The sequence below is a fragment of the Dactylosporangium thailandense genome (assembly GCF_059739745.1).
In genome coordinates this window covers 11363115-11419166 of the sequence record NZ_AP029195.1, presented here as the reverse complement: position 1 = coordinate 11419166, position 56052 = coordinate 11363115, and the positions used below count along the sequence as shown (strand labels likewise).

At 72.2% G+C, this 56052-nt stretch carries 52 protein-coding genes and 2 tRNA genes (1 of these 54 cut by a window edge); 20 read left to right on the top strand and 34 right to left on the bottom strand.

The features are described from left to right. Positions 1–30: 30 nt before the first annotated feature. Positions 31–735 (top strand): response regulator transcription factor, encoded by a 705-nt coding sequence (locus AC6JBM_RS51295; RefSeq protein ID WP_497980786.1) that lies wholly within the window; start codon positions 31–33, stop codon positions 733–735. A gap of 67 nt (positions 736–802) precedes the next feature. Beyond that, positions 803–2008: a glycosyltransferase gene (locus AC6JBM_RS51290; RefSeq protein WP_497980785.1), complete on the top strand. Its 1206-nt coding sequence runs from the start codon at positions 803–805 to the stop codon at positions 2006–2008. Here the strand turns inward: AC6JBM_RS51290 and AC6JBM_RS51285 are convergent. From AC6JBM_RS51285 to AC6JBM_RS51255, 7 genes are all read right to left on the bottom strand, one after another. Continuing rightward, the gene (locus tag AC6JBM_RS51285) at positions 1969–2268 is read right to left on the bottom strand and encodes a hypothetical protein (protein ID WP_497980784.1); all 300 of its coding nucleotides are present in this window, start codon (positions 2266–2268) and stop codon (positions 1969–1971) included. The two genes, AC6JBM_RS51290 and AC6JBM_RS51285, sit on opposite strands and share 40 nt — an antisense overlap. 460 nt (positions 2269–2728) lie before the next feature. Beyond that, positions 2729–3346, bottom strand: coding sequence for a glycosyltransferase family 2 protein (locus tag AC6JBM_RS51280; RefSeq protein ID WP_497980783.1), 618 nt, complete (start codon positions 3344–3346; stop codon positions 2729–2731). Further along, the gene (locus AC6JBM_RS51275; protein WP_497980782.1) at positions 3339–3896 is read right to left on the bottom strand and encodes a hypothetical protein; all 558 of its coding nucleotides are present in this window, start codon (positions 3894–3896) and stop codon (positions 3339–3341) included. Before AC6JBM_RS51275 ends, AC6JBM_RS51280 begins: the two co-directional genes overlap by 8 nt. Positions 3897–3901: 5 nt before the next feature. Next, positions 3902–4957, bottom strand: a complete 1056-nt coding sequence (locus tag AC6JBM_RS51270) for a glycosyltransferase (RefSeq protein WP_497980781.1) — start codon at positions 4955–4957, stop codon at positions 3902–3904. Continuing rightward, the gene (locus AC6JBM_RS51265; RefSeq protein ID WP_497980780.1) at positions 4954–5565 is read right to left on the bottom strand and encodes a hypothetical protein; all 612 of its coding nucleotides are present in this window, start codon (positions 5563–5565) and stop codon (positions 4954–4956) included. The genes AC6JBM_RS51270 and AC6JBM_RS51265 overlap by 4 nt, the downstream gene beginning before the upstream one ends. Further along, a complete protein-coding gene (locus AC6JBM_RS51260) occupies positions 5562–6137 on the bottom strand; it encodes a hypothetical protein (RefSeq protein WP_497980779.1) in 576 nt (191 codons plus the stop codon). Before AC6JBM_RS51260 ends, AC6JBM_RS51265 begins: the two co-directional genes overlap by 4 nt. Before the next feature lie 23 nt (positions 6138–6160). Continuing rightward, complete coding sequence (locus AC6JBM_RS51255; RefSeq protein WP_497980778.1) at positions 6161–6415, bottom strand: hypothetical protein; 255 nt, start codon at positions 6413–6415, stop codon at positions 6161–6163. 81 nt (positions 6416–6496) lie between these two features. Here AC6JBM_RS51255 and AC6JBM_RS51250 point away from each other — a divergent pair, with 81 nt between their 5' ends. Both AC6JBM_RS51250 and AC6JBM_RS51245 read left to right on the top strand, forming a co-directional pair. Then, positions 6497–7090 (top strand): hypothetical protein, encoded by a 594-nt coding sequence (locus AC6JBM_RS51250; protein ID WP_497980777.1) that lies wholly within the window; start codon positions 6497–6499, stop codon positions 7088–7090. Further along, the gene (locus AC6JBM_RS51245; RefSeq protein ID WP_497980776.1) at positions 7075–8118 is read left to right on the top strand and encodes an FAD-dependent oxidoreductase; all 1044 of its coding nucleotides are present in this window, start codon (positions 7075–7077) and stop codon (positions 8116–8118) included. Before AC6JBM_RS51250 ends, AC6JBM_RS51245 begins: the two co-directional genes overlap by 16 nt. A 9-nt stretch (positions 8119–8127) precedes the next feature. On the opposite strand, the gene AC6JBM_RS51240 is transcribed toward AC6JBM_RS51245, so the two are convergent. Further along, positions 8128–8331, bottom strand: coding sequence for an SDR family oxidoreductase (locus AC6JBM_RS51240; protein WP_497980775.1), 204 nt, complete (start codon positions 8329–8331; stop codon positions 8128–8130). A 423-nt stretch (positions 8332–8754) separates the two neighbouring features. Here AC6JBM_RS51240 and AC6JBM_RS51235 point away from each other — a divergent pair, with 423 nt between their 5' ends. Then, on the top strand, positions 8755–10101 hold the full coding sequence (locus tag AC6JBM_RS51235) for a DUF1996 domain-containing protein (protein ID WP_350618817.1): 1347 nt from the start codon (positions 8755–8757) through the stop codon (positions 10099–10101). 48 nt (positions 10102–10149) lie between these two features. Here AC6JBM_RS51235 and AC6JBM_RS51230 read toward each other — a convergent pair whose 3' ends face one another. The 4 genes from AC6JBM_RS51230 to AC6JBM_RS51215 form a co-directional block, all read right to left on the bottom strand. Further along, complete coding sequence (locus AC6JBM_RS51230) at positions 10150–10686, bottom strand: DUF4142 domain-containing protein (RefSeq protein WP_497980774.1); 537 nt, start codon at positions 10684–10686, stop codon at positions 10150–10152. Between the two features lie 62 nt (positions 10687–10748). Then, a complete protein-coding gene (locus AC6JBM_RS51225; RefSeq protein ID WP_497980773.1) occupies positions 10749–12122 on the bottom strand; it encodes an SPFH domain-containing protein in 1374 nt (457 codons plus the stop codon). Positions 12123–12455: 333 nt separating this feature from the next. Further along, positions 12456–14669: an Hsp70 family protein gene (locus AC6JBM_RS51220; protein WP_497980772.1), complete on the bottom strand. Its 2214-nt coding sequence runs from the start codon at positions 14667–14669 to the stop codon at positions 12456–12458. Positions 14670–14705: 36 nt separating this feature from the next. Continuing rightward, positions 14706–15422, bottom strand: coding sequence for a hypothetical protein (locus tag AC6JBM_RS51215; protein WP_497980771.1), 717 nt, complete (start codon positions 15420–15422; stop codon positions 14706–14708). 215 nt (positions 15423–15637) lie between these two features. On the opposite strand from AC6JBM_RS51215, the gene AC6JBM_RS51210 reads away from it, so the two are divergent. Both AC6JBM_RS51210 and AC6JBM_RS51205 read left to right on the top strand, forming a co-directional pair. Further along, the gene (locus AC6JBM_RS51210; RefSeq protein ID WP_497980770.1) at positions 15638–17224 is read left to right on the top strand and encodes a cellulose binding domain-containing protein; all 1587 of its coding nucleotides are present in this window, start codon (positions 15638–15640) and stop codon (positions 17222–17224) included. A 155-nt stretch (positions 17225–17379) separates the two neighbouring features. Beyond that, positions 17380–17808 carry a VOC family protein gene (locus tag AC6JBM_RS51205; RefSeq protein WP_497980769.1) on the top strand — a complete coding sequence of 143 codons (429 nt, stop codon included), beginning with the start codon at positions 17380–17382 and terminating at the stop codon, positions 17806–17808. 26 nt (positions 17809–17834) lie between these two features. Here the strand turns inward: AC6JBM_RS51205 and AC6JBM_RS51200 are convergent, their stop codons facing one another. Then, positions 17835–19649 (bottom strand): PH domain-containing protein, encoded by a 1815-nt coding sequence (locus AC6JBM_RS51200; RefSeq protein ID WP_497980768.1) that lies wholly within the window; start codon positions 19647–19649, stop codon positions 17835–17837. Positions 19650–19916: 267 nt separating this feature from the next. Here AC6JBM_RS51200 and AC6JBM_RS51195 point away from each other — a divergent pair, with 267 nt between their 5' ends. Beyond that, the gene (locus AC6JBM_RS51195) at positions 19917–21803 is read left to right on the top strand and encodes a pectate lyase-like domain-containing protein (protein WP_497980767.1); all 1887 of its coding nucleotides are present in this window, start codon (positions 19917–19919) and stop codon (positions 21801–21803) included. Between the two features lie 77 nt (positions 21804–21880). On the opposite strand, the gene AC6JBM_RS51190 is transcribed toward AC6JBM_RS51195, so the two are convergent. The 5 genes from AC6JBM_RS51190 to AC6JBM_RS51170 all read right to left on the bottom strand — a co-directional run bounded on the left by AC6JBM_RS51190 (position 21881) and on the right by AC6JBM_RS51170 (position 25185). Further along, positions 21881–22027, bottom strand: a complete 147-nt coding sequence (locus AC6JBM_RS51190) for a hypothetical protein (protein ID WP_350618584.1) — start codon at positions 22025–22027, stop codon at positions 21881–21883. Between the two features lie 113 nt (positions 22028–22140). After that, positions 22141–22647, bottom strand: coding sequence for a GNAT family N-acetyltransferase (locus AC6JBM_RS51185; protein ID WP_497980766.1), 507 nt, complete (start codon positions 22645–22647; stop codon positions 22141–22143). Then, on the bottom strand, positions 22644–23507 hold the full coding sequence (locus tag AC6JBM_RS51180; protein WP_497980765.1) for a DUF350 domain-containing protein: 864 nt from the start codon (positions 23505–23507) through the stop codon (positions 22644–22646). The genes AC6JBM_RS51185 and AC6JBM_RS51180 overlap by 4 nt, the downstream gene beginning before the upstream one ends. Positions 23508–23519: 12 nt before the next feature. Next, complete coding sequence (locus tag AC6JBM_RS51175) at positions 23520–24827, bottom strand: glutathionylspermidine synthase family protein (RefSeq protein WP_497980764.1); 1308 nt, start codon at positions 24825–24827, stop codon at positions 23520–23522. Between the two features lies 1 nt (position 24828). Further along, positions 24829–25185 carry a hypothetical protein gene (locus AC6JBM_RS51170; protein ID WP_497980763.1) on the bottom strand — a complete coding sequence of 119 codons (357 nt, stop codon included), beginning with the start codon at positions 25183–25185 and terminating at the stop codon, positions 24829–24831. A gap of 175 nt (positions 25186–25360) precedes the next feature. Between AC6JBM_RS51170 and AC6JBM_RS51165 the strand changes: the two genes are divergently transcribed. From AC6JBM_RS51165 to AC6JBM_RS51150, 4 genes are all read left to right on the top strand, one after another. Further along, a complete protein-coding gene (locus AC6JBM_RS51165; protein WP_497980762.1) occupies positions 25361–27163 on the top strand; it encodes an arabinofuranosidase catalytic domain-containing protein in 1803 nt (600 codons plus the stop codon). A gap of 26 nt (positions 27164–27189) precedes the next feature. Beyond that, entirely contained in the window at positions 27190–27753 is a 564-nt protein-coding gene (locus tag AC6JBM_RS51160) for a TetR/AcrR family transcriptional regulator (RefSeq protein ID WP_497980761.1), read from the top strand. A gap of 281 nt (positions 27754–28034) precedes the next feature. Next, positions 28035–28175 (top strand): hypothetical protein, encoded by a 141-nt coding sequence (locus AC6JBM_RS51155; protein ID WP_497980760.1) that lies wholly within the window; start codon positions 28035–28037, stop codon positions 28173–28175. Beyond that, complete coding sequence (locus tag AC6JBM_RS51150; protein WP_497980759.1) at positions 28172–29008, top strand: SDR family NAD(P)-dependent oxidoreductase; 837 nt, start codon at positions 28172–28174, stop codon at positions 29006–29008. The genes AC6JBM_RS51155 and AC6JBM_RS51150 overlap by 4 nt, the downstream gene beginning before the upstream one ends. 274 nt (positions 29009–29282) lie before the next feature. Here the strand turns inward: AC6JBM_RS51150 and AC6JBM_RS51145 are convergent, their stop codons facing one another. Then, complete coding sequence (locus tag AC6JBM_RS51145) at positions 29283–29864, bottom strand: TetR/AcrR family transcriptional regulator C-terminal domain-containing protein (protein ID WP_497980758.1); 582 nt, start codon at positions 29862–29864, stop codon at positions 29283–29285. Between the two features lie 54 nt (positions 29865–29918). Here AC6JBM_RS51145 and AC6JBM_RS51140 point away from each other — a divergent pair, with 54 nt between their 5' ends. Then, positions 29919–31145 carry a beta-ketoacyl-[acyl-carrier-protein] synthase family protein gene (locus tag AC6JBM_RS51140; protein WP_497980757.1) on the top strand — a complete coding sequence of 409 codons (1227 nt, stop codon included), beginning with the start codon at positions 29919–29921 and terminating at the stop codon, positions 31143–31145. 423 nt (positions 31146–31568) lie between these two features. Here the strand turns inward: AC6JBM_RS51140 and AC6JBM_RS51135 are convergent, their stop codons facing one another. Continuing rightward, positions 31569–33140, bottom strand: coding sequence for an ADP-ribosyltransferase domain-containing protein (locus tag AC6JBM_RS51135; RefSeq protein WP_497980756.1), 1572 nt, complete (start codon positions 33138–33140; stop codon positions 31569–31571). Between the two features lie 429 nt (positions 33141–33569). On the opposite strand from AC6JBM_RS51135, the gene AC6JBM_RS51130 reads away from it, so the two are divergent. Continuing rightward, entirely contained in the window at positions 33570–34223 is a 654-nt protein-coding gene (locus tag AC6JBM_RS51130) for a macro domain-containing protein (RefSeq protein ID WP_497980755.1), read from the top strand. A gap of 294 nt (positions 34224–34517) precedes the next feature. Here the strand turns inward: AC6JBM_RS51130 and AC6JBM_RS51125 are convergent, their stop codons facing one another. Then, positions 34518–34772: a three-helix bundle dimerization domain-containing protein gene (locus AC6JBM_RS51125; protein WP_350618564.1), complete on the bottom strand. Its 255-nt coding sequence runs from the start codon at positions 34770–34772 to the stop codon at positions 34518–34520. A gap of 442 nt (positions 34773–35214) precedes the next feature. Here AC6JBM_RS51125 and AC6JBM_RS51120 point away from each other — a divergent pair, with 442 nt between their 5' ends. Beyond that, complete coding sequence (locus AC6JBM_RS51120; protein ID WP_497980754.1) at positions 35215–36924, top strand: glucuronyl esterase domain-containing protein; 1710 nt, start codon at positions 35215–35217, stop codon at positions 36922–36924. A gap of 648 nt (positions 36925–37572) precedes the next feature. On the opposite strand, the gene AC6JBM_RS51115 is transcribed toward AC6JBM_RS51120, so the two are convergent. Further along, positions 37573–38322 (bottom strand): peptidoglycan recognition protein family protein, encoded by a 750-nt coding sequence (locus AC6JBM_RS51115; RefSeq protein ID WP_497980753.1) that lies wholly within the window; start codon positions 38320–38322, stop codon positions 37573–37575. A gap of 204 nt (positions 38323–38526) precedes the next feature. Here AC6JBM_RS51115 and AC6JBM_RS51110 point away from each other — a divergent pair, with 204 nt between their 5' ends. The 4 genes from AC6JBM_RS51110 (at position 38527) to AC6JBM_RS51095 (ending at position 42729) form a co-directional block, all read left to right on the top strand. Next, positions 38527–39195: a lysozyme gene (locus AC6JBM_RS51110; protein WP_497986722.1), complete on the top strand. Its 669-nt coding sequence runs from the start codon at positions 38527–38529 to the stop codon at positions 39193–39195. 355 nt (positions 39196–39550) lie between these two features. Next, a complete protein-coding gene (locus AC6JBM_RS51105) occupies positions 39551–39997 on the top strand; it encodes an iron chaperone (protein WP_497980752.1) in 447 nt (148 codons plus the stop codon). A 793-nt stretch (positions 39998–40790) separates the two neighbouring features. After that, positions 40791–42233: a hypothetical protein gene (locus AC6JBM_RS51100; RefSeq protein WP_497980751.1), complete on the top strand. Its 1443-nt coding sequence runs from the start codon at positions 40791–40793 to the stop codon at positions 42231–42233. A gap of 91 nt (positions 42234–42324) precedes the next feature. Continuing rightward, positions 42325–42729: a hypothetical protein gene (locus AC6JBM_RS51095; protein WP_497980750.1), complete on the top strand. Its 405-nt coding sequence runs from the start codon at positions 42325–42327 to the stop codon at positions 42727–42729. 45 nt (positions 42730–42774) lie between these two features. Here the strand turns inward: AC6JBM_RS51095 and AC6JBM_RS51090 are convergent, their stop codons facing one another. The 3 genes from AC6JBM_RS51090 to AC6JBM_RS51080 form a co-directional block, all read right to left on the bottom strand. After that, a complete protein-coding gene (locus tag AC6JBM_RS51090; protein ID WP_497980749.1) occupies positions 42775–43494 on the bottom strand; it encodes a DUF4142 domain-containing protein in 720 nt (239 codons plus the stop codon). Positions 43495–43634: 140 nt separating this feature from the next. Continuing rightward, a tRNA-Ile gene (locus tag AC6JBM_RS51085) sits at positions 43635–43708 on the bottom strand. Positions 43709–43795: 87 nt separating this feature from the next. Continuing rightward, a tRNA-Asn gene (locus AC6JBM_RS51080) sits at positions 43796–43871 on the bottom strand. 83 nt (positions 43872–43954) lie between these two features. On the opposite strand from AC6JBM_RS51080, the gene AC6JBM_RS51075 reads away from it, so the two are divergent. Then, a complete protein-coding gene (locus AC6JBM_RS51075) occupies positions 43955–44407 on the top strand; it encodes a hypothetical protein (RefSeq protein ID WP_497980748.1) in 453 nt (150 codons plus the stop codon). Between the two features lie 62 nt (positions 44408–44469). Here AC6JBM_RS51075 and AC6JBM_RS51070 read toward each other — a convergent pair whose 3' ends face one another. From AC6JBM_RS51070 to AC6JBM_RS51030, 9 genes are all read right to left on the bottom strand, one after another. Further along, positions 44470–45477 (bottom strand): sugar phosphate isomerase/epimerase family protein, encoded by a 1008-nt coding sequence (locus AC6JBM_RS51070; RefSeq protein ID WP_497980747.1) that lies wholly within the window; start codon positions 45475–45477, stop codon positions 44470–44472. 866 nt (positions 45478–46343) lie between these two features. After that, a complete protein-coding gene (locus AC6JBM_RS51065; protein ID WP_497980746.1) occupies positions 46344–47867 on the bottom strand; it encodes a ThuA domain-containing protein in 1524 nt (507 codons plus the stop codon). A gap of 202 nt (positions 47868–48069) precedes the next feature. Further along, a complete protein-coding gene (gene xylA, locus AC6JBM_RS51060; RefSeq protein ID WP_497980745.1) occupies positions 48070–49248 on the bottom strand; it encodes a xylose isomerase in 1179 nt (392 codons plus the stop codon). Beyond that, complete coding sequence (locus AC6JBM_RS51055; RefSeq protein WP_497986721.1) at positions 49245–50381, bottom strand: Gfo/Idh/MocA family protein; 1137 nt, start codon at positions 50379–50381, stop codon at positions 49245–49247. Before AC6JBM_RS51055 ends, xylA begins: the two co-directional genes overlap by 4 nt. 55 nt (positions 50382–50436) lie before the next feature. Further along, complete coding sequence (locus AC6JBM_RS51050; RefSeq protein ID WP_497980744.1) at positions 50437–51480, bottom strand: substrate-binding domain-containing protein; 1044 nt, start codon at positions 51478–51480, stop codon at positions 50437–50439. Positions 51481–51568: 88 nt separating this feature from the next. Further along, positions 51569–52615, bottom strand: coding sequence for an ABC transporter permease (locus AC6JBM_RS51045; RefSeq protein ID WP_497980743.1), 1047 nt, complete (start codon positions 52613–52615; stop codon positions 51569–51571). Further along, complete coding sequence (locus tag AC6JBM_RS51040) at positions 52612–54198, bottom strand: sugar ABC transporter ATP-binding protein (RefSeq protein ID WP_497980742.1); 1587 nt, start codon at positions 54196–54198, stop codon at positions 52612–52614. The genes AC6JBM_RS51045 and AC6JBM_RS51040 overlap by 4 nt, the downstream gene beginning before the upstream one ends. Continuing rightward, positions 54195–55385, bottom strand: a complete 1191-nt coding sequence (locus tag AC6JBM_RS51035) for an ROK family transcriptional regulator (RefSeq protein WP_497980741.1) — start codon at positions 55383–55385, stop codon at positions 54195–54197. Before AC6JBM_RS51035 ends, AC6JBM_RS51040 begins: the two co-directional genes overlap by 4 nt. Before the next feature lie 376 nt (positions 55386–55761). After that, on the bottom strand, positions 55762–56052 hold the end of the coding sequence (locus AC6JBM_RS51030) for an ABC transporter permease (protein ID WP_497980740.1). It continues 483 nt past the right edge of the window; the window shows 291 of its 774 coding nt (coding positions 484–774); its start codon lies beyond the right edge, outside the window; its stop codon occupies positions 55762–55764.

Below are 56052 nucleotides of genomic sequence, written 5' to 3'. Positions count from 1 at the left end.
GACCGCGCGCGTCCGAGCGAGGATGACGACATGACCGTGCGCGTCCTGCTCGCCGACGACCAGGCCCTCGTCCGGGCCGGGTTCGGCAGCCTGCTGCGGCGCAGCCGGGACATCGACGTGGTCGCCGAGGCCGGCACCGGCGACGAGGCCGTGCGCGCGGCCCGGGAGTTCCGGCCCGACGTGGTGCTCATGGACATCCGGATGCCGGGGCTCGACGGCATCGCCGCGACCGCGCGGATCTGCGCCGATCCGGCGCTCGGCGGGACGCGGGTGATCGTGCTGACGACGTTCGAGACCGACGACCACGTGTTCGCCGCGCTGCGGGCGGGGGCCAGCGGGTTCCTCACCAAGGAGGTGGAGCCGGACGAGCTGCGCCGGGCGGTGCGGGTGGTGGCGGCGGGCGAGGCGCTGCTGTCACCGAGCGTCACGGCCCGGGTGGTGACCGAGTTCGCGCGGCGGCCGGTGCCGGGCGGCGGGCGACGGCTGGAGCCGCTCACCGCGCGGGGGGCCGAGGTGGTGCGGCTCGTCGCGAGCGGACTGTCCAACGAGGAGATCGCACGGGCACTGTTCATCAGGCCGCTCACCGCGAAGACGCACGTCACGCGGGCGATCGCGAAGACCGGCGTGCGGGACCGGGTGCAGCTGGTGATCCTGGCCTACGAGGCCGGGCTGGTCACCGTCCAGGGCGATGACGGCGACGCACCGTATCGAAGGACGTCCTCACCGAATCCGTGACTTCCCCGAAACGCACAGTTCACTGGTTCAACCTGACAGGACGCCCACCACGGGTGATGATTTGCCCGTGACTAGCCAACTGCGCGTGATGTCGATCTATGAGGGCTTTTTCTCCGGCGGTGCCCGGGCCCTGCACACCACGGTCGTGGCCGGGCTGCACACCGGGGGGAGCCAGCGCCATTCGGTGCTGAGCATCTATGCGGCCATGCGCCGCGAGACGCTGCTGCAGCGCATGGAGAACGACGCGAGCTATCGGTCGCTGCACGCGATCGGCGTCGACGTGCGCCCGCTGGGCCGCCGCATCGGGGGCGACACCGCGGCCCGCAAGACGTTCAGCCCGTCCGAGGTCGCGACCGCGTTCGCACACGCGGAGCGGGCCGACATCATCCTGTCGCTCAAGGAGCAGCCGCTGCGGCTGGTGAACCTGCCCGGCTTCCCCCGCCGGCCGGTCGTGGTCTGCCTGCACCGCTCCGACCCGGAGAACCAGGGCAGCGCGCTGGCGGAGTTCCGCACCGCCGTCGCCGACGGGCGGGTGGCCGCGGCGATCTGCTGCGCGGAGTCGACGCGCTCGGCCTACGAGGCCGCGGGCATCCCGTCGCGGCTGCTCAAGGTCATCCCGAACGGCGTCGACCTGTCGCGCTTCCAGCCGGTGCCGGCCCGGCGGCGGGCCGCGCTGCGCCGCTCGCTCGGCGTGCCGGCGAAGGCCGAGGTCGTCACCCTCGCCGCCCGCTACGACCCGATGAAGAACATCCCGCTGTTCCTGGCCTCCGCGCGCCGCTACCTGGAGCGCGAGCCGAACGGGCACGTCCTCGTGTGCGGCGCGGGCATGACCACGGCCAACGCCGAGCTGTGCGGGATGCTCAACGACCTCTTCGGCGACGAGCCGCGGTTCCTGTCCCGCCTGCACCTGATGGGCATCCGCCGCGACATGGAGGCGGTGTACGCCGCCAGCGACGTCGTCGCCCTGACGTCCACCAGCGGCGAGGCGGCCCCGCTGTGCCTGATCGAGGGCGCGATGTGCGGCGCGGTGCCGGTGTCGACCGACATCGGCGACACCGCGATCATCGTCGCCGGGCACGGCCTGATCACGGCGCCGGACCCGGACGCGATCGCGGCGGGCTGGTCGGAGGCGGTCGACCGGCGCGCGGAGTTCACGCCGCGCCTGCTCGGCAGCCGCGAGCGGTTCAGCCACACGCGGATGATCGCGTCGTACGCGACCGTCATCGACGCGGCCTACCACGACCTGGGCCTGCGCGTCCCCCAGCGCCTCTGAGGGAGCACGACCAGCACCGCCGGGCAGGCCGGGACCACGACGGCCGCCGCGATCAGCCCGCACCAGCCCGAGCCGAGCGGGGCGGACGCGAGCGCGGCGGCGAGCCCGGCGACGGTCAGCGCGGCGAGGGCGCGCAGGCCGTGCGTGAACAGCCTGCCCACCCGCAGCCCGGTCGAGCGACGCAGCCAGAGCAGCGCTACGGGCCAGGACAGGGCCGCGCCGAGCGCGAAGCCCCGGGCGACGCCGAGCGGGCCGGCCACGGCGCCCGCGCGGCGCCGGCCATCATCGCGTCGACGAGCTTCGCCGGCAGCTGCGCCAGGCCCCACCCCTCCGGGCGGGTCGGCCGCGCGACGACGTCGGCCGCGCGGACCAGCCGCTCCCCCTCGGGCAGCGACGTCCACCCGGTCCAGCGCTCCCACGGGCGCGCGTCGGCGGGCGGCGGGGCGATGACCGTGAGCGTCGCGCCCTCGTCGCGCAGCCCCGCGACCGCGCGCCGCAGCTCGTCGAGGCCTTGTGCGGGCGGGGTGTCCCGGCGAAGACGACGGCCAGCCCGCTCGCCGGCGCCGGCCGCGCGGACGCGGACGAGGGCCGGGCGTGCGGGATCAGCGTGCCGCCGTAGCGGGCGCCCAGCACCGGGTTGCTCACCGTCGAGGGCAGGCGGCGGGCGAGGACGCGCAGGGCGTGCAGCCGGGCCCAGTAGCCGGGGTGCGTGCCGGTCAGTCATGGAAGGCCGGGGACAGGCCGCCGAGGCGGTGGCGGGCCAGGCCGGCTGTGCTGCACGACCAGGCGCTCGGCCACGACGGCGTGGTGCAGGCCCGCGTCGAGGGCGCGCACCAGCAGGGCGAGGTCGTTGTTGACGGCCAGCGCCGGGTCGAAGCCGCCCAGCGCGCGGAAGGCGGCGGTGCGCACGACGAAGTTGCTGCCGGTCAGGCCCGGGTTGTGGTGCAGGCAGTCGGGGGCGGCCAGGCGGCTCGGGAGGGTGCAGCCGGGGCGGCGCTCGGCGCCGCGCTGGTACCACGTCCAGGCCACGGCCAGGTCTTCCCCGGCGGCGAGGAGGCGCTCGAGCAACGACGGCTCCCATTCGTCGTCATCGTCGAGGAAGGCCAGGTGGGAGGTGTCGGCGTGCCGGGCGCTCCGGTTGCGGGAGGCGCCCGCGGTGTGCGAGTCCACGCGGATGTACCGCACCCCGAACCGCCCCGCGACCCCCTCGGCGCTGCCGGTGTCGTCCACGACCACGATCTGCGCCGCGGGGACCGTCTGGCGCAGCACCGAGGCGATCGCGCGCCCGAGCAGCGCCGGGCGGTCGTGCGTGGGCACCACGACGGTCACGTCAGGCATGCGCGAGCTCCCGCCACCGGGCGCCCAGGCGGCGTTCGCGGCGGCGCTTGAGCAGGTGCGCCGCGCGGTACAGGCGCGCGTACCACCCCGGGGCGAGCAGGATGAGCAGGACGCCGGCGGCGACGACCCAGAGACCGTGCCGTACGGCCGCGAGCACGTCCTTGAACCGCAGGTCGCGCCGCACGATCTCGACGACCGAGGCGCCCGCCCCGGCCCGGGCCCGCGCGGCCGCGTCGACGACCGACATCGCGCCGGTGCGGAGGCGGAAGTGCAGCAGGCCGGCGGCGGAGGCGCGGCCCGGCTCGGCGGCCAGCACCGCGCAGGCGTCGAGGACCCCGGTGCGCAGGTCGAGGACGCGGGGCGTGAAGCTGCCGGTGATGGAGGTCCGGCGCCGCAGGTAGCAGTACGCCGGACCGGAGACGAACGCGACCGCGCGGGCGCGGCGCAGCAGCCGGGCGCACACGCCGACGTCCTCGTAGAGCCGTCCGGGCGGGAACTCGGTCTGGGCGCCGCCGGTGTCGGCGACGTTGACGACGTGCACGACGCGCATCCGCCTCACCCCACCGGGACCGGGACGCCGGCGCGGACGGCCGCGTCGAGCAGCCACTCGTAGGCCGCGGTGAGCGCCGACGCCTGGGCCTGCGGGGTGTGCCGTGCCGCGAACGCCTCCTGCAGCCGGGGCCGGCTGGGCTGCCCGGTGCGCAGCACCAGCTCCAGCTCGGCGGCGACGTGCTCGGGGGTGCGCAGGGCCGGGTCGAGGCCGAGCGAGTCCAGCGCCGGGATGCTGCGGGCCACGAGCGGCAGCCCGGCCGCGCCCGCCTCCAGCAGCGCGAGCGGGCAGCTCTCCCAGGCGGCGGTGTGCAGGTAGGCGCCGGCGGCGGCGAGGCGCTCGCCGACCCGCCGCGGCGGCAGCCAGCCGGTGACCTCGACGCCGGCCGCGCGCAGCCGCGCCTCCAGCGCCGGGTCGCCGCCGCCGATCCACGTCCAGTCCGCCCCGGCGGTGACGAGGGCCTTGACGCGCAGCAGGAAATGCGGGTCCTTCTGGGCGCCGATCCGCCCGACGGTGACCACCTCCGGGGCCGGCTCGGCGGGTAGCTCCCGGGGCGCCCGGACGCGGGTCGTGTTCGGCACGTGCACGGCGGCCAGGCCCAGCGCCGCGGCCAGGTCGGCCTCGCGCGGGCTCACGCAGATCGCCAGCCGGGTCCGTCCGGCCAGGGCCCGCTCGGCCAGGCGCGCGGCGCGCACGAGGCCGGGCGGGTTGGTGGCGGGGTCGCGCTCGAAGGCGAAGCAGTGCGGGGTGTAGGCGACGGCGGGGCCGCCGGGGGCCAGCAGCAGCCGGCCGACGAGCCCGGCCCAGGACGAGTGCAGGTGCACGACGGCGGGGCGGGCCCGGGCGACCGCGCGGCGCACGGCCAGCGCGAGGCCGGCGAGGCCGCGCCCGGCCGGGTGGCTCGCGGCGAAGTCGGCGGCCGTCGCCGTCTCGCTGCCGGGGCGGACGCGGCCGAGCAGGTGGTGCTCGTACTGCGGCGTCGAGCGGGCGAACTCGGCGATCGCGGCCGCCGTACCGCCGCCCATCGCCTCGGTCACGTGGAGGATCCGCGGCACGCTCATCCGCACTCCTGGCTGCTCGACGTGAACTGCGGGGGCCGGACGAGCGGCTGGCGCAGGACGAGCAGGTCGCCCTCGGTGTAGGGCTCGCGCAGCCGCAGCGTGACGGTGCGGGTGGCGCCGCGGGGCAGCTCGAGGTCGAGCAGGTACGCCGGATGCCCCCGCTCCTGCCCCGGCGTGAACATGACGCGCTCGCCGTCGACGGTGGCCGCGCGCAGGAGGGCGCCGTGGGTGGCCAGGTAGCTCACGTGCAGCCGCTGGTCGCCCCGGCGCACCGGGTACGCGTGCTCGTCGAGGCGCTGGTCGACGTACGGCGTCAGGCCCTCAGGCGCGTGGTTGGTCAGCGCGAGCCGGTCGGCCGCGGCAGTGGCGGCGGGCAGGTCGCCCCGGGCCGCGGCCGCCCGCGCTGCCGCCGCAGCCTCCCGGACCCGGTTCAGCTCGCCGCGGGCGAACCAGCCGGTGACCGCGATCCACAGCGCGCCGGCGAGCAGCAGGCCGAGCAGCACCAGGGCCCAGAAGCGCACCGAGCGGACCCGCGGCAGCAGGAGCTCCCGCAGCCGGACCGCGCGCTGCCGGACCCAGGGGTTGCTCAGCGTCCGCGGCAGGGTCATCGCGACGCGTGGGCCGCCACGTGGGCGGTGCGGCGCAGGCGGGCGATGGTGACGAGGGCGGCGCCGCCGACGATGAACGCGAGACCGGCCGCGGTGTAGGCGAGCGCGCCCGGCCCGGTGACCGGCAGGCCCGACATCGTGGGGGCCGGCGCGGCCGGGGCGACGGTCACCGCGACGGTGACGGAGACCCCGGAGGTCTGGCCGGTGAGCTTGATCGGCAGCTGGCCGGTGAAGCCGGCCGGGATCTGGACGGTGGCCGTGGCGTCGCCGGCCGCGTTGGCCTGCGCGGTGGCGAGGTGGGTGACGGCCTCGGTCCGCGCCGACTCGATGTTCACGTCGAAGCTGACCATCTCGAACGGCTGGAAGCCGTGGCCGGTGACCACGACCGTGCCGCCGGCGACCGGGTTCTGGTTGTCGACCTCGCCGCTGCTGGGCATCGGCTGCGGCTCGACCTGGGCCGGGCTGGGCGACGGGCTGGACGACGGGGCCGGCTCGGCGAGCGCGGCGGAGCCGAGCGCGGCGGCGATCGTCAGGCCGGCGAGGGCCGTGCCGGCCATTGTCAGGCAACGCATGTGGAGGTTCCTCTCGGGTTTGGCTAGTACGCGCCACGGCCGGCGAGCACGGTGACGGTGGTGCGGGCCAGCTCCTGCGGCGTGACCGGCCGCGGGCCGACCAGGCCGAGGTCTCCGGCGGCGAGGTCGGGGCGGCCGAGCGCGAGCAGCGCCTCGGCCGCGGTGGCCCACGGGGCCGCGGCGATCAGCACCGCGACCGGGCCGAGCAGCAGGAGCAGCACGGCCGCATCCACCAGGTCCAGGACGCGCGCCGCCGGATAGGGCCGGATCTTCCGCACGCACGGACCGTATCAGCTCAAACACGTTGAGTTATGCACAAACCACCCAAAGTAGGATGAACTCCAGTATCGTCCCGTGCCGTGAGAGCCTTCGTCCTGCGCTGGCGGCTCGTCGAGCTGATCGCCGGCCTCGGCGCGCTCGCCCTGCTGCCGCGTGCCCGGACGCTGCTGCCCGCCAAGTACTTCTACGACGGCGACTACATCGCCGCGCTCAACGCGGGCACCGTGCTGCAGCTCGCGCTCGTGGTCGCCGCGGTGGGGCTCGCCCTGCGGCCCGCCGCGCGCTGGAGCACGATGCCCCTCGCCGCCGCCGCGATCGGACTGGGCGGGGTGTACCTCACGCGCGTGCCTGCATGGGCCCGCGCCGCACCCCTCGTGGCCGCCGGCGCGCTGCCGCTCTACGGCGCCCTGTTCCGCTCGTACTGGCTCGTGATCGCCGCACTCTTCGCCGCCGCCTACGCGGCCCTGCGCCGGGGCCGCCGCCAGGTGCTGCTGCCGCCGGTCGCGGCGGCCATGTTCGTCGTCGCCGCGGCCGGCACCCTGGTGCTGCGCCACGACTCGCTGGACACGTTCCGCGCGGCCGCGAACGCCGGTCGGGCGGGCTCCCCCGTGACCCCGATGCTCCCCCTCGCGATCTTCGCCCTGGCCACGGGGGACGCATGCGCGTCGCGGTGATCGGCGCCGGGCCGGCGGGCGCCACCGCCGCCTACTGCCTGGCCCGGGCGGGCGTCGAGGTCGACGTCTACGAGGCCTCGGGCGGCGTCGGCGGGATGGCCCGCTCGATCGACCTGTGGGGGCAGACGGTCGGCATCGGCCCGCAGCGCTTCTCCAGCACCGACCCGCGGGTCAACGAGCTGTGGCTGGAGGCCGCCGGCGGCGCGTACGAGATGGTCGAGCCGCGCGTGCGGGCCTACCGCGACGGCCGCCTGCGCCGCGACCCGCGGCCCCTCGCCGACCGGCTGCTGCGCCGGCCCGCACCGGCGTTCGCGCATCCGCGGCAGGGGCCCGGGGAGGTGTACGCGCGGATGTGCGCGTACACCGAGCGCCAGGGCGGCCGCGTCCACCTCGACGCGCCCGTCGCCGGCCTGGCGCTGGACGGCGCCCGGGTCACCGGCGTGCGGCTCAACACCGGCGAGGTCCGCGAGCACGACCACGTGATCTCCTCGATGCCACCGCCCGGCGCCCGGCCCGTCTACCGCCACACCGTCGTGGTCTACCTGCACACGACCGCCGAGTCGGTCTTCGGCGACACCTGGATCGACGTGCCCGACCCGGGGCTGCGCACCGAGCGCGTCACGAACTTCGACAACTGGGTGCCGGCCGCCAAGCGGGGCGAGGCCGAGACGGTGCTGGCGCTGGAGTACCGCTGCGGCGACGACGACTTCTGGCGGTGGGACGACGAGCGGTACGTCGCGCTCGCCCGCGCGGAGGTCGCCGCCATCGGGCTCGTCGCGGCGGAGGAGATCCTGGACGCCGTGGCGCTGCGGGTGCCGAAGAGCCAGGCGACGCTCCGGCCGGGCCCGTACGCGCCGATCGAGGGCCTGGAGGTGCTGGGGCGGCCGGGCGCGACCCAGGCCGGCAGCATCCTGTCGGGCCTGCTCGCGGCCGAGAACGTGCTGGAAGACGCCGGGCACGACCTCTGGTCGCCGACCCCGCACCCGGGCCGGTCGCGCATCACCGCGACCGGCCTGGTGCCCGGCTGAGGGCCTCGGCTACGCCGCCCAGCCGCCGTCCGCGTTGATCGTCGCGCCCGTCACGTAGGCGGAGCCCTCCCCCGCCAGGAACGCCACCACCGACGCGATCTCGGACGCGTCCGCGTACCGGCCGAGCGCGGTGAGCCCGGCCATCGTGGCCGCCGTCGGCTGGGAGGCCGGGTTCGCGTCGGCGTCCGTGGGGCCGGGATGCACGAGGTTCACCGTGCTCCCCCGCGCGGGCCGCGAGTTCCCTGGCGACGGCCGCCCCGATCCCCCGCGATCCACCCATGACCAGTGCGACCTTGCCATGCAGTTCGTTCATGCCGATCAGCCTGACCGGCGCTCGTCGGCGCGTCTGGCGGCGATCGGACGCGGCATGCGGGGGTGGAGAGCGCTCTCCATCTCCGTCGGAAATTCTGCTGATCAAAGTCCGAATTGCGTGCTTGAGCCGCATCGGGCACGCCCAACGTATTGACGGTTCGGCGGAGCGGGCGCAACATGGGAGAGCGCTCTCCGAGAGCGCGCACCCAGCCGGACCGCCACCGGCGAACGGCACACCCCACACCCCTGGGAGCTGCATTGCGTACCAGACGCCTCAGAAGAATCGGAATCCCCATCGGAGTCACCACGGCCGTCGTGGCGTCGATGGTCGTCGGCGCGTTCCAGCTGACGTCCGCCAACGCGGCCACCGCCACCCTGCTGTCGCAGAACAAGCCCGCGCTCGCCTCCTCCACGGAGCTCGGCGAGTCCCCGGCCGCCGCCGCCTTCGACGGCAACAACGCCACCCGCTGGAGCAGCCAGTGGAGCGACCCGCAGTGGCTGCGGGTCGACCTGGGCTCGACCAGCACCATCTCCCAGGTCGTGCTGCAGTGGGAGGCCGCCTACGCCAAGGCCTTCCAGATCCAGACCTCGCCCGACGGCAACGCCTGGACCAGCATCTACAGCACCACCACGAGCACCGGCGGCACCCAGACCCTGAACGTCACCGGCTCCGGCCGCTACGTGCGCATGTACGGCACCCAGCGCGGCACCGGCTACGGCTACTCGCTGTACGAGTTCAAGGTCTACGGCACCTCCGGCACCACCCCGCCGGCCTCCGACGGCCCCGGGTACGTCATGGCCAACCCGCCGGTCACCGGCGTGGTCCCGTCGACGGCCACCCCGCCGGCCACCAACCCGCCGACGACCCACCACGAGTTCCAGGCCAACTGCTCGGTGAGCCGCAGCAACCTGCCGGACGACCCGATCGTGTTCTTCGGCCTGCCGGGCGCGTCGCACTCGCACACGTTCATGGGCAACACCACCACCAACGCGAACACGACGCTCGCCTCGCTGCAGGCCGGCGGCACCGCGTGCATCACGCCGGGCGACAAGACGGCCTACTGGATGCCCACCCTGCTCAACGGCGACACCGCCGTGCAGCCGGTCGGCCGCCAGGTCATCTACTACAAGAGCGGCGTGCTCGACTACCGCAGCGTCCGCCCGTTCCCGGCCGGCCTGCGCTACGTCGTCGGCAGCCCGTCCTCCACGCTGGACGAGTTCAAGAACCACCCGGGCCACGTCGAGGGCTTCGAGTGCGGCGACCTCACCAACCAGTGGGACATCCCCGCCAACTGCGTGGCCGGCAGCCAGCTCAACGTCCGGCTCCAGGCCCCCAGCTGCTGGGACGGCCTGCACCTCGACACCCCGGACCACAAGTCGCACATGGCGTACCCGGTCGTCGGCGTCTGCCCGCAGGACCACCCGGTCGCCGTGCCGATGATCGAGTTCAAGATGGCCTGGCCGGTCAGCGGCAACATGGCCAACGTGCACTTCTCCAGCGGCCGCGGCTACTCGTTCCACTACGACGTCTACAACGCGTGGGACGCCCCGACCCTGAAGGCCCTCTCGGACCACTGCATCAACGGTGGCCTGCAGTGCGACCCGCGCGGCTTCGACCAGTACAAGCCGGACCGCGGCGCCGCCCTCAACGAGAACTACGTTCTGCCCTAGGTGTTCGCCGTGAGGGCCCGCCCGGTTGCGACCGGGCGGGCCTTCGCCTTATCCGTTGCAGTCCAGCGCGCTGAGCGCCGTCGTGATCATCCGCTTGTGCTCCTGCAGCGTCGGCAGCGTCTCCCGGGCGAAGGCGACCAGGTCGGCGTTGTCGCCGTGGGCCGCCTCGTTCTCGAAGAGCCCGATGGCGCCGACGTGGTCGAGGTACTCGGCCGGCACGTACGCGCAGTCGAACAGCAGCCCGTCCAGCCGCGACCACACGGTGAGGATGTTCTGCTGCGCCGAGTCGGGCAGGTCCGGCGTCGACATCCCGTTCGCCTTAGCCAGCATCGCCAGCTTGGTGCCGGCCCGGTTGTGGTCGCTGATCATCCGCGTCCCGAAGTCCTTGACGGCCTGTGTGGAGCCGCGCGCCCGCGCGAGCGAGCCACCGGCGACCTCGAAGTTCCCGGCGTACCCGGCCGCCGTCACGAACGCGGAGTCCTGGGCCGACAGCGCCCCGGGCTCGTCCCCGGGCGCGGCCTGGGCCGGCGAGCCCCCGAGCAGCGCGGCGCCGAGCACCGCGGCCGCAAGCATCGGCAATCGCATGACAACCTCCCGTGAAGCGATCTTGGTTGTCCTGATTGCCGGGCCCCCGGCCGCGAAACGGCCTACTCGGTTGCAATGCGCCGCTGCTGCAGCGCCCCGACGACGGCCGTGAGCTCGGCGATGAGGCCCGCGACGGAAGTGCCGTCGTTGCCGCCGATGGTCACCGAGCGCAGCTCCGCGGGCTTCGGCAGCCGCGCGACGATCTCCGGCAGCCGCTCGATGAGCTGGGCCTGCAGGTTCTCCGGCGACTGCGCGTTGGCGATCTCGGCCCGCAGCCGCTCCCGCTCGACGTCCAGCAGCGCCTCCTCGTGCGCGTTGACCGCCCGGGTCGCGGCCAGGGCCAGCTCGGCCTCGGCGGCCAGCCGGGTCAGCTCCGCCTCGCGCGCGATGCGCAGCCGCCCGATCTCGGCCTCCTCGGCCGCGAGCTGCCGCTCGAGCGCGAGCGCGTGCCGGTTGGTCGCGTCGCGCAGCTCGGCGAGCGCCCGGGCGTCCTGCTGCTCGCGCTGGGAACGGCGCAGCAGCTCGCTCGCCTCCCGGTCGAACTCGTGCGACGCGCTCTGCGCGCGCAGGTCGGCCAGCTCCCGGTCGCTGGCGATCCGGGCGGCCTCCCGCTGCCGCTGCGCCGCGAGCTCGCGCTCGGCCACGGCCTCCTCGGCCGCCAGCTCGGCGAGGCGGGCGATGCGGCCCTGCTCGGTGCGGTACGGCTGCTGCAGGTTCTCCCACAGCCGCGACGAGCTGACCACCGCCTCCTTGATCTGCACGGTGACGATCCGCAGCCCGAGCCCCGCGTCGGCGCTGCCCGAGCCCTCGGCGACCGCCCGCAGCCGCGCCGTGAGCTCCTCGATGATCGGCTGCTTGTCGCTGAGCACCTCGGCGACGCCCAGCGTGGACACCTTGTCCTTGATCGCCGCCTCGGCCTGCTCCTTGAGCTGCAGGTTGACCAGCCGCATCGGGTCCTCGGGGTCGCCGAAGTCGAGCCGGCGGTAGGCGGTCGAGAAGTCCTGGATGATCCACTGCACGTAGGCCTGGACGAGCACGCCCTGCAACTCTCGGCAGATGCAGTACGCGTTGATGAGGATCGTCTGCATCGCGCCGGGCACGACGAGGTACGAATCGGTCGCCGGGTTGTACCGGAACGACACCCCGAGCCCGACGTGCAGCGGCTCCGGCCGCCCGCGGCGCGTGTGCACGACGAACGCGTTGGGCGGCACGAGCACCGTCTTCCAGCGCCCGAACCCGGTGACGCGCACCTCGACGGCGTTCGGCGTGGGCCTCCGGCCGCCGTCGCCGCCCCGCCCGCGCTCCTGCTGCGGCTGCGGCCCGCCGGCCGGCGCCGGGGCGGACGGGGCCACCTTGGCGCGCTTGGAACGCAGGTCGGACTCGAGCCGCTCCTGCTGCCTGACGACCTGGTCGAGATAGGTGTTGGTGTTCGACATCCGCCGCTCCTCGTCGGGGGTCCGGTGCGGCCCCAGTCTGCCAAGCGGGTCAAAATCCAGGGCTCGGGTCCGCGTCACCTGCGGACCGTCGCTCCCGCCAGGACGTCCGGTCTGGGTCGGCATCAGCGAAGGGGCTGAGCGCTGCGCTCGGCGGGCGCGGCGGGGCGGGCGAGCGGGCGCTGATGCTGCGGTCGGCCGGCGCGGCTCTGGTCGCGGTCGGGCGCGGGGTATTCGTCGGCGGGTTGGGCGCGGACGCTCCGCCCGACGGGCACGGCGAGGGCGAGGCGCTCCGCCGCACGGGCGGGGCGGGGCGTTGTGTTCGGCGGGCGTGGCTCAGGTCGCGGTCGGGCGCGGGGTGTTCGTCGGCGGGTGGCTCGACGGCGGGGCCGGCTGCGAGCCGATCGTCAGCGTCACGGTGCCGTTCTTGGCCACCTTGTTGTTCGCCTTCGGGTCCTGCGACAGTACGTGGTCGATCTGGTCCGGGTCGTCGGTCGGCTTCTTGACGACCTTGAAGCTGCCCGTGAAACCCTTGTCGCGGAACTGCTGCTTGGCATAGTCGATGTAGTCGCCGGAGACGTCGGGAGCCGTGATCGTCTCGGTCTTCGTGGCCGTGGTCGCCGGGGCGTGCGACTCGTTCGTCTCGGTGTCGGCCCCCGTGCCGGCCCCGATCCCGGTTCCGTCCGAGGCACCCGTGCCGGCGGCGCCGTTGTCGCCCGGGTTCGCGGACGCCTGCGGGGCCGGGGACTGGCCGTTGGCCGCGGGTTTGTCCTTGTTGCCGAGTCCGACCAGGTAGACCGTGGTGCCCGCGCCCGCGAGGGCGATCAGCGCGATGACGACGAGCAGGGCGTTGAGCCAGTTGCGGCCGCCCTTGCGGGGCGCCGGGGTGCGGTCGTCGTACACGGGCACGACTCGGCTCGACGGCCCCGGCGACACCGGGGCACCGACCGGAACGGGCGGCGGCGGAACGTACCGCGGCACCGACGGCCGCCCCTGCCCCTGAAACGGCTGCCCCTGCGGTGGCTGCGCGGTCGGGTATGAGCCGGTGTGGTAGACCCTTCCGGCCGGAGCGCCGGACACGGGCGGGGCTGAAACCGGCGCGCCGTAGCCGGCGGGCGGCGCGGACGTCGACGCTGCCGGGGGCATGCTGAAGCCCACGGCCGCGGCGGCGTCCCGGTCCGGCCACATGACGCCCGGGTCGGTGCCCGCCTGGTCCGCGGCCGGTTGCGCGGCCGTCGGCGTCGTCGACTGAGCGGCCACGGGCTGCGGCATGGTCGAGGGGCCGGGCATGGTCGAGGCAGCCGGGGTGGTCGAGGGGGCCGGGGCGATCGGCGAGGACAAGGACGGCGCCGGTGAGGACGGGCCCGCGGCCATCGAGGCGTAGGGGGCGGCGGCCGCGGCGGCGGCGGGCCAGAGCGGGGAGCCCTCGCCGGTGCCGTCCGCGGGCAGGGCCGACAGCGAGAGCAGGCAGCCCTCGGCCACCACGATCTCGGGCTGCTCGGTGATCGTCGGGGCCACGTTCAGCGCGCGGTGCAGCATGGTCGCCACGAGCGGGATGCGGCTGCCGCCGCCGACCAGCAGCACGCCGGCCACGTCCCCGGGGCCGATGCCGGCCTGGCGGATGAGCGCGGCGGTGGTGAACACGGTGCGCTCGAGCAGGGGCTTCGCGGCCGCCTCGAACTCGTCGCGGGTCAGCTGCGCGTCGACGTCGAGCGGGGCCGGCATCTGCAGCACGACCGCGGGCGCGCGCGAGAGCATCTCCTTGGCGACGCGGGCGTCGTGCCAGAGCATCCGGCGGTGCCGCAGCGACTCCGGGTCCTGGGCGTCGGCGAGGCGGGTCCAAAGCTCGGGGTCGTTCGCGGAGTACCGCTCGCCGAGCCACCGCACGATGGTCGCGTCGATGTCGAGCCCGCCGACGTCGGTGAGCCCGTCGACCGCGACCGCCTCGAACCCGGCGGGCCGGCGCACGACCACGCTGGCGTCGAACGTGCCGGCGCCGAGGTCGTAGACGACGAGCGCCTTGCCGGTCGGCACCTGCTGCCCGAGCACCGCCGTGAACGCGTGCGCGGCCGCGACCGGCTCGGGCACGAGCAGCGCGGTCCCGAGCCCGGCCCGCTTCGCGGCCTCGGCGAGCACGGCCCGGCGCCGGGTGCCCCAGCCGGCCGGGTGCGCGATCGCCACGGCGAAGTCCTCCGAGCCCGCGACGCGCTTGGCCTCGGCGAAGACGAACCGCAGGACGGCCGCGACCAGATCGACGACGGCGACCTCCCGCTCGCCGAGGAGGATGGCCTGCTCGTCGATGTGCTGCTTCGGGTTGGGCTCCAGCCCCGCGGGGTCGAACCGCGCGTGGTGCAGCGCGTCGCCACCCACAACGAGGTCGGACCCGGGCTCGGCGGAGGCCGGGCCCGGCTTGGTCGGGGCGAAGACGGCGGACGGGAGCAACGGGTTGGCGTCGAACAGCAGCGGCCTGACCCGGCCGTCCGGCCAGCGCATCAGAGCAACCGTGTTCGACGTGCCGAAGTCGATCCCGAGCCCGAAGGCCGGTGACATGGCCTCATCGTAGTTCGCCGGGACCGTCCCCTACGATCACGTTTCGGACCGTGACGGTCGCAGTTCGGACAGCTCCCGGTACGCCGCGAGCGTGGCCGCCGTCCGCTCCCCCACCTCCGCGAGCGGGTCGGCCAGGAGGATCGAACCGGGCATCTCACCCGTTTCGGCCAGCAGCACCCGGGCCCGGGCCGTGGCGACCTCGCGCCGCTCGTGCGCGTCCAGCGACGCGGCGAGCCGCCCGAGCGCCGCCGTCCGCGCCGCGAGCTGCGCGTCGAGGTCCCGCAGCCGATCCTCGGCCGCCTCGATCCGCTCGTCGAGCTCGTCGCGCAGGTCCCCGCGCCCGAGATCCTCGCGCGTGGCGCGCAGCTCGCCGAGGTTCCCGCGCAGGCTGACCCGGGCGGCGATGAGACGCGCGAGGTTGTACCGCGTGATGTCCAGCGTCGGCCGGATGTCCGCGGGCTCGGCCATCGCCCCGAGCGCGGGCCAGCGCAGCCGCACCTCACGCAGCGCCGCCTCGGCCGCCTGCCACTCGGGGACCGCGGAGCCTTCGATGCGGACGCCGCCGCATCCGTACCGCATGAACACCCCGACCGCCACCAGCAGCATCCCGGTCGCGACCAGCCCCGCGGCCACCCCGGCCGCGAGCAGCACGAGACCCAGGGGCGGCAGCAGCCAGGGCCACCAGGGCACGGCGCGGCGCGGGTCGCGGACGATGCGGACCGCCGCCCGCTGCCGCTGCTCGTGCCGTCCCATCGGCACATCATGCCGCACGCGGGCGGCTCGCACATCGAAGCCTCACACTGTGCGACGCTCCACATCACCCTTGCGACCGGCCGCTCCCCCCGCGCATCACCCCGGCGACGGGCGACCCGCGCGGCGCGTGTCCAGCCGCCGGCGGGGCATTGACTTTTAGTTAACTTTATTTATCGTTGTGCCTCAATAGACACCTGTCTTGTCTGGAGGCAGTGATGACATCCCGACTCCGGATCGCCCTCGCGGCCGCGGCGGTCCTCGTGACCGCGGGCGGCATCGCGGCGATCACGACGCCGGCGCAGGCCGCCGGCTCCCTGACCGCGACACTGAGCTACGACTCCGACTGGGGCAGCGGCTACCAGGCGAAGTACACGATCACCAACGGGACGGCCGCCACCGTCTCGACGTGGAAGGTCGAGTTCGACCTGGCGTCCGGCTCGACGCTGGGCAGCTACTGGGACGCGCTCATGAGCCAGAGCGGCACCCACGTGATCGCGAACAACAGGACGTACAACGCCCCGCTCGCCCCCGGCGCCACGGCCACCTTCGGGTTCCTGGTGTCCGGCTCGGGCAAGCCCGCGAACTGCAAGCTCAACGGCGCCTCGTGCGCGGGCGTGGCCGACACCCAGGCGCCGAGCGCGCCCGCGAGCCTGCGGGTCACGGCCACGACGTCGTCGAGCGTCAGCCTGGCCTGGAACGCGTCGACCGACAACGTCGGGGTGACCGGCTACGACATCTACCGTGGCGGGACGCTCGCGGCGTCGGTCACGGGCACGAGCGGTACCGTATCCGGCCTCTCCGCCTCCACCGCCTACACCTTCACGGTGAAGGCGCGCGACGCGGCGGGCAATGCCTCGGCGGCGTCCGGCTCGGTCAGCGCCACGACCCAGGCCGGCGGCGGCGGAGGCGGGGGCGGCACCGGGACCACGCTCGCCGTCGCGCCCTACGTCGACATGGGCGCCTGGCCGACCCCGACGCTCACCGACATGGCGACCGCGGGCAACCTCAAGAACTTCACGCTCGCGTTCGTCAACAGCGCCGGGTGCAAGGCGTCGTGGTTCAACGCCTACGACCCGCGCGCCGCGTGGGCCAAGGACCAGATCGACGCCATCCGCGCCCGCGGCGGCGACGTGAAGATCTCGTTCGGCGGGGCCAGCGGCATCGAGCTCGCCCAGGCCTGCTCGACGCCGGCCCAGGTCGCCGCCGAGTACCAGGCGGTCGTGGACGCGTACGGCCTGAAGTACATCGACCTCGACATCGAGGGCGCCGCGGTCGCCGACCCGACCACGATCGCCCGCCGCTCGCAGGCCCTCGCGCTGCTGCAGGCCGCCCGCCCGGACGTGAAGATCTCGCTCACCCTGCCGGTGCTGCCCGAGGGCCTCACCACCGACGGCGTGAACGTGGTCCGCTCCGCCCGCGACGCCGGCGTCAACCTCGACCTGGTCAACGTGATGGCGATGGACTACCAGCGCAGCAGCGGCGACTACGGCAACTTCGCGGTCCAGGCCGCGCAGTCGACGTTCACGCAGTTGAAGGGGTTGTACCCGAGCAAGACCGACGCGCAGGTGTGGCGCATGCTGGGCGTCACCCCGATGCTGGGCAAGAACGACGACGGCGGGACCTACGACCAGAACGACGCCCGCCAGCTCGTCGCGTTCGCCCAGACCAACCACCTCGGCATGCTGTCGTTCTGGGAGGAGACCCGCGACCGCAACGCCTGCACCGGGGCGCTCTACATGTGCACGAACATCGCGCAGTCGCCCTACGAGTTCTCCAAGATCTTCGCCGCGTACACGGGCTGAGATCGCCCGCGCCCCGCGGAGTCCGCTCGCCGGCCTCCGCGGGGCGCCCGGCACCGCATCAGCCGTAGGTCGGGCGCTGCGCTGGGTGGTGTTGTACGTGCGGTGGACGATTCTGCCCGCCCGCAGGTCAGCCCGCGCGGTTTACGATCGCGAGTGTGAAGGCCAACCGTTCGATCCCGGCCGCCGCGGTCGTGCCGATCCTGACCTACCCGGACGTCCGCCGCGCCGTCGCCTGGCTCGAGGCCGCGTTCGGCTTCGCGGAGCGGGTGCGCATCGGCGAGGACCATCGCGCCCAGCTGCGCGCCGGTGAAGGCGCGATCATCGTCGCCGACGACGGCGGCGAGCGGTGCGCACCCGAGACCGGCACGGGCGTGACGCACGCGGTCATGGTGCGCGTGGCCGACGCCGACGCCCACTGTGCGCGAGCGCGCGCCGCCGGTGCGCGAATCGTCGTGGAGCCGGCCGATTTCCCGTACGGCGAGCGCCAGTACCAGGCCGAGGACCTCGCCGGCCACCGCTGGACGTTCTCGCAGACCCTGGCCGACGTCGAGCCCGAGACCTGGGGCGGCACCACGGTCAGCTGAACCGGCGGGTCAGCTGAACCGGCCGGTCAGCCGAACAGGCCGGCCAGGACGAAGGCGTAGAGCAGGGTCTCCCCCGCCCACGCCGCGTACAGCAGGGCGGGCGCCGGAGGCGTGACCGGAGCCGGCGGCAGCGACACCACGTCCCGCACCCGCTCGCGCGCCCGGGCCGCGGCCCGCTCCGCCGCCAGGCGCAGGGCGCCCGACAGCTGCAGGCCGGTGCGCTCGTCGCCCGAGAGGAAGCGCGGCAGCAGCGCGTGCTCGCCGCGCGCGGTGACGACCAGGCCCGCGCCGTGGTGGTCGGTCTCGATGGTCACCGCGCCGTGGCGGTCGGCGCGGATCGCGTGCACGTCCGACCACACGAGCAGGCGGGCGCCGATGGAGCCCACGACGCTCAGGCCGGCGCCGTTCCAGCTCACCCGCGGGCGCAGGAAGAGCCGCCAGCCCGAGAGGCAGGCGATCGCGGTCACGGGAGCGGTCACCGCGACGGCGCCCCAGTACGGCAGCGTGGGCAGCAGGCGCGACAGGAGGACGAGGAACGGCCACGAGGAGGCGACCACGACGGTGTACCCCGAGAAGCGGTTGTGCCGGTGCGTGTGCACGGTCTCCGGGTCGGCCGCGACGTCCTCGGCGCGCAGGGCCAGGATCTCCTCGGGCCGCAGCGGCAGCCGGGCCGCGTCGGGCACGGCCGCGGGCTCGTCGAGGTCCGGGCCGGGGGCGGGGCCGCCGTACGCGGGGGCGAAGCGGCCGCTGCGGGCCGGGCCGCGCGGGACGAGCAGCTCGCCGTCGACGGCGACCGCGCACCAGTGGCGCTGGGCGGGCACGCCGAAGAGGACGCCGGGGCGGATGTCGTCGGAGCCGTGCCGGGCCAGCGCGAAGAACTCCACGAGCGCCGGCTCCCCCGGCCGCGCGTCGGTGGCGTAGACCGCGACGCGGCCGCCGAGCGCCCAGACGTACACCTCGGTCGCCGGCTGCTCGCCCGAGAACAGGGCCCGGGCCGCCGCGCCGCGCTCCCGGGCCCGGGCCAGGCATCCGGCGGCCAGCCCGGCCAGCAGGACGGCCAGGGAGAGCCAGTTGCTGGTGTTGTACGGCTCGCTGACCAGCTGGTAGAGCCCGTCCCGGGCGACGAGGACGGCGACGTGCGAGCCGACCGGGTGCTCGTCGGAGTCGGTCACGGTGACGCGCACGGTCGCCGGGCCGGCGCCGGAGCCCGGGAGCCGGACCTCCAGCGAGTATTCGTCCGGGTGCGCGACGACCTCCGCCGTGACGCGCTCGGCCGTGGCCAGGCGGTCGTCCGCGCCCGACTGGTCCGCGACGGCGACGCCGGCGATCGCCAGAGCCACAAGCGTCAGTGGTACCGCCAGCAGCCGCCAGCCCAGACCGTACCGTGGCAGCGTCGAAGGCGTCGGGGGCTTTCGATGCGACGTGGTCGCCGCCCACATCCGCGCGCCGTCGCCGGGCCCGGGCGGGGCGAGCCGGGCGGCCACGAAGACCAGCACCGCGAGCGCCGCGTCCGCCCCGGTGAGCCAGGCCGGCGAGGCGAGATCGGGGTGCGCGACCTGCCAGATGGCGTCGGTGGTGAAGAAGAGGGCCGCGAGCCAGGCGGTGACCGGCAGTGACACGAACGCGACGACGGGCAGCGCGGTGACGAGCCCGAAGAGCAGGGCGTTGAGCCAGTCGGGGCCGCACGGCACGGCGTCGGAGCACTCGATGGGCGGGTCGAACGCGACGTGCAGCGCGAGGACCCCGAGGGCCACGACCACGACGAGCAGCGCACGGGCGCGACGCCAGCGCACGGGGCGCGCGGTCCAGCCGAAGACGTCGGCGGTCAGCAGCGGGGTCATTTGCCCGCCATTCTCCTCCAGCGGTGCCAGGCTCCGTCTGCGCGGGGTGGCGCGGAAGCGGCTCGGAACCCCGCCGAGAGAGCGAGTTCCGTGGGGATCACGGCCGATTTGTACCCGTGGACCAGTCGCGATGTTCCCTGTAACGTCCTGCCGTGAAAGCGCTCTCTCGCATTTGTGGCGCATCATCCCCGCCCAGCGATGCCACGCCCCATCGTCGTCTGGGGCCGTGGGTGAGCCCGCCACCCGGAGGAAAGTAGGTCGCGTTTCATGCCATTGGTCCACTCCGGCCAGGCGTCCGCCAGGTCTGCCGGGTCAGCCCCTCGCGGCCGCCGTGGCCGGTGGTTCGCCCTCGGGGCCGCCGTACTGCTGACCGCCGTCGCCGCCGTCAGCACCCCCGGCGCCGCCGCGGCCGCCCCCGCCAACCGCCCGCCGGCCGGGCAGCCCGACTTCGGCCCGAACGTCAAGGTCTTCGACCCGTCCATGCCGGTCGCGCAGATCCAGGCGACCGTCGACGCCATCCACGCGGAGCAGGTCGACAACGAGATGGGCACGCAGCGCTACACGCTGCTGTTCAAGCCGGGCACGTACGGCACGGCCGAGCACCCGCTGATCTTCCAGGTCGGGTACTACACCGAGGTCGCCGGCCTCGGCCTCAACCCCACCGACACGGTCATCAACGGCCACGTCGACGTCTACAACCGCTGCCTCACGGCCGACAACTGCCTCGCGCTGGTCAACTTCTGGCGCTCGCTGTCCAACCTCACCATCAACGTGGCCGGCGAGAAGGACTGCCGCTCCTCGGGTGAGTTCTGGGCCGTGTCGCAGGCCGCGCCGATGCGGCGGGTGAAGGTCAACGGCAACATGACCTTCATGGACTACTGCACCGGCGGGCCGCAGTACGCCTCGGGCGGCTTCATCGCCGACTCGGTGTTCTCCACGGCCACGAACGGCTCGCAGCAGCAGTTCCTGGTGCGGGACAGCAACATGACCAACTGGTCGAACGCCGTGTGGAACCAGGTGTTCTCCGGGGCCGTGGGCGCGCCCGCGCAGCAGTTCCCGAACCCGCCGTACACCACCCTCGACACGACGCCGGTGAGCAAGGAACGGCCGTTCCTCTACATCGACGCCAAGGGCAAGTGGAACGTCTTCGAGCCCGCGCTGCGCCGCAACTCCTCGGGCGCGAGCTGGGCCAACGGTCCCACCGCGGGCCGCTCGGTCCCGCTGTCGGACTTCTACCTGGCCAAGCCGACGGACTCGGTGCTGGCGATCAACATCCAGCTCGCCCTGGGCAAGAACCTGATCTTCACGCCCGGGGTGTACAACATCAACAGCTCGATCCTCGTCTGGCGGCCCGACACCATCGTGCTGGGCATGGGCATCGCGACGCTGACCGCCGTCGGCGGCTCGGTGCCGCTGTGGATCGCCGACAGCAAGGGCATCTCGGTCTCCGGTCTCATGATCGACGCCGGTACCGTGAACTCGCCCGCGCTCATGCAGGTCGGCACCAAGCTCGGCGGCGCGCTCAACCTGGGCGACGCCAACGACCCGACGGTGCTGCACGACGTGTTCTTCCGCGTCGGCGGCCCGCACGTCGGCAAGGCGGACGTGAGCCTGGAGGTCAACTCCGACCACGTCATCCTCGACGACATCTGGGCGTGGCGCGCCGACCACGGCGTGCCGGGCTCGGTGGGCTGGAACGTGAACACCGGCCGCAACGGCGTCATCGTCAACGGCGACGACGTCCTCGCGACGGGCCTGTTCGTCGAGCACTACCAGCAGTACAACGTCATCTGGAACGGCGAGCGCGGCAAGACGATCTTCTTCCAGAACGAGCTGCCGTACGACCCGCCGAACCAGGCGGCGTGGCAGCACGACGGCGTGCTCGGCTGGGCCGCGTACAAGGTCAGCGACAAGGTGAAGACCCACGAGCTGTGGGGCGGCGGCGCCTACATCTTCACGAACGTCGACCCGACCATCCACGCGGCGCGCGGCTTCGAGGTGCCGAACCGCCCGGGCGTCAAGCTGCACGACGTCCTGACGGTGAACCTCTCGGCCGGCACCATCGACCACGTGGTCAACGACACCGGCGCCCCGGTCGCGACCGAGACCGGCGTCGGCGTGCCCAGCTACGTCACGAGCTACCCGGCGAGCTGATCCCGCACGTCCCGCACACACAGCGGCGCCCGGCCATCGCGGCCGGGCGCCGTTGCTCGTCCGAGAGGGACGATCTCCTACAGAATGAACCGCCTGTCGGCGTGCGGGCCGGCGATCGCGGCGCCGGGCTCGGCCGGCAGCCAGAAGAGATCGTCCGACGCGTCCTCTGGCTCGACGTTGATCTGGTTGTCCCGAACGTCACTGCTGAGCACCGCGCTATCCATGTCGATATCGCTACCCGCGCAGCGTGACGGCAAACGCCACAACGTGTGAGGTAGACCTCAATATTCGTAACGTGCGAAAAGGCGTTCCGCTCCTTGCCATCCGGCGAATCGCCTCATAGGGCCGCCGCGAAGATGAGGACCTCGGCGCCGGCACCGTAGCCCGTCGTGCGCTTCTCCAGGGTCAGGCCGGTGTTGCGCGCCACCCGCTGCGACGCCACGTTGTCCGGGTGGATGATCGCGATCACCCGGTGCGCGCCCAGCACGGTGCGGGCCCAGTCGCGGCAGGCGCGGGCGGCCTCCGTGGCCAGGCCGGTGCGCTGCAGGGCCGGCACCACGTGGTAGCCGAGCTCGAGCTCGTCCACCCCGTCGACGCGCTGGACGGTGAGGCCGCAGTCGCCGGCGAACACGTCACCGTCGCGCAGGCGCATGGTCCACAGGCCGTGGCCGTCTTCCCGGTACCGCGTGCGGTTGCGGGCGATCCACTCGAGCGTCTCCGCGCGGGTCTTCGGCCTCGGGTAGTACCGCATGACCTCCGGATCGCCGAGCAGCGCCGCGAGCTCGTCCAGGTCGCCCTCGACCATCTCGCGCAGGACGAGCCGCGGCGTGGTCAGGACACTCACTCGACGTACAGGTTGATGCACGCGCTGATCGGCAGGGCCACCATCACGAGCAGGAACGCCAGGAGCGCGGCCGCACCCTTCTGCTGCTGGGCGTGGATGGTCTTGAGCGTGCACTCGCCGGTGAGGACGAACCAGTCGATGAGGTACCGCGCGACGTACAGCCCCACGTAGGCGATCCCGAGCGCGGCGCCGAAGCCGGCCAGGCTCTCGGGCCACGTGGTGAAGTCGCCGGCGATCGCGCCGTACAGGATGAGCCCGACGGCGGTGAGCACGGCCGCGGACTCGAGGCCCTGGGTCACACCGTCGCCGGTGACCATCGCGGCGCGCGGGTTACCGTGCGCGACGAGGCCGTGCAGGTGGAACGCGATCACGAGGCCGGCGATCCCGGCGAGGGTGAACGCGGCCGTCGACAGCAGCGAGGTGCGCAGGTCGGGCGCGTGGCCGATGAAGGTGGCCCGCACGACCAGGGCCAGGCCGAGGTAGAACCCGAGCCGGACCAGCCCGACGGACAGCGGCACGGTGTTGAGCTCGCCGATGCGCGTCGCGCGGGAGCGCAGGATCATCCAGTCGGTGATCCAGAAGCCGAGGACGGCGAGCACGGTGGCCCACACGATCCCGCCGCCGACCCAGGCCAGCGAGTTCCAGTTGGTCAGGTCCTGGCCGATCAGGCTCGACACGCCGATGACCTGCACGGCGACGAAGCCGACCCGCTGGACGAGGTAGCCCCAGTTCGACCGCTGCCAGAGCTCGTCGTGGTCGTCGAACGCGGTGACGGCGTTGAGCAGCCACCACCCGCCGCCCACGCCGAGGATCACGATGAGCACCTGGAGCACCGCGATCGTGGCGGCGGTACCGTTCATGGCGGTCTCCTACTAGAAGCCGGTGTGGTCGATGGTGTGGGGCACGAAGTGGCTCAGATTGTCGGTGATGAGCCCGGCGCTCTCGCGGATGCCGAGCCCGGCCGGCTCGCCGTCGATCATCCAGACCCCGAGCACGGGGTGCCAATCGCCACCCCGGGGGTCGGTGTAAGCCGGCAGCGGCGCGAACGACTGGCACACGAACGGGCCGCCGTAGTCACCGGGCGTGCTGATCTTGGTGACGCCGTCCACGATGACCGAGACGTTGGCGCCCTCGCGGCCGAGCAGGGGCTTGCGCACGTAGGAGGTCATCCAGTCCGGTTTCTCGGACTCGAAGTACGCGGGCAGGAGCAGGTCCTTCTTCTCCGGGTCGTCGCCGAAGAGGTGCCACAGCACCGGCAGCAGGCCCTTGTTGCTCCAGAGCATCTTGTAGGGCGGCTCGATCCACACGGTGCTGTCGCGGCGCGGGTCGCTCATGTCGCGGAAGCACTGCTTGGCGAACTGCTCCGCGGTCATCCACTCCCACGGGTACAGCTTGAAGATCACATCGATGTGCTGACCCTCGGGGTCGTAGAACCGGTCCCCGGCCTGGATGTCGCCGGCGCCGATCTGGTCCATCCAGATGAACTTGGTGCGGTACCCGAGCGGGGCGAGCGCCTGGCGGGCCGTCTCCATCAGGTACTCGGTGTTGAAGAGGTCCTCGCCGCTGTCTTCCTCGCGATCGCACGCGAAGTGGATGGTGACCGGGTCGAGCAGGTGGGTGCGGGCCTGGCGCAGCCGCGCCAGGTTGCGCTGCCAGCCGGCGACCAGCATCTCGTGGATCGCGTTCCACTGGTCCTTGCCCTGGCCGGTCTGCTGCATCCAGTACCACTGCGCGACCGCCGCCTCGGGCAGCGCGGTCGGGGTGTCGGCGTTGAACTCGAGCAGCTGCGGCTTGCCCGCGAACTCGCCCGCGTAGCGCACGTCGAAGCGGCCGTAGACGCTCGGCGAGAAGTCGCCCTTGCTGCGCCCGCCGGGCTCGGTCTCGTCGTCCCACCAGGTGCGCTTGATCTGGTCCCAGGCGAACTCGGGGATGCCCAGCAGCTGGAACATGTTGTGGTCGATGACGAAGTCGCCGGCCGCGACGCACATCTCGAACAGCGTCGCGGCGCTCGCCGAGAGCGTGTCGATCTCGGCCGAGGTGAAGTCGTAGAAGGGGCCTTCCTTCCAGTACGACAGGGTGCCGCCGCCCGGCGCCGGGATCTCGTTGTTGTAGACGATCCCCTGCGAGGCCAGCTGCTCACGCCAGTCCGGACGGACGGCTCCGTCGGCGATGCGTCGCACGTCAGCTGCCCGAGCTGCCGTGGCTGCTGCTGCCGAAGCCGCCGGAGCTCACCTTGCCGTTGCTCACGTGGCCGGTCGCGGGCAGCCCGGCGTTGGAACGCCCGACCGAGTCGGTGGACGAGACGCGGCTGCCGCCGCTGAGCCGGTAGCCCGGCGAGCGGCCCCGGCCGTAGCTGCCGGTGTAGTAGTAGTGGCCCGGCGAGCCGTCGTCGCATCGAGAGTCGGGCACCACCACGCCGTTCTGGTCGGCGCAGTAGGTCTGCTGCTCGCGGCCGCACGCCGCCAGCCCGCCCGTCGTGGCCAGCGCCGCCAGCGCGAGGTAGCTTCGGCCCAGCGGTACCGACTTGGAACGCCTCATCGTCTGCTCCCTCAGGTGTGCCTTAGCACGGTAAATGACCTTCGCAAGGAGCGCGAGTGGACGGACCGTTCTGTGACAGTGTCGGTTTCCATTCCGCCGGGATCTGGTTGGAAGAATTGACCGTCGCGATACTCCCTGCATCGACCCGCCACGATGTAGTCATCGAGGAGTTCTGATGCGATCACGGCTCCGCGCCGTGTGGGTCCTGGTGCTCGCGCTCGGGTGTCTCGTCGCCCTCCCGTCCGCCGCCCAGGCCGCCACGGCTCTGCCCTGCGACATCTACGGCGCCGCCGGCACGCCGTGCGTCGGCGCCCACAGCACCACCCGGGCGCTGTACCAGGCGTACAACGGCCGGCTCTACCAGGTGCGGCGCGCCTCCGACGGGGCACTGCGCGACATCGGACTGCTGGCCGCGGGCGGATACGCCGACGCGGACGCGCAGGACGCGTTCTGCACCGGCACCGCGTGCGTCATCACCGTCATCTACGACCAGTCGCCGCACCACAACGACCTCACGATCGAGGGGCCGGGCACCGCGGGCGGCCAGGACGTCGGCGCCAACGCGGCCGCGCTGCCCGTCACCGCCGGCGGGCATCACGTGTACGGCGTGTACTTCAACGGTCACACGGGCTACCGGAAGCGCGTCGGCGACGGGGTGGCCACCGGCGGGCAGCCCGAGGGCATGTACATGGTCGCGAGCGGTGTCCATGCGAACAACCTGTGCTGCTTCGACTACGGCAACGCCGAGGCCGAGATCGCCGACACCGGCAACGGGCACATGGACGCGGTGTCGCTGACCACCCGCTGCGTGAAGACCCCGCCGTGCACCGGCTCGGGCCCGTGGGTGGAGGCCGACCTCGAGAACGGGCTGTACCTGGGCAGCGGCCCGAACCCGGCGAACCTGGGCAATGCGACGCCATTCGTCACCGCGCTGCTCAAGAACGACGGGCAGCACACCTTCGCACTCAAGGGCGGCGACTCGCGCACCGGCGCGCTGAGCACGTGGTGGAACGGCGCGCTGCCCGCGGGCGGGTACCAGCCGATGCACCTCGAGGGCTCGATCGTGCTCGGCACCGGCGGCGACAACTCCAACCAGGCGATCGGCTCGTTCTTCGAGGGCGTGATGACGGCCGGGTACCCGACCGACGCCGCCGACGACGCGGTGCAGGCCAGCATCGTCGCGGCCGGCTACGGCGGGGGCGCGACCAGCCCCGCGCCCGCGGCCCCGGTCACCGGCCCGGGCGGCAAGTGCCTCGACGGCGCCGACGCGAACGCGGCCGGCGTGGCCGTACAGCTGTGGGACTGCCAGGGGACGGCGGACCAGCGCTGGATTCACGGGTCCGACCAGTCCGTGTCGGCGCTCGGGCGCTGCCTGCACCTCGTGGGCAACGCGACCGGCAACGGCACCCGGGTCGAGCTGGCCGACTGCGCGGGCGGGGCGTACCAGAAGTGGGTGCAGCAGACGGACGGATCCCTGCGCAACCCGGTGTCCGGACGGTGCCTCGACGCGCCGAGCGGGGCCACGGCCAACGGCACGAAGCTGCAGATCTGGGACTGCAACGGGCTCGGGCCGCAGAAGTTCTCCGTGAGCGGCGGCGGCACCATCGGCGGCCCCGGTGCCAAGTGCGTGGACGTGGCCGGGGACGACAGCGGCGCCAACAACGCGGCCGTGCAGCTGTGGGACTGCCAGCCCGGCGCGTTCGACCAGCACTGGGTGCGCGGTTCCGGCGGTTCGCTGCGCACGCTCGGCCGCTGCCTCGACGTGGCGGCCGGCTCGACCGCGAACGGCGCGAAGCTGCAGCTCTACGACTGCAACGGCGGCGGCGCGCAGAACTGGGTGCAGCAGTCCGACGGCTCGCTGCGCAACCCGGCGTCGGGCCGCTGCGTGGACTCGCCGAACGGCGCGACCGCGAACGGCACCCGGCTGCAGCTCTACGACTGCAACGCCTCGGCCGCCCAGAAGTTCCTTGTAGGTTAATCCCTAAACCCATTAGGCTGTACCGCATGGTACGGGCCGGACTGTCGCGCGCACAGGTGTGCACCGCCGCGCTGGAGCTGGCCGACGAGGTGGGCATCGACCACGTGACGATGACCGCCCTCGCGCGGCGGCTCGGCGTGGCGGTGCCCAGCCTCTACGAGCACGTTCGCGGGGTGCCGGACCTGCTGGACGCGGTCGCCGGGCAGGCGACGAACGAGCTGGCGGACCGGCTGGGCGAGGCGTTGCAGGGGCGTTCGGGGCGGGCGGCGCTGATCGCCTACGGCACCGCGTACCGCGCGTGGGTGCTGGCGCATCCCGGGCGGTACGCGGCGACGGTGCGGCCGCTGACCGACCCCTTGGGCGCGGCCGCACAGGCGCGGATCGTCGCCGGGTGCGCGACGCTGCTGCGCGGGTATGAGCTTTCTGAGACGCGCGCGGTGGACGCGGTGCGGTTCGTGTACAGCACGATGCACGGGTTCGTCCACCTGGAGACGGACGGCGGGTTTCATCACGCGCGCGAGCTGGACGCCAGTTGGTCGCTGGTGCTCGACGCGATCGATCGCGGTCTGTCCACGTGGCCGTCGTCGTGAGGGCCCGGGCCGTCATCGGCGCGCGCTCGCACGCTGGGCTTTCGCGTCCCGGGCTGTCGCGTCCTCGGCTTTCGCGTCCGGGGGTTTCGCGTCCTCGGCTTTCGCGTCCGGGGGTTTCGCGTCCCCGACTCTTGCGTGCCCTGTTCTCGCACGCTCGGCTTCTGCGTGCCCGACTCCTGCGCGCCCTGTTCTCGCACGTCCCGCCTTCGCACGCTCGGCTTTTGTGGGCTCGGGTCTCGCGCGTCCTGTTCTCGTACGCCCCTCTCTCGCACGCTCGGCTTTTGTGGCCTCGGGTCCCGCACGCCCCCTTCCCGCACGACCTGTTCTCGCACGCCCCGTTCTCGCACGCCCCGTTCTCGCACGTCCGGTTCTCGCGCGATCGGCTCGCCGTCCGCGTGGTCTTCGCCGGGATGTCCGCGTGAAGGCCTGGCTCGTCACTGGCTGTTCGAGCGGTCTCGGCCGCGCGCTCGCGTCCGCCGCGATCGCCAGCGGCGACGCCGTGCTGGCCACCGCGCGCGACGTCGGCTCGCTGGAAACGCTCATCGCGCGCGCACCCGGGCGCGCGTTCGCGCACCGCCTGGACGTCACGTCGCCCGGGGCCGCCCGCCTGGCGGTGGACGAGGCGCTGGCCCGCTTCGGCCGCGTCGACGTGCTGGCCAACTACGCCGGCTACGGGCTGCTGGGCGCGCTCGAGGACCTCGACGAGCACGAGCTGCGCGAGCAGTTCGAGACGAACCTGTTCGGCGCCCTGGCGCTCACTCGCGCAGTGCTGCCGTCCATGCGCGCGGCCGGCACCGGGTGCATCGTGCAGATGTCGTCACTCGTCGGTGTTGTTCCCGGTCCGGGCGGCTCGGCGTACGTGGGCAGCAAGGCCGCGCTGGACGCGATGTCCGAGTCGCTCGCCGGCGAGGTCGCGCCGTTCGGCATCCGCGTGCTGATCGTCGAGCCGGGCGGCTTCCGCACGGACGCGAGCGGACGCTCGATGCGGTGGGCGGCGACGAGCCCGGCCTACCACGCGTTCATCGAGCCGGCCCGGGCCGCGTTCGCCGCGCGCCACGGGCGCCAGGAGGGCGACCCGGCCCGGGCGGCCGCGGCGGTGCTGGCCGCCGTCGACGATCCCGGGGCCCCGCTGCGGCTGCCACTCGGCGCGGACGCGTACGCGCACATCGACGCCTACCTGCGCCGCCGCCTCCGGGACCACGTCGAGCCGCCGGACACCGCGTTCGCGGACCTACCGCGCCAGGACGGTCAGTAGGCACAGCGCGTTCACGCACCGACCGCGCCCGAACCGCCGGCCGGCCACCACGTTCACGCGTCCACCAGTGCGCGAACCGTCAACCGGACACCGCATCCACGCACCCACCGCACCCGAACCGCCGGCCGGCCACCACGTTCGCGCGTTCAGCATTGCGCGAACCGTCAACCGGACACCGCATCCACACGCCTACCGGGCTCGAACGGTCCGCCGGGCGCCGGCGTTCGCTCACCTACCGTGCTCGAACCGTCAGCCGGACACCTCGCTCATGCGCCTACCGCGCTCGAACAGTCAGCAGGCCGGCCAGGTCCACGTCGGCCGGGCGGCCACCGTGGCCGGAGTCGGCGATCAGGCGGGCGCCCAGCACCGCGCTCCAGAAGGTACGCACCTCGACCGCGGGCGGGCGGTCCACGGTCCAGGCGCGCCGGTCCAGGAGGGTCACCAGGTAGTGCTCGGCCTGGCGGAACAGGATCGTGAGGTACAGCTGCGCCGTGCTCTGCAACTCCGGGCGCTCCCGCGCGATCGACATCGCCTGCACCGCGGCCGGGATCGTGGGCAGGGCTAGCGCCGTCCGGGCGAGGGCGGAGCGGAACGTCTCGGGCGTGCGGCGGCGGTAGCCGACCGACTCCAGCCGCGCGGCGTCGCGCAGCAACGTGGACAAGGCCGCGTGCACGAACAGGCCGTCCTTGGAGCCGAAGTAGTACGTGATCTGGTGCGGGTACGCCTCCGCGGCCCGCGCGATCGCGGCCACGCTCACGCCCGCCAGTCCGCGCTCGGCGAAGAGGTCCGCCGCGCACCGCAGGATCCGCGCGCGGGTGCGGCGGCCCCGGGCCCGGGCCGGTTCGCTGATGGACATGTCATATTTGTATGCGATACAAGTAGCGGAGGCAATCGAACCGGGGAGGGTGCCATGGGCGCGGACGTGGTCGTCACGGGAATGGGGGCGTTGTCGCCGCTCGGCGAGGGCGTCGAGGCGCTCTGGCAGGGCCTGCTCGCGGGCCGGTCGGGCGTGCGGCGCATCGACGACCTGCTGCCGCCCGGGGTGCTGGACGAGCTGCCGGTGCGGATCGGCGCCACGATGGCGGTGTCGCCGGACACGCTGCTGACCCGCGTCCAGGCGCGGCGGATGGACCGGTGCGAGCAGGCGGCCCTGGTCGCGGCCCGCCAGGCGTGGCAGGACGCGGGCGCGCCGGAGGTCGACACCGAGCGGCTGGCGGTGGTGATCGGCACCGGGATCGGCGGGGTGAGCACGCTGCTGGGCCAGGACGACGTGCTCGAGGAGAAGGGCCCGGGCAAGGTGTCGCCGCTGACCGTGCCGATGCTCATGCCCAACGGGCCCGCGGCCTGGGTGAGCATCGAGTTCGGCGCGCACGCCGGGGTCTACACGCCGGTGTCGGCCTGTGCGTCGGGCGCCGAGGCGATCTCGCTCGGGGTGCGGCTCATCCGCTCCGGCGAGGCCGACATCGTGATCGCGGGCGGCTCGGAGGCGGCCATCACGCCGCTCACGCTAGCCGGGTTCGCGCAGGCCCGGACCCTGTCGAAGCGCAACGACGAGCCGCTGCGCGCGTCGCGGCCGTTCGACGCGGACCGGGACGGCTTCGTGATGGGTGAGGGCGCGGGGATCGTGATCCTGGAAAGCGCTTCGCATGCGGCCGCCCGCGGCGCGCGCGTGCACGGGCGGGTCGCGGGGGTCGGGGTCACCTCGGACGCGTACCACATCACGGGCCCGGACCCGAGCGGCGCCGGCCAGGTGCGCGCGATCCGGCGGGCCGTGGCCGACGCCGGGCTGCAGCCGTCCGACATCGCGCACGTGAACTGCCACGCCACGTCGACCGTGGTCGGCGACGTCGGGGAGGCGGCGGCGATCCAGGCCGCGCTAGGCGATGACGTGGTGCTGACCGCGCCGAAGTCCGCGCTCGGCCACCTGGTCGGAGCCGCGGGGGCGGTGGAGAGCATTGTGACCCTGCTGTCGGTGGTTCATGGTGTCGTACCGCCCACCCTCAACCTCGACCACAAATCCCCCGAGGTCACGCTGGACGTCGTGGCGGGCGAGCCGCGAACGCTCCCGATGACGGCGGCGGTGTGCAACTCCTTCGGCTTCGGCGGCCTGAACGTGTCACTCGTCTTCACCGCGTGAGCGAATACGCCGCACTCGCACACCCCGCATGACCGAACGCGCACAACTCGTGTTCACCGCTTAACCGAGCACGCACCACTCGTCTTTCCCGCTTGACCGAGCGCGCGCCACTCGTCTTCACCGCTTGACCGAGCACGCACCACTCGCACACTCCCCATGACCGAGCACGCACCACTCGCGTCCACCGCACGTGTTCACAGCTCGACCGAGCGCGCACCACTCGTCTTCACCGCTTGACCGAGCACGCGCCATTCGCACACTCCGCATGACGGAACACGCACCACGCGTCTTGACCGCTCGACCGAACATGTCCCGCTCGCACCCACCGCGCGAACGAACACATCTCACCGGTATTCACCGCGCGAACGAACACGCCACGGACTCGCGCGCAGAACTGCGCGCGAGTCCGCACCAACCGGCGCGTCAGCGGATCTGGTCCTGCTCCTCCAGCTCCGTCAGCTTCACCGTGCACAAACCGCCACGCTCGGCCTTCACGTCCGTCACGGTCAGCTGCGTACCCGGTGTGAGGATGAACTCCTCCTCGCCCGTGAACGCGGAGTAGCTGCGGATGCCGACCGCGCGCAGGGGTACGACTTCGAAAAGTGTCCGTTTGCCACTGCCGCCCATGAACGAACGCGCAACCCCAAGGCTGGACGTGCACGAAGACACGCCCCACCAGGTGACCGTTTGCCCAAGCGGGTACTGCCGGCGCAAATCCATCCGCACACCCCGCCACAGCGGCTCGCGGCGGGCGGGCAGGCGCGAGACGGCGGAGAAGAGCAGCCGGAGGTACGGCAGGTACGGCAGAATCCGGGTCCGATCGGGATCGCGCAGGCTGGCGTTGATCTGGCGGTAGAAGGCGGATTCGCAGGTGTACAGGTAAAGGGCAGCGGCCTCGTCGGCGCTCAGGCCCTCGGCTTCGGCGTCGGCCTGCTTCTGCCCGAAGGCGTGCGAGGCGTCCACGTGCCAGCCGAGGCCCTTGAGCACCGCAGCCGCCGGCGCGACCGCCTCGCGGAAGTCCATGAGCGGGGTGTCGAAGACGCCGCTGATCGCGGGCAGCGCGAGGCCCTCGTCCTTGACGCTTTCGAGCCGTTCCAGGTACAGCTTGTGCAACTCCATCGTCGAGGCGATGAAGGCGCCCATGCGATCCGCGGCCGGGTCCTGGTGCGCGTTCCACCCGACGCTGGGCAGCCAGTCGACCTCGTCCGCGCCGAGCGAGCGCAATGCTTCGTTCACGGTTGCGAAGTGCTCGTTGTCGCAGAAAATGTCGCCCTGCGCGGCCGGATTCGGGTGGTCGATGTGACGCACCTCGACGCCCGGGTACTTCTTCTGCAGCCTCGTCACCAGGGTCTTCAGCCCCCGCGCGTGCGCGCCCCACCAGGCGAAGACGACGCCCCGGTCCTCCTCGGCCGCGTCCTGCTTGGCCTTGAGGATCTCCTCGACAAGCCGCTCCACCACGGGCCGCCAGAAGCCGGTGTGCTGGTCGGTGCCGTAGGAACCGTCGGCGCTCGCCGTCAGCGAGGCGTTGAGCAGCAGCACGCCCTGCGTCAGCATCGACGAGAACCACTCCGGCGGCTGCACTGTGTCGTGCGCCTTGAGCAACGCCCGGATGTCGGCGATCGGCGTCTTCTTCGGGATGCCGTACTTCCACATCGCCGCCGCCTTGATGATGCAGCGAATGCTCACCACCCGGCCGAACTGGCTGTCCGCCCAGTCGTGGAAGGTGTTGTCGAACATCGCGATGCCGGTGGCGGACTCGGGCCGCGGATACGGGTTCTGCCCGAAGACCACGACCTTCCACTTGTGCGGCGGGTTCGGCTTCAGCGCCTGGAAGGTGAGCTCGCGGACCGGCACGATCTGCGGGCTGCGCTTGGGCCCGATGAACTGCGAGGCGCTCGGCTGCGCCTCGATGACCGGCTTGAGCAGGGGCAACCAGGGCTCGCCGCCGCCCTCGAACAGCTCGGCCAAACCCAACGGGTCGTCGGTGTCGCTCACGGTGACCTCCGCGGGAGTTCCACTGTGGACACCGAACCGTATCTTGTACCGTTCGATCCCGCTGCCCCGGGTCGGCCGGAGACGTTCGTGGGCCCCTGAGCACGGGGCCGGCGGACGGGGCGTCCGATGTGGACACCGAGCCCTATCTTGCGCCTTTCGGCCCTGCTGCCCCGGGTCGGCCTTCCCGGGCCCCTGAGCACGGGGCCGGCAGACGGGGCGTCCGATGTGGACACCGAGCCGTATCTTGTACCTTTCGGCCCCGCTGCCCGGGGTCGGCCGGAGACGTTCCCAGGCCCACGGGGTCGGCGGATCGGGCGTCCGACCCCGCCGTTCGGGGCCGAACGAGACCTGCCTCCGGCCCCGGGCGGCGGACCCGGAGAACTTCCTTCCGGCCCCGGCGATCGGGGCTGGACGAATGAAAGGGATGCCATGACGGTCAGGGTCGTACTCAGCGACGTCAACGCCAAGGTCGTGCAGTCCTGGATGTCGGCGTTCGCCGACGAGCCCGGGGTCGAGATCGTGAAGGGTTCGATCCTCAACCAGGACGTCGACGCGTGGGTGACGCCGACCAACTCGCACGGCGCCATGAGCGGCGGCGTCGACGCGGTGATCCTGCGGCATCTGGGGCCGGGCATCCAGCTGCGGGTACAGCGGGCGATCCAGGACGAGTTCGCCGGCACGCTGCCCATCGGAGCCGCGGTGTGCGTTCCGTCAGGCGCGGCGCGCCCGAAGTACCTCATTTCGGCGCCGACGATGCACACTCAAGCAGAAAACGTGCGCCACACGCTCAACGTGGCCCTGGCGTGCGCGGCCGCGTTCCAGGCCGTCCACATGCAGAACGAGCGAGAGCCCGGCAGCATCACGTCGGTGGCACTCGTCGGCATGGGCGCGGCGACGGGCAAGGTCCCGCCGCAGGTGTGCGCGAACCTCATGTGGGCCGGCTACACCCTGTTCGGCGAGAGCACGTTCGACGACTACGCCGAGCTGCGCGCCACGGTGAGCGAGCAGCTCGGCGACATCGAGACCCGCCCGTCCACCGAGCGAGTGCGGATCACTCCCCCGGCCGCCCGCCGGCGCCGCTAGGTCCGCCCACCGGCGCCGCTAGATTCGCCGGCCAGGGCCGCTAGGTCCACCGGCCGGGGCCGCAGGCCCATGAGTCTTCGCCCGGCATGGTTCGTGGAGCGCGTGGCCGAGCTCGCTCCACGAGCCGTCGCCGGGTGAACGACAGCACTTCGGGTTCGTGGCGCCCTCGACCAGACCCCGGGTAAGCGACAGCACTCCGGGGTTGGCGAAGCGCTCAGTCAGCCGCTCCACGAGCCGGCACCGGATGCGCGACGGCACTCCGGCGAGGGCGCTGCGGCCGCGGGCTCCTGCCGGTCAGTCCTCGCTCAGCACCGGCTCGTGGAGCGTGTACCCGCGCTCGACCAGCTGCTCCACGACCCGGTGCCGGGTGAGCGAGAGTACGTGCGTCTCCACCTCCGCGTGATCGAGCAGCTCGTTGTAGGTGTCGCGCACGACCTGCTCGACCTCGGCGGGTGGCGCGTCCGGGAACCGCTCCCGCACGATGTCGACCTCCCGCCGCAGCGCCGTCTCGATGTCGCCGAGGTGAGCGACCCCGTCATGTTCGGACATTGCGCACCGTCCTTTCGTGTGAGACCTCCTGGTTGCCCCCGCCGGTGAACACCAGGTGAACCGGACGGCAGGAGCGCACCGACCTTGCGACACGAGCAGCACGCGGGCAGCACGCGGGCAGCACGCGAGCAGCACGCGAGCAGTGCGCGGGCAGCACGCGAGCAGCACGCGAGCAGCACGCGGGCAGTGCGCGGGCAGTGCGCGGGCAGTGCGCGTGTCGCCGCTCGGCGATTCGTGGCGACCACTGCAGACCGGCGTCGCGAATCAGGAGACGGTGCCGACGGAGTGCCGGCGTACTGATCCTGGAAGTTCCACGGTTCACCTGAGGACGCGCGCGGCGAGCGATGTGCGACCTTGACAGGCTTCGAAACGTTGCCGGACTCTCGGCGCAATATTTACATCCGGCCCGCCCCAACCGGACCGTTCCGGAAGGAGAGCCCTGGTGAACATCAGCTCGGGCCGCCCGGCGACCCGTCTGACGCTCGTCGCCCTCACGCTCGCGGCCCTGCTCACAGGCGTCGGGGCCGCGGTCCTGCACTCCCCCGACGCCAGCGCCGCCAGTGCCGGCGTGGAGGACGAGGGCGCGAACTGTACGGTGCCGGCGCTGCCCGATGCCGGCTCGCTGCCGACCAACGCGAAGCTGCCCGATCCGTTCAAGAAGCTCGACGGCACGCGGATCACGAACAAGTCGGACTGGACGTGCCGGCGCGAGGAGATCAAGCGGCTCGCCGAGAAGTTCGTCTATGGCGAGAAGCCGCCGAGGCCGCAGTCTGTGAGCGGTACCGTGTCCAGAACCGCCATCACCGTGAACGTCTCGAACGCGGGGAAGTCGGCGACTTTCTCCGCGAGTGTCGATCTGCCCAGCGGGAACGGTCCGTTTCCGGCCGTTTTCGTGCTCGGCGGGTTCGGAGCGGACACCGCCTCGATCAAGGCCGCGGGCGCGGCGGTGATCAGCTACGACCCGTACGCGGTCGGCAAGGAGGGCACGCCTCGCACGAACAAGCAGGGCGCGTTCTACAGCATCTACGGCGCGAACAGCAGCACCGGGCTGCTCGTGGCCTGGGCGTGGGGCGTCAGCCGGCTCATCGACGTGATCGAGCAGTCCGGCGGCACCATCCTGCGCGGTGACGCGACCGGCGTGACCGGCTGTTCGCGCTTCGGCAAGGGTGCGTTTGTGGTCGGCGCGTTCGACCAGCGCATCCAGCTCACGATGCCGATCGAGTCGGGCAGCGCCGGCGTGCCGATCTTCCGGGGCATCCCGGGCGAGGGGGCGCAGAGCCTCAGCAGCGCGTACGGCGAGCAGCCCTGGCTCGGCGACGCGTTCAGTTCGTTCACGAGCGCTCCGACACGACTCCCCGTCGACACGCACGAGATGGTGGCCATGGTCGCACCACGCGGACTGTTCATCATGGACAACCCGCACATCGTGAACCTCGGCCCGAAGTCGGCGAGCGTCGCGGCGCTCGGCGGCGCGGAGGTCTACAAGGCCCTGGGCGCCGGCGACGCCATCACCTACTGGTCGGACATCCAGGACGGCAACCACTGCGCGAACCGGCCGGAATGGCGCACACCGTTGCAGCAGAACATTCAGCGGTACCTGCTGAAGACCGCGAACCCGCCCGGCTCCTTCCACGTGTCGAGCAAGGCGTCGGGCAATCTCGCCGAGTGGCGCGACTGGACGACGCCGACGCTGGGCAACGGCACGGGCAGCCCGACGCCCTCGGCTTCCTCCTCCCCCTCGGGCTCGCCGTCGCCGTCCGGTTCGCCGTCGCCGTCCGGTTCGCCGTCGGCGTCCGGTTCGCCGTCGGCCTCGAACTCGCCGTCGGCGTCCGGTTCGCCGTCGGCCTCGAACTCGCCGTCGAACCCGCCGGCCGGTGGCTGCACGGCGTCCGTCTCGCTCAACCAGTGGACGGGCGGGTTCGTGGCCACCGTGAAGGTGACGGCCGGCGCGTCCGCGATCACCGGGTGGACCGTGAACACCACGCTGCCATCGGGCGCGGCGGTCACGAACATCTGGAACGCGAGCCGTAGCGGGAACAGTTACAGCAACGTGCAATACAACGGCAGCGTTCCGGCCGGCCAGTCGACCGAGTTCGGCTTCCAGGGCACGGGCACAGCCACCGGCATGACCGCCACCTGCGCGGCTCGCTGACCGACGACGGCGGTTCGTGCACGGAACTCCAGCGGTTCGTACGCAAAACGACAGGGGCCCGGCCAAATCGGCCGGGCCCCGCGCACAAGCCGCGCCCCAAACGGACGAGGCACAGATCCCGGACGCACGCACATGCGCACACGCGGCGCACGAACGCGCGAACGATGCCGACGCGGCGCCTGGACTCGCCATGAGCACTCGACGCACGAACACGCTGCTCATGCACGCAGGACGCGAACGCGCACGCAGATTACGCACGCACGACGCCAACCCGGATGAACACAAGAACACGGCCGCACAACCCGAACGCGCGGACACGAGTGCGAGTGCGGGTGTCGTCCCGGCGCGCGGCAAACGCGGTCGCGGGCGGTCACGGGCGGTCACGGGCACTCGCGGGCGGTCACGGGCACTCGCAGGCGGTCACGGGCACTCGCGGGCGGTCGGGCACTCGCGGGCGGTCACGGGCACTCGCAGGCGGTCACGGGCACTCGCGGGCGGTCACGGGCACTCGCGGGCGGTCACGGGCGGTCGCCGGCGGAGCCGGCGGGAGCCGGCGGTCACGGGCGGTCACGGGAGCGCGAATGAGCCCGTGGACATGGACGTCGTGCGCGAATGTGCGAAGTGCAGGCGTGGCGGGCGTGTGGCGCGTTACAAACGTGCGGCTACGGCTGCGCGAAGCTCCGGCAGGCGATCGTGCAGCAGCCCGGGGCATTCGGTCGTGTTGAAGTCCTTGTGGCCGTAGATCTCCGTGGCCGGGATCGCGTACTGGTGGCACGCGAACACGCAGAAGTCGACGAGGCTGTTCCACAAGGCGGCCGGGGGCTGCACGGTGAGGTACGTGCCCTCGTTCTCGATCCCGATGGCCTGGTCGTTCTGGCCCACGCAGTGCGCGCCCTGCACCATGGTCTGCCCGTGCAGCAGCGCGTACAGGCTGCCGTGGCGGCCCTCGGTCAGCCAGCCGCCGCGACTGTTGGTGAAGTGCTGGCCGCTGTCGATCCAGTGATTCGTGTCCATGTGCAGGTTCTGGATGTCGCGCGAGTTCGCGAACGCGTGGGCCTGCGAGTAGTCGGTCGAGTTGGCCATCGCCGTGTGGTGGACGACGATTTTGTTCGGGCGATGCTGATCGATTGTGAGCGCGCCGGCCGGCGGGCGGGCGCCCCAGGCACCGCAGCTCGCGATCTCGGGCTGCTCGACGGTAGCGGCCAGGCCGCCGGGCACCAGCGACGAGGCGGGGCCGGCAAGACCCAGCGACGCGGCGGAGGCCGGGCCGCCCAGACCCAGCGAGCCGGGCGAGGCCGGGCCGGCGGGTGCGAAGGGTGCGGCGGTAGCGGGACGGGCGGGCACGAGCAGCGCGGCGGCTCCGCCGAGCAGCACGGCGCGGCGGGTGAGACGAGCCATGAGACCTCCCCCGAACAGGGCGTCTGCCATCGATTGAAGTCACTGTAGATTTTCCCCAGACTTCGACGCAAGCCTATTGAAAGTTTCCGACGTCCGTGAGCTAATTCGTGAAGTTCTTTACCAGAACGTCCCGCAAGGGAAGGGGAGGCACCCGTGAACCGACGACGGCTCGGCGCACTCGCGGCGCTGGCTCTGACGGCCGCCATGGTCCTGTTCGGCTCGCCGGCGAGCGCGGCGACCGTGACGTACGGCCAGGATGTGTCCGGATATCAGGGCAGCGTCAACTGGCAGGCGCAGTGGAACGCCGGCTCGCGTTTCGCCTACATCAAGGCGACCGAGGGCACCTACTACACCAATCCGTCCTTCGCCCAGCAGTACAACGGGTCGTACAACATCGGCATGATCCGCGGCTCCTACCACTTCGCGATCCCGAACGGTGGCGGCGGCGCGGCCCAGGCGGACTACTTCGTCGCGCACGGCGGCGGCTGGTCCAAGGACGGCAAGACCCTGCCCGGCGCGCTGGACATCGAGTACAACCCGTACGGCGCCACCTGCTACGGACTCTCGCAGTCGTCGATGGTGAGCTGGATCCGGGCGTTCCTGAACCAGTACCACACGCGCACCGGCCGCTGGGCGGTCATCTACACGACCACCGACTGGTGGGTCACGTGCACCGGCAATTACAGCGGCTTCTGGGCCAACTCGCCGCTGTGGCTCGCGCGCTACAGCAGCACCCCCGGCACCCTGCCGGCCGGCGCGCCGACGTGGTCGTTCTGGCAGTACTCGAGCACCGGCCCCTTCGCCGGCGACTCCAACCAGTGGAACGGCGCCCTCGACCGGCTCAAGGTGCTGGCCTGCAACGGCGCCTGCTGAACCCGTTCGAACCGCTCCACGACGCTGCGAGCACGCGTCCGTAGAAGCACCCGTCGCACTCGTCCCGGGCCGCCCCCGACCCGGGACGAGTGCTCCGCGTCGCCGAACGCTCAACCACACCTGCACGAAACGACACCGACCGCGCCCGGCCCGGGACCAGCCCGGCATCGACCCAGGCCAGCTCTCCCCCGATGCGGCCGAGCGCTTCACGGAGTTGGGTGCGGTGTTCGAGCGCTACGACGAAGACGACAACCGAGCAGTGCGCATTCGATCAGTTTTCGAGAAGCGTGGCCGCCGCGGCCCCTCCTAGCATGGGAAACGTTCCGATCAGCGAGCGTTTCCGGAGGTACCAGCCATGGCCCGCAAGTCGACCCAGACCTTCACCGACGACGAGCGTGCGGCGATGAAGGAGCACGCGGCCGAGGTGCGCGCCTCCGCCTCCCGCCGCGGCTCGAAGGCCGACAAGGCCGCCGAGGACCTCAAGGCGCTGCTCGAGAAGATCGAGGAGATGTCCGAGGCGGACCGCGCGATGGCATCGCGGGTGCACTCGCTCATTCTCGAGAACGCGCCCGAGCTCGCGCCCAAGCTCTGGTACGGCATGCCGGCCTACTACAAGGGAACGAAGTCGGTGTGCTTCTTCCAGCCGGCGCAGAAGTTCAAGACGCGCTATGCGACGCTCGGCTTCAACGAGGACGCGGCGCTGGACGACGGGGACTTCTGGCCCGTGGCGTATGCGCTGCAGGAGCTGACGCCGGCCGTCGAGCAGCGCATCGCCGCCCTGATCAAGCAGGCCGCCGGCTGACCGAAGCCGCATTGCGCCAGAACACAGCGAGCGAACGCGCACAGCCACTCGCGGCGGGACTCAGTGAGCGAACGCGCACCGGCGGCCGCGACGAGGTGAGCGATTCGCGCGGAAAACCCACGACGGGCTGAGCGAGTCGCACAAAGGGCCGCGGCGAAGTGAGCGAGCCACGCTGAACGGCCACTGCAGGATGCGCGAATCGCAAAAAGGCCGCAGCAAAGTGAGCGAGGCATGCGGACGGACCCGGCGAAGTGAGCGAGCCGCGCGAACGACCACGGCGGGATGAGCGAATCGCGCAGAAGGCCGCGGCGGGATGCGCGAGTCGCGCGGACGTGACGCGGTCCCGTGCGGAGGGCGAGCTGGGCACGTCCAGCCCCGGGATCGGGCACCACTTCGCACTCCCCGACCTGTTGCTCTGGCGGCGCGCCAGCGCACGCCAGTGGCCGCGCAGCGGCCATGGGGGGGTGCGGGGTGGGAACCCCCCGCCGCGCCGGAGGCGCAGAAACAACAGAAGTGGAAGCCCCGCCGCGCCGGGGGCGCAGAAACACACAGCCCCCACCGCGCCGGAGACGCAGAAACACACAGCCCCCACCGCGCCGGAGACGCAGAAACACACAGCCCCCACCGCGCCGGAGACGCAGAAACACACAGCCCCCACCGCGCCGGAGACGCAGAAACACACAGCCCCCACCGCGCCGGAGACGCAGAAACACACAGCCCCCACCGCGCCGGAGACGCAGAAACACACAGCCCCCACCGCGCCGGAGGCGCAGAAACACTGCAAACTGACCGCGTGCCGAATACGAATCCGACCGGTGTGGTGATGCCGAGCGTCGACGGGAAGGTCAGCTCCTCGGCGCTCGGGCGAGCCGTGGTCGCCGATGCGCTGCGTGGGGTCGATCCCGTCGGGGCGCGCGGGGCCGAGGCCTCGACCGACTGGCGGCATGACTACCTGGTGCATTTTCGGCGGCTGATCGAGGCCGGGCTGCCGTCCCGCGACGCCGCGCTCACGATCGCGCGGGACGGGCTTGCGTCTTTGCACGAGCGGATGCGGTACCGCAGCGGAACGGACGGTGCCGAAGAACCGCTCTCGGCCGCGTTCACCGTCGGTGGGGAGCCGCTGCGGACGGTCACCATCGCGGGGCGGGGGGAGGCGGAGCGGGAGCTCGTCGTGCCGTACCGGGGGCGGCAGCTCGCCGGGCGAGAGCTCGACCTGCAGCTCGAGCGGTGGGTCTCGGCCGGGATCATCGAGCGGTCCTGTGCGCAGATCGTGCAGACCGTCGCGGCGAATCCCGGCTGGCTGGCGCTCGAGGGGCATCGCGTCGTCGTGCTCGGGGCGGGGGCCGAGATGGGGCCGCTGCGGGCGCTGCTGCGGTGGGGGGCCGACGTCGTCGCCGTCGACCTGCCCCGGCCGGCGATCTGGGAGCGGCTGCAGGGGCTGGCGGAGCGGTACGCTGGACGCCTCCACGTGCCGGTGACCGGCGAGGAACGGGGCGCCGACCTGCTGCACGATCTCGGGCGGGTGGCCGCCTGGATCGAGGGGCTCGACGGGCGGCTCGTGCTCGGCAACTACGTGTACGCCGACGGGGCGCTCAACGTGCGGGTCGCCATGGCCGTCGACGCGCTCACGGTGCGGCTGCGGGAGCGGCGGCCGGATCTCGGGCTGGCGTTCCTGGCCACGCCGACCGACGTGTTCGCGGTGCCCGACGGCGCCGTCGACGAGGCGAGCCGGCGCTATGCGGAGGCGACCGGCATCGGGCGGCTCCGGCGGCCGTTGCGCGTGCTCAGCGCCGGGCGCCTGCTCACCCGCAACTATCCGCCGGGGCTCTATCCGGGCGTCAACGACAGTCTGGTACCGCAGCAGGGTCCGAATTATGCGCTCGCCAAACGGCTGCAGCGCTGGCGGGCGGCCGAGGCCCGGGCCGCGGGGCTGCCCGTGTCGCTGGCCGTCGCGCCCGCCACCCGCACCCGCAGCGTGGTGAAGAACCGGCTCCTCGCCGCGGCGTTCGCCGGGGCGCACCGGTTCGGCATCGAGATCTTCGAGCCCGCGACCAGCAACACGCTCATGGCCGCGCTGCTCGTGCACGACCTCAACGCCGCGCGCCCGGAGCACGAGCACCCCTGGCAGGACGAGGCGTTCGCGGCGGCCCACGGCGGGCTGTGGCGCCAGCCGTACTCGGCCCGCAGCGCCCTCGGCATCGCGGTGCTGATGGGCATCGGCGGTGCGCGCGGCTGATGTCAGCGGCCGCGTCAGCGCGCTGGCGGTGCCGTGTCAGCCGCTCTCGCGATGGTGGTTGCACAACAACTTCTGCCAAGGAGCGCCCACCATGACGATCACCCTCTCCGACCAGGACAAGAACACCCTGCGCATCGCCGCGTACGGCGCCATCACGCTGATGTCCGCCGCCGGCGCCGCCGGTGGTTCGCCGCACAAGATCGCCACCAACGGCAGCATCGCGCTCGGTTCGGCGACGGGACTGGTCGGGCACGTGCTCGCCGAGTACCCGAAGCACAAGGACCTCAACGGCAAGTCCGTGGCCGAGATCGCCGACCGGGTGCTGCCGGCCCTGACCGCGGCCACGGGCCTGCTCAAGGCGCAGGCGCCGGAGGAGGCCGCGAACTTCCGCGGCACCGTCCTCACCGCGCTCGAGTCGGCCACCCACCACGCCCCGCCTACCCCGGTGATGGCCGGCATGATGCGCAAGATCACCGAGGCCCTCGACGCCGCCTGACGGACCACGGCCCGCCCGGATCGGACCCGGGCGGGCCGCAGACGCTCACGGCTCGATCGGCACCGGCGTCGTGGGGCGCCGCGTCGGCCAGGACGTCGGCAGCACCGTCGGCCACAGCGTCGGTCGGGCGGTCGTCGGCCTCGTCGTCGGCCTCATCGTGGGCCGTACGGTCGGCCAGGGCACGGGCCCCGGCGTCCACGTCGGCACGGGCACGCCGATCGGCCCGCCGGTGGTGCAGGACAGCCCCTTCAGGTTCGTGGCGGCCATCGCGAGGTGGGTGCGCAGCGTGGGCAGCGTGTCCCGCGCGAACGCCCGCAGCTTCGAGTTCTGCCCGTCGGCGGCCTCCCGCTCGAACAGCCCGACGTCGGCGACGTGGTCGGCGTACATCGCGGGCGCGTAGGAGCAGTCGAACGCCGTGCCGGACAGCGACGACCAGATGGCCAGGATCGCGCGCTGCACGCTGTCGGGCTTGTCCGGGGCGCTGAGGCCCAGGTCCTTGGCCAGGGCAGCCAGCTTGTCGCCGGCCTTCGCGTGGTCGGTGACCATGTGCCGGCCGAACGCTCCCACCGCCGGGTCCACGGCCCGGTCGGCGGCGAGCCGGCCGGCCGCGACCTCGTAGGCGCCGCCGTGCCCGGCGGCGTCGACGAACGCGCGGTCCATGGACGACAGATCCCTGGCGGCGGCCTCTGCGGGCACGGGTACCACGGCGACGGCGAGTACGGCCGCCGCCAACGTGCAGGCCTTGACGCTGAACGGGACGCGCATGACGGCGCCCTCCAATCGTGGGGACTGAACAGTTGCCACGACCGCAACAAAAACCCGATGGACAGCGACCACCGAACGGGGCGTTGGCGGCGGAGCCCCACCGGGGAGCGGGCGCGCGCGAGCACGGTGAGCCAAGTCTGTGGGGCGAGCGGGACTCGAACCCGCGACCAAGGGATTATGAGTCCCCAGCTCTAACCGGCTGAGCTATCGCCCCGAGCGGAGCAAGCTTACCGAGCCGCGCAAGTACCATGCCGCCCGGAAACGGGCCATAACATGAAAATGGCCTCCGAAGAGGCCCGATTGGCTCCCGCGATAGGACTCGAACCTATAACCTGCCGGTTAACAGCCGGCTGCTCTGCCAATTGAGCTACGCGGGATCGTGCATCCCCTCCGTTCGAGGGCGACCGGGAAAGAGTACAGCACGACTCGGGGGGTCTTCGCCACCGGGTATCCCTTTCGGGTGCCCGATGCCGGCAATCCGCGGCAAGATCGATGTGTCGGCACGACGATGGACGGGTATGTCAACACCGGCGGCGCACCAGGCAATCAGGACCCGCGCCGTCAGAAGGAGGTCGTCGCCATGCGCGGCAAGCTGTTGTTCCTCGGCGGTCTGGCGGCGGGCTTTGTGCTCGGGGCCCGAGCCGGTCGGGAGAAGTATGAGGAGCTCAAGGCCACCGCTCTGAAGATCAAGGAGAGCCCGACGGTCCAGGAGGCCGCCGGCGTTGTCCAGGAGCAGGCCACCCGGCTCTACAGCGAGAGCAAGACCAAGGTGACCGACAAGCTGGCGAACAGCCGCTTTGCGGAGACCGAGATGGGGCAGCGGCTGCTGCACACGTCCGACAACCCCGCGATCGAGCGGGACCTCGCGACGAGTGGTGCGCCCACGACTCCGTCGACGGGGACCAGCTACTAGCGGTACACCCGAACGTGGTGAAGGCCGGCCCCCGAACGGGGCCGGCCTTCACTCGTGCGGGCTCAGGACGAGGACGAGAACGCGGCGTCGAACGCGTCCGCCGGGGCGTCGAAGGCCAGGCCGCGCACGAAGCCCAGGGCCTCGGGCGCGCCGACGAGCCGGTCCATGCCGGCGTCCTCCCACTCGATCGAGAGCGGGCCGTTGTACCCGATCGCGTTCAGGGCCCGGAAGCAGTCCTCCCAGGGCACGTCGCCGTGGCCGGTGGAGACGAAGTCCCAGCCGCGGCGCATGTCGGCCCAGGGCAGGTGCGAGGCGAGCCGCCCGCGGCGGCCGTCGCCGGTGCGGACCTTCGCGTCCTTGCAGTCGACGTGGTAGATCCGGTCGGCGAAGTCGAAGATGAAGTTCACCGGGTCGAGCTCCTGCCACACGAAGTGCGACGGGTCCCAGTTGAGGCCGAACGCGGGGCGGTTGCCGATGGCCTCGAGCGTCCGCTTCGTGGTCCAGTAGTCGTACGCGATCTCGCTGGGGTGCACCTCGTGCGCGAACTTGACGCCGACCTCGTCGAAGACGTCGAGGATCGGGTTCCACCGGTCCGCGAAGTCCTGGTACCCAGCCTCGATCATCTCCGGCGGGACCGGCGGGAACATGGCCAGCGTGTGCCAGATGGACGAGCCGGTGAAGCCCACGACAACGTCGACACCGAGCTTGCGGGCAGCCCGGGCGGTGTTCTTGATCTCCTCGGCGGCGCGCTGCCGCACACCCTCGGCCTCGCCGTCGCCCCAGATGCGCGCGGGCAGGATGCCCTGGTGCCGCTGGTCGATCGGGTGGTCGCAGACGGCCTGGCCCACGAGGTGGTTGGAGATGGCCCAGACCTTCAGGTTGTACTTCGCGAGCGTCTCCAGCTTCCGGTCCACGTAGGACTCGTCGGCCAGGGCCTTGTCGACCTCGAAGTGATCGCCCCAGCAGGCGATCTCGAGGCCGTCGTAGCCCCACTCGGACGCCAGGCGGCAGACCTCCTCGAACGGGAGATCGGCCCACTGGCCGGTGAAAAGCGTGATGGGACGCGCCATGTTGCTGTCCTTCCGGGCAATGAAAGGTTCAGGCGCGAGGGTGACCTGCTGAAAGCGGCAAACGGAATCGTGCGGTGGGTTGCGCCCCCACACGGCAATCCTAAAAGACCTGGTAGCAAAGCAAAAGAGCAGAAGCTTTTCAGAGCTACCGCGATGTCCGCCGTGGTGCGGACCGTAACTCCCGTGGCCTCACCCTCCGCCGTGGTCACGGTCGTGGCAAAACTCGACCCGAGCCCGAACGGCGCCCCGCGACCGCGCTCAACCCCGAGCCCGAACGGCAACCCACGACCGCACTCAACCCCGAGCCCGAACGGCACCCCACGACCGCACTCAACCCGGAGCCAGAACGGCGCCCCACGACCGCGAACGTCCGCACCCGGCCCGACGACCGCCCCTCCGGACAGCGCTCACACTCGCCCACCGCCACGCACACGACACGCCGCCCAACGACCACAGGGACGAGCACCAACACACGACCACAACGCGCGCAGCGAACAGAGCACAAACGAACAGCGCGAACAGAACACAACGTGCGGGGCGAGCAGAACGCAGCGCGCGGAGCGCGCGGAGCGCGGGGCGAGCGGACGGCGCACCCCGCGCACGAGGTTGCCCGCCCGCCCGGACGGCGCGCGCCGGCGAACCGGTCCGGAGTCGGCGTCACCGAACCGGCGGGCCGAACCGCGCAAGAACACTGCCCGGGCGGGCGGGTCCCGAAGGAGGGGCCGGTCGGCGTCCGGCCCCTCCCCCGTCAACTCGGCCGTCAGCCGAGGAGCATGAACTCGGCCGTCAGCCGACGAGCATGAAACTCGGCTGTCAACCGACAAACGTGAACTCGACCGTCAGCCGACGAGCATGAAACTCGACCGTCAGCCGATGAGCGTGAACTCGTCGATGTCGAGCAGCGAGCCGCTGCCGCCGTGACACACGAGGTACAACACCTGCGAAGCCGAGCCCGCGAGCGGCACGGCGGCCTCCCGGAACGTGTCCCAGCCGCCCGTGTTCGCCGCGCTCAGCGTCCCCAGCAGCGGCCCGGTGGGCGAGCCGGCACGAAACTCGATCGTGCCGCCCGGCCCCGCCGACGACCAGCGCACCCGAGCACCGGCGACGGCTGAGAGGGCAACGGACCCGTACGACGCCCAGTCATTGTTGTCAATAAACCCGGCCGTCTGACCGCCCGCGGCCCCGGCGTGCGCCGCGACCTGCATGCCGCTCGTGGACGTCCACGCCTCACCCTGCCGGGTGGCCGCGGAGCGCGCGATCGTGAACTGGTCGACGTCGAACAGCGACCCGCCGGAGCCCTTGAACACCAGCACGACAGATGTGGACGTCGAACTGGACAACGTCGTGAACACATCGCGGTACGACTCCCAGCCGCCGGTATTGGGCACGGCCACGGATCCGAGCAGCGCGCCCGTCGGCGAGCCGGCGTGGAACTCGATCGTGCCCCCGGCGCCCGCCGAGGCGACACGCACGGTCACACCCTTGGCAGCCGAGAGGCTCGCCGGATACGCGGCCCAGTCGCCGTTGTCGATGTACCCGGCCGTCCGGCCCCCGACCGCGGGCGCGTGCGCCGCGATCTGCACGCCGCTCGTGCTGGAGTACGACTCCCCCTGCGTGGCCCCCGAGACCGAGCAGTCCCCGTCCACGCGCTTCGCGGTGTACCGGATCGCCCCGAGCAGCAACGACGTGAACGCGGGGTCGGCGTAGCTCTCCTCGGTGTGCCCGAACCCGGTGTAGAACGACCGTCCACTGTCGATCGTCTTGCACCAGGTGATCGGGTGGTCGCCGTTCATGGTGCCGCCCGAGTACGACGACTCGTTGAGCGAGGCGAGCACCTGCGCGCTCGCGCGCGGGTTCGTCTGGTAGTTGTACCACTCGTCCGTGCGCACCCAGGTCGCACCGAGGTGCGCGGTCGCCGGGTGCCCGCGGTCCTCGACGGTGACCGTGGCCGGCTGGATCGCCGGGTGCGACGAGAACCAGGCCCCGACCAGGGTGCCGTAGAAGGGCCAGGAGTACTCGGTGTCGGCGGCCGCGTGCACGCCGACGTATCCGCCGCCGCCGCGGATGTACGCCTCGAACGCCGTCTGCTGCGCGTCCGTGAGCACATCGCCGGTCGTCGACATGAATACGACGGTCTGGTACTGCGCGAGGTTGCTCGCGGTGAACACCGCGGCGTCCTCGGTGGCGGTGACGGTGAAGTTGTTGGCGGCGCCCAGGGCCTGCACGGCGGCGATGCCGTTCGGGATGGACGAGTGGCGGAAGCCGGCCGTCTTGGAGAAGACCAGCACCTTGTACGGCGCGTCGGCCGCCCTGGCGGGGGCGGCGATCAGCACGCTCGACACGGCGATCAGGCTTGCCGTAGCGGCGGCGAGCCACGAGCGGATGGTCATGACAGTTCCTCACGATCGCGTCGTTCCGGGTCTGCGCGCGCCGCCGCGCTGTCATGTCGTGTTGTGCAGTTTTCCGGGCCCGGCGCGGTGCCTGGCTGGCACCGCGCCGGCGCTCCGGTCTTACTCCCCACCGGACCTGGTACCCCCACCCGCGGGGCGCAACCGCGGGCGGGCCCTCGCTACCGGGCCCGGCGAAGCAGACTCAGCCTCGAATGCCCAGCAGATGCTCCATGGCCAGCTGGTCGAGGCGTTCGAACGCCATGCCGCGCGCGGCGACGGCGTCGATGTCGATCTCCTCGGCGCGCAGCTGCGCCAGGGACTCCCCCGGCAGCAGCGTCGGCACCGACAGCTCGTCGACCCGGGCGGTGGCCAGCGCGGCCGACACCTCGGGGTCGTCGCGGAACGCGCGGACCTTCTCGCGCAGGATCAGGTAGTTGCGCATGCACGCCGCCGCGGTGACCCAGACGCCGTCGGCGTCCTCGGTGCGCGGGGGCTTGTAGTCGAAGTGGCGCGGGCCGGCGTAGGCGGTCGGGTAGCCGGAGGAGTTCTCGAGCACGTCGACGGTCCAGAACGCGCCCCGCAGGTTGCCGGCCCCGAAGCGCAGGTCCTGGTCGAAGCGGGGCCCGTGCTGGCCGTTGAGGTCGATGTGGAACAGCTTGCCGTGCCAGAGCGCCTGGGCGATGCCGTGCGCGAAGTTCAGCCCGGCCATCTCCTCGTGGCCGACCTCGGGGTTGAGCCCGACCCGCGACGGCTCGTCGAGCGTCGAGATCAGCGCGAGCGCGTGGCCGATCGTCGGCAGCAGGATGTCGCCGCGCGGCTCGTTCGGCTTGGGCTCGATGGCCAGGCGCATGTCGTATCCGCGCTCGCGGATGTAGGCGCAGATGGCGTTGATGGCCTCGCGGTAGCGGTCCAGGGCGGCCCGCATCTGCTTGCCCGCCCCCGACTCGGCGCCCTCGCGGCCGCCCCAGAGCACGTAGGTGGGCGCGCCCAGCTCGGCCGCGAGATCGATGTTGCGCAGGACCTTCCGCAGCGCGTAGCGCCGCACGGCGCGGTCGTTGGCGGTGAACGCGCCGTCCTTGAAGATCGGGTGGCCGAACAGGTTCGTGGTCGCCATGGACACGACCAGCCCGGTGTCGTCGAGGGCCTCGCGGAAGCGCGCCACGATCTTGTCCCGCGCGGCCTCGTCGCTGCCGAACGGGATCAGATCGTCGTCGTGGAAGCTGACGCCGTACGCCCCCAGCCCCGCCAGCCGGTGCACCGTCTCGACCGGGTCGAGAGCCGGGCGCGACGCCGAGCCGAAGACGTCCTGGGCCTGCCAGCCCACGGTCCACAGCCCGAACGAGAACCGGTCGGCGGGCGTGGGAGCGTACGGATCGCTCATGACGCCACACTCACCCACGAGGAGTCGGACCGGGCCACCGCGTCGAGCACCAGCTGCACCTGCAGCGCGTCCTCGAACGACGGCGTCGGGTCGGCGCCGGTCGCGATCGCCTCGATGAAGTCGCGCATCTCGTGGGTGAAGGAGTGCTCGTAGCCGAGGATGTGACCCGGCGGCCACCAGGCGCCGAGGTACGGGTGCTCGCCGTCGGTCACCAGGATGCGCGACCAGCCCTGCTCGGCCGCGGGCCGGGTGGCGTCGAAGAACTCGAGCTCGTTGAGGCGCTCGAGATCGAAGGCGAGGGAGCCGTACTCCCCGTTGACCTCCACCCGCAGCGCGTTCTTGCGCCCGGTCGCGAAGCGGGACGCCTCGTACGTCGCCACCGCTCCCCCGTCGAGCCGGGCGATGAACAGGGCGGCGTCGTCGACCGTCACCTCGCCCGTGGCCGTGCCCGCCGACGCCGAGAGCCCGCTCGCGGCCTCCGGCAGCGGCCGCTCCTTGATGAACGTCTCGGTCAGCCCGCTCACCCCCGTGATGCGCTGCCCGGTGACGAACTGGGTGAGGTCGATGATGTGCGCGCCGATGTCGCCGAGCGCGCCCGAGCCGGCCTTCTCCCGCTGCAGGCGCCACACCAGCGGGAAGTTCGGGTCCACGATCCAGTCCTGCAGGTACGCGGCGCGGACGTGGCGGATCGCGCCGAGCCGGCCGGCGGCGATCAGGTTGCGCATGAGGCTGACGGCGGGCACGCGGCGGTAGTTGAACCCGCACGCGGAGCGCACGCCCACGGCCCGGGCCTTGGCCGCCGCGGCCACCATCGCCCGGGCCTCCTCGACCGTGTTGGCCAGCGGCTTCTCGCACAGCACGTGCTTGCCCGCCTCGAGCGCGGCGATCGCGATCTCGGCGTGGCTGTCGCCCGGGGTACACACGTCGATGACGTCGATGTCGTCCCGGGCGATCAGCTCACGCCAGTCGGTCACCGCCTCGGCCCAGCCGAGCCTTTGCGCGGCCTCGGCCACCGAGGCCGCGTCGCGCCCGCACACGGCGACCATGCTCGCCCTGGCCGGCAGGTCGAAGACACGGTTCACCGTGCGCCAAGCCTGCGAGTGGGCGGCCCCCATGAACGCGTAGCCGACCATGCCGACGCGCAGCTCCTGACTGGACACTGGCGGTTCCTCTCTCAAGAACGGTGGTTCAGGACTTGAAGCCGAGCGGCAGGTACTTGTCGACGTTGTCCTTGGTGATCGTCTCGGACTGCAGCACGATCATCTTCGGAACCTGCAGCTCGACCAGGTCGCCCATGCCCTTGCCCTGGGCCGCGAGCCGGGCCAGGATGATCGCCGACGAGGCCATCGACGGCGGGTACGTGACCGTCGCGGTGAGCACGGTGTCGCCGGACTTGATGTGGTCCATCGCGTCGCGGGAGCCCGCGCCGCCGACCAGGAAGAACTCCTTGCGCCCGGCCTGCTGGATCGCGGCGAGCACGCCGACGCCCTGGTCGTCGTCGTGGTTCCACACCGCGTCGAGCTTCGGCGCGGCCTGCAGCAGGTTCGCCGCGGCGGCCTGGCCGGTCTGCACCGTGAAGCCGGCCGCGACCCGGTGCTTGACGCTGAGCCCGTAGCCCTTGAGCGTGTCGGCGAAGCCCTTGGAGCGGTCCTTGGTCAGCTGCAGGTCGTCGATGCCGGGGATCTCGCCGATGACCGCGTCGGTCTTGCCCTTGAGCTTCTCGCCGACGTAGTGCCCGGCGGCCACGCCCATGCCGTAGTTGTCGCCCTTGATGAGGCAGAACGACGCGGCCGCGTCCGAGAACTCGCGGTCGAGGTTGATGACGATGATGCCCGCGTCCATGGCCTTCTTGCCGACCGTGGTGAGCTGGGCGCCGTCCTGCGGCAGCAGGACGATCGCGTCGGGCTTGCTGGCGATCAGGGTCTCCAGCGCGGCGATCTGCGCCGGGGCGTCCTTGCCGGCGTCGACCGCCTTCAGCGTGACGTCGGAGAACTTGGCCGCCTGGGCCTTGGCATTGGCGGTGATGGCGCCGATCCAGCCGTGGTCGGCCGCCGGGGCGGAGAAGCCGATGGTGACGGGCTTGCCCGGGGCCTCGCTGGCGGCGTTGCCCGCCTTGGTGTTGGTCTGCGGCTCGCTGTCCTTCGTGTCGTTCGAGGTGCAGCCGGCCAGCAGCGCACCAGCGCCGAGGGCGGCCCCGCCGAGCAGGAGCCGGCGCCGGGACATGTCGCTCATCGCGACCTCCAATTGGGGGTGTTTGTGGGTGTGGTGATCAGCGCCACCGTCCCGGCGTGGACGGTCGCGTGGTGAAACGAGGCGTTGGTTACTTCGCGGCTGTGCGCTTCAGGAACGGGAAGGACCCGACCCGGAACTGCTGGACGAGCACGGCGACGACGATGATGCCGCCGTTGATGACGCGCTGGATGTCCAGCGGCAGACCGTTGACGATGAACAGGTTCGTGATCTGGCTGAAGATCAGCACGCCGAGCAGCGAGCCGACGATGGTGCCGCGGCCGCCGGTGAGCAGGGTGCCGCCGATGATCGCGGCGGCGATCGCGCTGAGCTCGTAGCCCTCGCCGTTGGTGTTGCTGCCCGACCAGGTCTGGGAGACCACCATGATGGCCGCGATGCCGCAGCAGAGGCCCGACAGGACGTACAGCAGCATCGTCTGCAGCCGCACGTTGATCCCGGCGAGGCGGGAGGCCTCGGGGTTGCCGCCGATGGCGACGGTCCGCCGGCCGAACGTGGTCCGGTTGAGCAGGACCCAGCCGAGCGCGGTCACGACCAGGAAGATGACGACGATGTACGGCACGCCGAGGATCTTGTCGCTGGCGAGCGACCGGATGAACGGGTCGTTGGTGATCTGGGTGTGCGACTGGGAGATGTTCTGGGCCAGGCCGCGGGCGGAGACCATCATGGCCAGCGTCGCGATGAACGCCACCAGCCGGCCGTAGGCGATCAGGACCCCGTTGACCAGGCCGGCCAGGGTGCCCACGGCCAGCGCCGCGAAGACCATGACGGCCGGCCCGTAGCTCTGGGTGGCCACCGTCGTGCACCACACGCTGGCCAGCGCCAGGATCGCCCCGACGGACAGGTCGATCCCGCCGGCGATGATCACGAAGGTCATGCCGACCGTGATCACGCCGATGGAGGAGGCCTGGCTGAGCACCACGACCTCGTTCTGCCACAGGCCGGACCCGCTCAGGAAGATGTCCGGCCGGGTGAACATGCCGATGACCAGCAGCAGGAGCAGCACGCCGATCAGGGCCAGGTTGCGCTTGGCGTGATCCGAACCCTCGCGCTGCCAGAAGCCCTGGGCGGTCACGCGCGGTCGGTCGTGAACGTCCACCGGTTCGATCGTGGTGCTCATGCTGCGGTCCCTTCGGGGGTGTTGCTCGACAGGTCGGCGCCGTCGAGCAGCGATCCGGCCATGACCAGGTCGAGCACGGTGTCTTCGTCGAGCTCGCCGGCGGGCGCCTCGTGCACGAGCCGGCCCTCGCGCATGACGAGCACGCGGTCGGCGAGGCCGAGGACCTCGGGCACCTCGCTGGAGACGAGCAGCACGCCCACGCCCTCGTCGGCGAGGCGGCGGATGACCTGGTAGAGCTCGGCGCGGGCGCCCACGTCGACGCCGCGGGTCGGCTCGTCGAGCAGCAGCAGCCGGGTGCCGCCGAGCAGCCAGCGCCCGACGACGACCTTCTGCTGGTTGCCGCCGGACAGCGTGCGCACCGGGCGGCGCACGTCCGCCGGGCGCAGGTCCAGGCTGCGGGTGATGTCCTCGGCGACGGTGCGCTCGCGGCCGGAGTCGGTGAAGCCGCCCTTGGCGAAGCGGGCGAACCCGGCCAGGGTCACGTTGCGGTAGATCGGCTCGCCCAGCAGCAGCGCCTGGCTCTTGCGCTCCTCCGGCGCCATGCCGATGCCGGCCCGCACGGCCGCGCCGACGTCGCCCCGGCGCACCTTCTTTCCAAGCATTTCCACGGTACCGGTGGTCGGCCGGCGAGCCCCGTAGATGGACTCGAGCACCTCGGAGCGGCCCGAGCCGACGAGCCCCGTGATGCCCACGATCTCGCCGCCGTGCACGTCGAGGGACACGTCGGCGAACCGTCCCGGCAGCGTGAGGTTCTCCACCCGCAGGATCGGCGCCTCGGTGAACGTGCGCGCGGCGGGGCGCTCCGGGAAGACGTACTCGATGGTGCGCCCGGTCATCCGGCTCACCAGCTCGCGGTTCGGCGTGGTCTTGGCGTCGAGGTTCGCGGCGGTCGTGCGCCCGTCCTTGAGCACCGTGACCCGGTCGCCGATCTCGCGGATCTCGTCGAGGCGGTGGGAGATGTAGATGACCGCGATGCCCTGGGCGGTGAGCCCGCGCACGATGCGGAAGAGGTTCTCGACCTCGTCGTGGGCGAGCACGGCGCTCGGCTCGTCCATGATGAGCAGCCGCGCCTCGCGCGACAGCGCCCGGCCCATGCTCACGATCTGCTTCGCGGCGGCGGGCAGCTTGCCGACCTCGCGGGCGGCCGGGATCTCCGGGTGCCCGAGGCGCTCCAGGATCGCGGCCGCGCCGCGGCGCATCGACCGGCGCGCCACGAAGCCGCCGGCGCTGGGCTCGTGGCCGAGGTACATGTTCTCGGCCACGCTGAGCCCGTCGACGAGGTCGAGCTCCTGGTAGATGGTGGCGATGCCGGCCTTCATGGCGGCCTGCGGGTTGCCGAACGACACGGGCGCGCCCTGCCAGCGGATCTCGCCGGAGTCCGGGGCGTGCACGCCGGCGAGTACCTTGATGAGGGTGGACTTGCCGGCGCCGTTCTGCCCGAGCAGGCAGTGCACCTCGCCCGCCCGTACCTCCAGCTGAACCCCGTCGAGCGCGCGCACGCCGGGGAAGGTCTTCACCACGTCGGTGAGGCGAAGGACTTCGTCGTGTTGATGTGCCGGTTGGTGTGCCGGTGGATCTGTCATGATGGCCGTCCATACGCGAGTTCGCTGGCCAGCACCGCGGCGCCTACGACGCCGGCACGGGGGCCGAGCTCGGACAGGACGACCGGCAGGTTGCCGGTCGCGAGAGGCAGTGAGCGCCGGTAGACGACGCTGCGGATCTCGGCGAGCAGGATGTGCCCGAGCCCGGCCAGGCCGCCGCCGATCACGATCATCGACGGGTTGATGAAGCTGACCAGGCCGGCGAGCACCCCGCCGACGCGCCGTCCGCCGTCGCGGATCAGCCGGATGCAGCTGACGTCGCCCTCGGCCGCCCCGTCGGCGACGTCCTTGGCGGTCACCGAGCCGTTGGCTTCGAGGCGGTCCGCGAGCGCCGGCGACGCACCGCTGCGCGCCGCCGCCATGGCGTCCCGCGCGAGAGCGCCGCCGCCGAAGAGCGCCTCCAGGCAGCCGACGTTGCCGCACGAGCACACCGGCCCGTGGCTGTCGACCTGGATGTGGCCGATGTCGCCGGCGCAGCCGTCGGTGCCCCGGTACACCTCGCCGTTGAGGTAGATGCCGCACCCGATGCCCGTGCCGACCTTGAGGAACAGCAGGTTGTCGACCGAGTGCGCGACGCCGCCGTAGCGCTCGCCGATGCTCATGATGTTGACGTCGTTGTCGACGACGACCGGGCAGTTGTGCTCGCGTCCGAGCACCTCGCGCACCGGGAACCGGTCCCACCCGGGCATGATCGGCGGCGAGACGGGCACCCCGTCGCGGAAGCTGACCGGCCCGGGCACCCCGATCCCGATGGCGTGGAGGCGCTCGTACGCCCCTTCCGCGCGGAACTTGTGCAGGATCTCGTTGACGCGCTGCAGGATGACCTTGGGGCCCGAGCGGATGTCCGCGGGCTCCCCGTACGCGGTGATCGGCTCCAGCCGCCCGTCGGTGATCTCGACGTCGATCGAGCTCGCCCCGAGGTCGACCGCGGCGAAGCGCAGGCTGGGGTTCAGCTCGACGAGCGTCGAGCGCCGGCCGCCCCGGCTCGCGGCCGGTCCGGCCTCGCGGATGAGCCCCGTGGCGACGAGCGCGTCGAGGTCGGCCAGCAGCCGCGGCCGCGGCACCTCGAGCCGATCCGCCAGCTCGGCCCGCGAAAGCGCCCCGGTGTCTCGCAGCAGCCGGAGCAGGCGCGACTGAACCGGATTGTCGATGGCGCTGACCGTGTTCATTGAGGCACCTCCTCGTCAGGTCGCAGAGCCCTGGTGCACCACGACATGCGGCTACACCACCACACCGGCAGACCACGGTTGATTGCCGACCCGTGTGGCCCGCGTTACACCCGTGTTGCGACGAGACTCTAGGCGCCTCCGGGACCCCCGTCTAGACCTTCTGGCGCCCGTTACCAAACTTTTGCTGATTCCAGCGGAAGTTCGCGCGACTTCGAAAATAAGAACGTTTTCGCAGCTCGCGATGCCTGCCGGAGCCCCGCCGCCGCTTTCGAAATTGCCCACAAATGGGATAAGACACTTTCCCACACGCAGGGGTCGGCCACGGTGTGTGCACGCTCCCACACACACCGGCGCCCGGCCCGGGCCGCCGGACCCGTCAGGTCAGCAGAAGCCGGCCGAGGCGGCGGCCCGCCAGCCACAGGCCGGCCATGGCCAGTGCCGCCAGGTATGCCGCGTGCCCGGCCATCCCCCACGACCACAGCCCCAGGCACAGCCCACGCACGAGCTCGACCCCGTGATACAGCGGCGTGGCCTCCACCAGCACGCGCGCGACGAGCGGGTAGTCCGACGGCGGCGCGAACACCCCGCTGAACAGGAACAGCGCGAACTGCCCCACGTTCACGTAGTCGAAGTCCTGCCACGAGCGCAGGAACGTCGACAGCGCCAT

Excerpts from the sequence above, each read along its gene's own strand:
- AC6JBM_RS51295 (WP_497980786.1), top strand. The coding sequence starts at position 31 with ATGACCGTGCGCGTCCTGCTCGCCGACGACCAGGCCCTCGTCCGGGCC.
- AC6JBM_RS51280 (WP_497980783.1), bottom strand. The coding sequence starts at position 3,346 with ATGCCTGACGTGACCGTCGTGGTGCCCACGCACGACCGCCCGGCGCTG.
- AC6JBM_RS51275 (WP_497980782.1), bottom strand. The coding sequence starts at position 3,896 with ATGCGCGTCGTGCACGTCGTCAACGTCGCCGACACCGGCGGCGCCCAG.
- AC6JBM_RS51270 (WP_497980781.1), bottom strand. The coding sequence starts at position 4,957 with ATGAGCGTGCCGCGGATCCTCCACGTGACCGAGGCGATGGGCGGCGGT.
- AC6JBM_RS51265 (WP_497980780.1), bottom strand. The coding sequence starts at position 5,565 with ATGACCCTGCCGCGGACGCTGAGCAACCCCTGGGTCCGGCAGCGCGCG.
- AC6JBM_RS51260 (WP_497980779.1), bottom strand. The coding sequence starts at position 6,137 with ATGCGTTGCCTGACAATGGCCGGCACGGCCCTCGCCGGCCTGACGATC.
- AC6JBM_RS51245 (WP_497980776.1), top strand. The coding sequence starts at position 7,075 with ATGCGCGTCGCGGTGATCGGCGCCGGGCCGGCGGGCGCCACCGCCGCC.
- AC6JBM_RS51235 (WP_350618817.1), top strand. The coding sequence starts at position 8,755 with ATGGTCGTCGGCGCGTTCCAGCTGACGTCCGCCAACGCGGCCACCGCC.
- AC6JBM_RS51230 (WP_497980774.1), bottom strand. The coding sequence starts at position 10,686 with ATGCGATTGCCGATGCTTGCGGCCGCGGTGCTCGGCGCCGCGCTGCTC.
- AC6JBM_RS51225 (WP_497980773.1), bottom strand. The coding sequence starts at position 12,122 with ATGTCGAACACCAACACCTATCTCGACCAGGTCGTCAGGCAGCAGGAG.
- AC6JBM_RS51220 (WP_497980772.1), bottom strand. The coding sequence starts at position 14,669 with ATGTCACCGGCCTTCGGGCTCGGGATCGACTTCGGCACGTCGAACACG.
- AC6JBM_RS51215 (WP_497980771.1), bottom strand. The coding sequence starts at position 15,422 with ATGGGACGGCACGAGCAGCGGCAGCGGGCGGCGGTCCGCATCGTCCGC.
- AC6JBM_RS51210 (WP_497980770.1), top strand. The coding sequence starts at position 15,638 with ATGACATCCCGACTCCGGATCGCCCTCGCGGCCGCGGCGGTCCTCGTG.
- AC6JBM_RS51200 (WP_497980768.1), bottom strand. The coding sequence starts at position 19,649 with ATGACCCCGCTGCTGACCGCCGACGTCTTCGGCTGGACCGCGCGCCCC.
- AC6JBM_RS51195 (WP_497980767.1), top strand. The coding sequence starts at position 19,917 with ATGCCATTGGTCCACTCCGGCCAGGCGTCCGCCAGGTCTGCCGGGTCA.
- AC6JBM_RS51190 (WP_350618584.1), bottom strand. The coding sequence starts at position 22,027 with ATGGATAGCGCGGTGCTCAGCAGTGACGTTCGGGACAACCAGATCAAC.
- AC6JBM_RS51180 (WP_497980765.1), bottom strand. The coding sequence starts at position 23,507 with ATGAACGGTACCGCCGCCACGATCGCGGTGCTCCAGGTGCTCATCGTG.
- AC6JBM_RS51170 (WP_497980763.1), bottom strand. The coding sequence starts at position 25,185 with ATGAGGCGTTCCAAGTCGGTACCGCTGGGCCGAAGCTACCTCGCGCTG.
- AC6JBM_RS51165 (WP_497980762.1), top strand. The coding sequence starts at position 25,361 with ATGCGATCACGGCTCCGCGCCGTGTGGGTCCTGGTGCTCGCGCTCGGG.
- AC6JBM_RS51160 (WP_497980761.1), top strand. The coding sequence starts at position 27,190 with ATGGTACGGGCCGGACTGTCGCGCGCACAGGTGTGCACCGCCGCGCTG.
- AC6JBM_RS51145 (WP_497980758.1), bottom strand. The coding sequence starts at position 29,864 with ATGTCCATCAGCGAACCGGCCCGGGCCCGGGGCCGCCGCACCCGCGCG.
- AC6JBM_RS51140 (WP_497980757.1), top strand. The coding sequence starts at position 29,919 with ATGGGCGCGGACGTGGTCGTCACGGGAATGGGGGCGTTGTCGCCGCTC.
- AC6JBM_RS51130 (WP_497980755.1), top strand. The coding sequence starts at position 33,570 with ATGACGGTCAGGGTCGTACTCAGCGACGTCAACGCCAAGGTCGTGCAG.
- AC6JBM_RS51125 (WP_350618564.1), bottom strand. The coding sequence starts at position 34,772 with ATGTCCGAACATGACGGGGTCGCTCACCTCGGCGACATCGAGACGGCG.
- AC6JBM_RS51115 (WP_497980753.1), bottom strand. The coding sequence starts at position 38,322 with ATGGCTCGTCTCACCCGCCGCGCCGTGCTGCTCGGCGGAGCCGCCGCG.
- AC6JBM_RS51110 (WP_497986722.1), top strand. The coding sequence starts at position 38,527 with ATGGTCCTGTTCGGCTCGCCGGCGAGCGCGGCGACCGTGACGTACGGC.
- AC6JBM_RS51105 (WP_497980752.1), top strand. The coding sequence starts at position 39,551 with ATGGCCCGCAAGTCGACCCAGACCTTCACCGACGACGAGCGTGCGGCG.
- AC6JBM_RS51095 (WP_497980750.1), top strand. The coding sequence starts at position 42,325 with ATGACGATCACCCTCTCCGACCAGGACAAGAACACCCTGCGCATCGCC.
- AC6JBM_RS51090 (WP_497980749.1), bottom strand. The coding sequence starts at position 43,494 with ATGCGCGTCCCGTTCAGCGTCAAGGCCTGCACGTTGGCGGCGGCCGTA.
- AC6JBM_RS51070 (WP_497980747.1), bottom strand. The coding sequence starts at position 45,477 with ATGGCGCGTCCCATCACGCTTTTCACCGGCCAGTGGGCCGATCTCCCG.
- AC6JBM_RS51065 (WP_497980746.1), bottom strand. The coding sequence starts at position 47,867 with ATGACCATCCGCTCGTGGCTCGCCGCCGCTACGGCAAGCCTGATCGCC.
- xylA (WP_497980745.1), bottom strand. The coding sequence starts at position 49,248 with ATGAGCGATCCGTACGCTCCCACGCCCGCCGACCGGTTCTCGTTCGGG.
- AC6JBM_RS51055 (WP_497986721.1), bottom strand. The coding sequence starts at position 50,381 with ATGGTCGGCTACGCGTTCATGGGGGCCGCCCACTCGCAGGCTTGGCGC.
- AC6JBM_RS51050 (WP_497980744.1), bottom strand. The coding sequence starts at position 51,480 with ATGAGCGACATGTCCCGGCGCCGGCTCCTGCTCGGCGGGGCCGCCCTC.
- AC6JBM_RS51045 (WP_497980743.1), bottom strand. The coding sequence starts at position 52,615 with ATGAGCACCACGATCGAACCGGTGGACGTTCACGACCGACCGCGCGTG.
- AC6JBM_RS51040 (WP_497980742.1), bottom strand. The coding sequence starts at position 54,198 with ATGACAGATCCACCGGCACACCAACCGGCACATCAACACGACGAAGTC.
- AC6JBM_RS51035 (WP_497980741.1), bottom strand. The coding sequence starts at position 55,385 with ATGAACACGGTCAGCGCCATCGACAATCCGGTTCAGTCGCGCCTGCTC.